The 57,671-nt window shown below is 31.8% G+C and carries 46 protein-coding genes, 5 tRNA genes and 4 other annotated features (2 of these 55 running past the window's edge); of the genes, 12 read left to right on the plus strand and 39 right to left on the minus strand.

The genetic code is table 11. From position 1 onward, the window contains the following. A protein-coding gene (locus BR66_RS0119660) for a polysaccharide pyruvyl transferase family protein (RefSeq protein WP_026884444.1) crosses the window boundary here: on the minus strand, nucleotides 1-892 show its 5' portion. The gene continues 416 nt to the left of window position 1, outside the view; 892 of the gene's 1,308 nt are visible here — the first part of the coding sequence; it begins with the start codon at nucleotides 890-892; the stop codon falls past the left edge of the window. 380 nt (nucleotides 893-1,272) lie between these two features. Between BR66_RS0119660 and BR66_RS0119665 the strand changes: the two genes are divergently transcribed. After that, complete coding sequence (locus BR66_RS0119665; protein ID WP_026884445.1) at nucleotides 1,273-2,739, plus strand: aminotransferase class I/II-fold pyridoxal phosphate-dependent enzyme; 1,467 nt, start codon at nucleotides 1,273-1,275, stop codon at nucleotides 2,737-2,739. Nucleotides 2,740-2,843: 104 nt separating this feature from the next. On the opposite strand, the gene BR66_RS24330 is transcribed toward BR66_RS0119665, so the two are convergent. The 13 genes from BR66_RS24330 to ytxC all read right to left on the minus strand — a co-directional run bounded on the left by BR66_RS24330 (nucleotide 2,844) and on the right by ytxC (nucleotide 23,252). Beyond that, nucleotides 2,844-7,145, minus strand: coding sequence for a S8 family serine peptidase (locus BR66_RS24330; RefSeq protein WP_051624317.1), 4,302 nt, complete (start codon nucleotides 7,143-7,145; stop codon nucleotides 2,844-2,846). A 189-nt stretch (nucleotides 7,146-7,334) separates the two neighbouring features. Beyond that, nucleotides 7,335-9,698: an endonuclease MutS2 gene (locus tag BR66_RS0119675; RefSeq protein WP_026884446.1), complete on the minus strand. Its 2,364-nt coding sequence runs from the start codon at nucleotides 9,696-9,698 to the stop codon at nucleotides 7,335-7,337. Nucleotides 9,699-9,700: 2 nt separating this feature from the next. Further along, a complete protein-coding gene (locus BR66_RS0119680; protein ID WP_026884447.1) occupies nucleotides 9,701-12,037 on the minus strand; it encodes a U32 family peptidase in 2,337 nt (778 codons plus the stop codon). 137 nt (nucleotides 12,038-12,174) lie between these two features. After that, the gene (locus tag BR66_RS0119685; RefSeq protein ID WP_035796679.1) at nucleotides 12,175-12,423 is read right to left on the minus strand and encodes a putative Se/S carrier protein; all 249 of its coding nucleotides are present in this window, start codon (nucleotides 12,421-12,423) and stop codon (nucleotides 12,175-12,177) included. Between the two features lie 19 nt (nucleotides 12,424-12,442). After that, a complete protein-coding gene (locus BR66_RS0119690; protein WP_026884449.1) occupies nucleotides 12,443-13,579 on the minus strand; it encodes an aminotransferase class V-fold PLP-dependent enzyme in 1,137 nt (378 codons plus the stop codon). Nucleotides 13,580-13,680: 101 nt separating this feature from the next. Beyond that, nucleotides 13,681-14,244: a cell division protein ZapA gene (locus BR66_RS0119695; RefSeq protein ID WP_026884450.1), complete on the minus strand. Its 564-nt coding sequence runs from the start codon at nucleotides 14,242-14,244 to the stop codon at nucleotides 13,681-13,683. 273 nt (nucleotides 14,245-14,517) lie between these two features. Next, entirely contained in the window at nucleotides 14,518-16,896 is a 2,379-nt protein-coding gene (gene pheT, locus BR66_RS0119700; protein ID WP_026884451.1) for a phenylalanine--tRNA ligase subunit beta, read from the minus strand. 86 nt (nucleotides 16,897-16,982) lie between these two features. Next, complete coding sequence (gene pheS / locus BR66_RS0119705; protein WP_026884452.1) at nucleotides 16,983-18,002, minus strand: phenylalanine--tRNA ligase subunit alpha; 1,020 nt, start codon at nucleotides 18,000-18,002, stop codon at nucleotides 16,983-16,985. Nucleotides 18,003-18,079: 77 nt separating this feature from the next. Beyond that, nucleotides 18,080-18,282, minus strand: a binding site (T-box leader). Nucleotides 18,283-18,322: 40 nt separating this feature from the next. Continuing rightward, nucleotides 18,323-19,093: a TrmH family RNA methyltransferase gene (locus tag BR66_RS0119710; RefSeq protein WP_026884453.1), complete on the minus strand. Its 771-nt coding sequence runs from the start codon at nucleotides 19,091-19,093 to the stop codon at nucleotides 18,323-18,325. Between the two features lie 113 nt (nucleotides 19,094-19,206). Further along, a complete protein-coding gene (gene rplT, locus BR66_RS0119715; protein WP_026884454.1) occupies nucleotides 19,207-19,566 on the minus strand; it encodes a 50S ribosomal protein L20 in 360 nt (119 codons plus the stop codon). A 28-nt stretch (nucleotides 19,567-19,594) separates the two neighbouring features. Continuing rightward, nucleotides 19,595-19,792: a 50S ribosomal protein L35 gene (gene rpmI, locus BR66_RS0119720; protein WP_026884455.1), complete on the minus strand. Its 198-nt coding sequence runs from the start codon at nucleotides 19,790-19,792 to the stop codon at nucleotides 19,595-19,597. 177 nt (nucleotides 19,793-19,969) lie between these two features. Further along, nucleotides 19,970-20,081 (minus strand) — a sequence feature (ribosomal protein L20 leader region). Between the two features lie 37 nt (nucleotides 20,082-20,118). Beyond that, nucleotides 20,119-22,032: a threonine--tRNA ligase gene (gene thrS, locus BR66_RS0119725; RefSeq protein WP_026884456.1), complete on the minus strand. Its 1,914-nt coding sequence runs from the start codon at nucleotides 22,030-22,032 to the stop codon at nucleotides 20,119-20,121. 40 nt (nucleotides 22,033-22,072) lie between these two features. Then, nucleotides 22,073-22,296, minus strand: a binding site (T-box leader). Nucleotides 22,297-22,349: 53 nt separating this feature from the next. Then, nucleotides 22,350-23,252 (minus strand): putative sporulation protein YtxC, encoded by a 903-nt coding sequence (gene ytxC, locus BR66_RS0119730; RefSeq protein WP_026884457.1) that lies wholly within the window; start codon nucleotides 23,250-23,252, stop codon nucleotides 22,350-22,352. 140 nt (nucleotides 23,253-23,392) lie between these two features. Between ytxC and BR66_RS0119735 the strand changes: the two genes are divergently transcribed. Continuing rightward, nucleotides 23,393-24,091, plus strand: a complete 699-nt coding sequence (locus BR66_RS0119735; RefSeq protein WP_026884458.1) for a DUF6873 family GME fold protein — start codon at nucleotides 23,393-23,395, stop codon at nucleotides 24,089-24,091. A 194-nt stretch (nucleotides 24,092-24,285) separates the two neighbouring features. Further along, on the plus strand, nucleotides 24,286-25,044 hold the full coding sequence (locus tag BR66_RS0119740; RefSeq protein WP_026884459.1) for a polysaccharide deacetylase family protein: 759 nt from the start codon (nucleotides 24,286-24,288) through the stop codon (nucleotides 25,042-25,044). 207 nt (nucleotides 25,045-25,251) lie between these two features. Here the strand turns inward: BR66_RS0119740 and BR66_RS0119745 are convergent. From BR66_RS0119745 to BR66_RS0119780, 8 genes are all read right to left on the minus strand, one after another. Further along, nucleotides 25,252-25,325, minus strand: a tRNA-Cys gene (locus tag BR66_RS0119745). A gap of 5 nt (nucleotides 25,326-25,330) precedes the next feature. Further along, nucleotides 25,331-25,405: transfer RNA gene (locus BR66_RS0119750), tRNA-Gly, on the minus strand. A 7-nt stretch (nucleotides 25,406-25,412) separates the two neighbouring features. Further along, nucleotides 25,413-25,488 (minus strand) — tRNA-Phe (locus BR66_RS0119755). A 62-nt stretch (nucleotides 25,489-25,550) separates the two neighbouring features. Further along, nucleotides 25,551-25,627, minus strand: a tRNA-Asp gene (locus BR66_RS0119760). Between the two features lie 11 nt (nucleotides 25,628-25,638). Continuing rightward, nucleotides 25,639-25,714 (minus strand) — tRNA-Val (locus tag BR66_RS0119765). A 57-nt stretch (nucleotides 25,715-25,771) separates the two neighbouring features. After that, the gene (hslO, locus tag BR66_RS0119770) at nucleotides 25,772-26,650 is read right to left on the minus strand and encodes an Hsp33 family molecular chaperone HslO (protein ID WP_026884460.1); all 879 of its coding nucleotides are present in this window, start codon (nucleotides 26,648-26,650) and stop codon (nucleotides 25,772-25,774) included. Next, complete coding sequence (locus BR66_RS0119775; RefSeq protein WP_026884461.1) at nucleotides 26,635-27,393, minus strand: class I SAM-dependent DNA methyltransferase; 759 nt, start codon at nucleotides 27,391-27,393, stop codon at nucleotides 26,635-26,637. Before BR66_RS0119775 ends, hslO begins: the two co-directional genes overlap by 16 nt. Before the next feature lie 122 nt (nucleotides 27,394-27,515). Then, complete coding sequence (locus BR66_RS0119780) at nucleotides 27,516-27,770, minus strand: alpha/beta-type small acid-soluble spore protein (protein ID WP_026884462.1); 255 nt, start codon at nucleotides 27,768-27,770, stop codon at nucleotides 27,516-27,518. Between the two features lie 289 nt (nucleotides 27,771-28,059). On the opposite strand from BR66_RS0119780, the gene dapA reads away from it, so the two are divergent. Together dapA and dapB are read left to right on the plus strand one after the other, a co-directional pair. After that, nucleotides 28,060-28,950: a 4-hydroxy-tetrahydrodipicolinate synthase gene (gene dapA / locus BR66_RS0119785; RefSeq protein WP_026884463.1), complete on the plus strand. Its 891-nt coding sequence runs from the start codon at nucleotides 28,060-28,062 to the stop codon at nucleotides 28,948-28,950. 4 nt (nucleotides 28,951-28,954) lie between these two features. Then, a complete protein-coding gene (gene dapB / locus BR66_RS0119790) occupies nucleotides 28,955-29,707 on the plus strand; it encodes a 4-hydroxy-tetrahydrodipicolinate reductase (protein WP_026884464.1) in 753 nt (250 codons plus the stop codon). A gap of 59 nt (nucleotides 29,708-29,766) precedes the next feature. Here the strand turns inward: dapB and BR66_RS0119795 are convergent, their stop codons facing one another. The 6 genes from BR66_RS0119795 to BR66_RS0119820 all read right to left on the minus strand — a co-directional run bounded on the left by BR66_RS0119795 (nucleotide 29,767) and on the right by BR66_RS0119820 (nucleotide 36,921). Continuing rightward, on the minus strand, nucleotides 29,767-31,458 hold the full coding sequence (locus BR66_RS0119795) for a peptide ABC transporter substrate-binding protein (RefSeq protein ID WP_026884465.1): 1,692 nt from the start codon (nucleotides 31,456-31,458) through the stop codon (nucleotides 29,767-29,769). A 75-nt stretch (nucleotides 31,459-31,533) separates the two neighbouring features. Then, complete coding sequence (locus tag BR66_RS0119800) at nucleotides 31,534-32,511, minus strand: ABC transporter ATP-binding protein (protein WP_026884466.1); 978 nt, start codon at nucleotides 32,509-32,511, stop codon at nucleotides 31,534-31,536. Beyond that, on the minus strand, nucleotides 32,511-33,521 hold the full coding sequence (locus tag BR66_RS0119805; protein ID WP_026884467.1) for an ABC transporter ATP-binding protein: 1,011 nt from the start codon (nucleotides 33,519-33,521) through the stop codon (nucleotides 32,511-32,513). The genes BR66_RS0119800 and BR66_RS0119805 overlap by 1 nt, the downstream gene beginning before the upstream one ends. Nucleotides 33,522-33,531: 10 nt before the next feature. Next, nucleotides 33,532-34,446 (minus strand): ABC transporter permease, encoded by a 915-nt coding sequence (locus tag BR66_RS0119810; RefSeq protein WP_026884468.1) that lies wholly within the window; start codon nucleotides 34,444-34,446, stop codon nucleotides 33,532-33,534. A gap of 11 nt (nucleotides 34,447-34,457) precedes the next feature. After that, a complete protein-coding gene (locus BR66_RS0119815) occupies nucleotides 34,458-35,378 on the minus strand; it encodes an ABC transporter permease (RefSeq protein ID WP_026884469.1) in 921 nt (306 codons plus the stop codon). Between the two features lie 385 nt (nucleotides 35,379-35,763). Then, the gene (locus BR66_RS0119820) at nucleotides 35,764-36,921 is read right to left on the minus strand and encodes a pyridoxal phosphate-dependent aminotransferase (RefSeq protein ID WP_026884470.1); all 1,158 of its coding nucleotides are present in this window, start codon (nucleotides 36,919-36,921) and stop codon (nucleotides 35,764-35,766) included. 340 nt (nucleotides 36,922-37,261) lie between these two features. Here BR66_RS0119820 and dapD point away from each other — a divergent pair, with 340 nt between their 5' ends. Then, complete coding sequence (gene dapD / locus BR66_RS0119825; protein ID WP_026884471.1) at nucleotides 37,262-37,972, plus strand: 2,3,4,5-tetrahydropyridine-2,6-dicarboxylate N-acetyltransferase; 711 nt, start codon at nucleotides 37,262-37,264, stop codon at nucleotides 37,970-37,972. A gap of 80 nt (nucleotides 37,973-38,052) precedes the next feature. Here dapD and BR66_RS0119830 read toward each other — a convergent pair whose 3' ends face one another. Beyond that, nucleotides 38,053-38,757: a single-stranded DNA-binding protein gene (locus tag BR66_RS0119830; protein ID WP_026884472.1), complete on the minus strand. Its 705-nt coding sequence runs from the start codon at nucleotides 38,755-38,757 to the stop codon at nucleotides 38,053-38,055. Nucleotides 38,758-38,952: 195 nt separating this feature from the next. Next, a complete protein-coding gene (gene pdaB, locus BR66_RS0119835) occupies nucleotides 38,953-39,720 on the minus strand; it encodes a polysaccharide deacetylase family sporulation protein PdaB (RefSeq protein WP_026884473.1) in 768 nt (255 codons plus the stop codon). A 150-nt stretch (nucleotides 39,721-39,870) separates the two neighbouring features. Between pdaB and BR66_RS0119840 the strand changes: the two genes are divergently transcribed. Beyond that, the gene (locus BR66_RS0119840; RefSeq protein ID WP_026884474.1) at nucleotides 39,871-40,398 is read left to right on the plus strand and encodes a DUF4364 family protein; all 528 of its coding nucleotides are present in this window, start codon (nucleotides 39,871-39,873) and stop codon (nucleotides 40,396-40,398) included. Here BR66_RS0119840 and BR66_RS0119845 read toward each other — a convergent pair. Further along, nucleotides 40,395-41,282 carry a YncE family protein gene (locus BR66_RS0119845; RefSeq protein ID WP_026884475.1) on the minus strand — a complete coding sequence of 296 codons (888 nt, stop codon included), beginning with the start codon at nucleotides 41,280-41,282 and terminating at the stop codon, nucleotides 40,395-40,397. The two genes, BR66_RS0119840 and BR66_RS0119845, sit on opposite strands and share 4 nt — an antisense overlap. A 191-nt stretch (nucleotides 41,283-41,473) precedes the next feature. Here BR66_RS0119845 and BR66_RS0119850 point away from each other — a divergent pair, with 191 nt between their 5' ends. Continuing rightward, nucleotides 41,474-41,740 carry a TIGR03905 family TSCPD domain-containing protein gene (locus BR66_RS0119850; protein ID WP_026884476.1) on the plus strand — a complete coding sequence of 89 codons (267 nt, stop codon included), beginning with the start codon at nucleotides 41,474-41,476 and terminating at the stop codon, nucleotides 41,738-41,740. Nucleotides 41,741-41,903: 163 nt separating this feature from the next. On the opposite strand, the gene BR66_RS0119855 is transcribed toward BR66_RS0119850, so the two are convergent. Beyond that, on the minus strand, nucleotides 41,904-43,082 hold the full coding sequence (locus tag BR66_RS0119855) for an aspartate aminotransferase family protein (protein WP_026884477.1): 1,179 nt from the start codon (nucleotides 43,080-43,082) through the stop codon (nucleotides 41,904-41,906). Between the two features lie 210 nt (nucleotides 43,083-43,292). Between BR66_RS0119855 and argC the strand changes: the two genes are divergently transcribed. After that, the gene (gene argC / locus BR66_RS0119860; protein ID WP_026884478.1) at nucleotides 43,293-44,330 is read left to right on the plus strand and encodes an N-acetyl-gamma-glutamyl-phosphate reductase; all 1,038 of its coding nucleotides are present in this window, start codon (nucleotides 43,293-43,295) and stop codon (nucleotides 44,328-44,330) included. Between the two features lie 69 nt (nucleotides 44,331-44,399). Continuing rightward, nucleotides 44,400-45,623 carry a bifunctional ornithine acetyltransferase/N-acetylglutamate synthase gene (gene argJ, locus BR66_RS0119865; RefSeq protein ID WP_026884479.1) on the plus strand — a complete coding sequence of 408 codons (1,224 nt, stop codon included), beginning with the start codon at nucleotides 44,400-44,402 and terminating at the stop codon, nucleotides 45,621-45,623. Nucleotides 45,624-45,767: 144 nt separating this feature from the next. On the opposite strand, the gene BR66_RS24335 is transcribed toward argJ, so the two are convergent. The 5 genes from BR66_RS24335 to BR66_RS0119885 all read right to left on the minus strand — a co-directional run bounded on the left by BR66_RS24335 (nucleotide 45,768) and on the right by BR66_RS0119885 (nucleotide 51,228). After that, nucleotides 45,768-46,601, minus strand: a complete 834-nt coding sequence (locus BR66_RS24335; protein WP_051624318.1) for a hypothetical protein — start codon at nucleotides 46,599-46,601, stop codon at nucleotides 45,768-45,770. Then, on the minus strand, nucleotides 46,598-47,914 hold the full coding sequence (locus BR66_RS0119875) for a bifunctional folylpolyglutamate synthase/dihydrofolate synthase (RefSeq protein WP_026884480.1): 1,317 nt from the start codon (nucleotides 47,912-47,914) through the stop codon (nucleotides 46,598-46,600). The genes BR66_RS24335 and BR66_RS0119875 overlap by 4 nt, the downstream gene beginning before the upstream one ends. Before the next feature lie 68 nt (nucleotides 47,915-47,982). After that, nucleotides 47,983-48,258, minus strand: a complete 276-nt coding sequence (locus BR66_RS26285) for a GNAT family N-acetyltransferase (RefSeq protein WP_084156563.1) — start codon at nucleotides 48,256-48,258, stop codon at nucleotides 47,983-47,985. Further along, complete coding sequence (locus BR66_RS26290) at nucleotides 48,246-48,488, minus strand: hypothetical protein (protein WP_051624319.1); 243 nt, start codon at nucleotides 48,486-48,488, stop codon at nucleotides 48,246-48,248. Before BR66_RS26290 ends, BR66_RS26285 begins: the two co-directional genes overlap by 13 nt. 94 nt (nucleotides 48,489-48,582) lie before the next feature. Beyond that, the gene (locus BR66_RS0119885) at nucleotides 48,583-51,228 is read right to left on the minus strand and encodes a valine--tRNA ligase (RefSeq protein WP_026884481.1); all 2,646 of its coding nucleotides are present in this window, start codon (nucleotides 51,226-51,228) and stop codon (nucleotides 48,583-48,585) included. A 53-nt stretch (nucleotides 51,229-51,281) separates the two neighbouring features. Then, nucleotides 51,282-51,507 (minus strand) — a binding site (T-box leader). Nucleotides 51,508-51,654: 147 nt separating this feature from the next. Between BR66_RS0119885 and BR66_RS24345 the strand changes: the two genes are divergently transcribed. Further along, the gene (locus BR66_RS24345; protein ID WP_051624320.1) at nucleotides 51,655-52,206 is read left to right on the plus strand and encodes an RIO2 family protein; all 552 of its coding nucleotides are present in this window, start codon (nucleotides 51,655-51,657) and stop codon (nucleotides 52,204-52,206) included. 39 nt (nucleotides 52,207-52,245) lie between these two features. Here the strand turns inward: BR66_RS24345 and BR66_RS0119895 are convergent, their stop codons facing one another. Continuing rightward, nucleotides 52,246-56,550, minus strand: coding sequence for a 2-hydroxyacyl-CoA dehydratase (locus BR66_RS0119895; protein WP_026884482.1), 4,305 nt, complete (start codon nucleotides 56,548-56,550; stop codon nucleotides 52,246-52,248). Between the two features lie 346 nt (nucleotides 56,551-56,896). On the opposite strand from BR66_RS0119895, the gene BR66_RS0119900 reads away from it, so the two are divergent. After that, nucleotides 56,897-57,256 carry a tetratricopeptide repeat protein gene (locus BR66_RS0119900; protein WP_026884483.1) on the plus strand — a complete coding sequence of 120 codons (360 nt, stop codon included), beginning with the start codon at nucleotides 56,897-56,899 and terminating at the stop codon, nucleotides 57,254-57,256. 129 nt (nucleotides 57,257-57,385) lie between these two features. Here the strand turns inward: BR66_RS0119900 and BR66_RS0119905 are convergent, their stop codons facing one another. After that, nucleotides 57,386-57,671, minus strand: the final stretch of a protein-coding gene (locus BR66_RS0119905; protein WP_026884484.1) for a transglutaminase-like domain-containing protein. The gene runs 884 nt beyond the window's last position; only the last 286 of its 1,170 coding nucleotides appear in the window; its start codon lies off the right edge, out of view — the gene reads right to left on this strand; the stop codon is at nucleotides 57,386-57,388.

Here is a 57,671-nt window from a genome sequence, read left to right on the forward strand (position 1 = left end):
TTTCTTCAATATTTTTAACATGGGTGCTTAATGTATTTTTATCTTTAATAATTAGATTTGAATAATCTAGCTTATTACCTAACATTTCTTCAGACAATCTAATGACATCTTCTAAAGAATTAAACAAATATCTTTCCAAACCTCTATCCTCAAGAAAACATCGTGATTTGTCTTGATCCATTAATATAAATGGTACATTATGAATATAAGAAAATATTGATCCATGTAAAGAACAAGTAATTATATACTTCAATTTCCCAATAATAGTGAATATTTCCATAGGTGTCATTATAGGTAATAAGCTTGCATTTCTAATTCTTTTACTTAAACTATACATATATTCATAATCATTATTATAATGAGTTATAGGAATAAAATATACATTATATGACAAAGATGATATCCAATTTATAAATAAGTTTTCTTCTTCCTCAGAAAAAAACTTAGGAATAAGATGAATTCCTATAGATGCACCTTCTATTTTAACAGGACATTCATTCAAATCCTCTAAAAGCATTGTAGTACAGGGAACTACAAATGATTCTTTTTTTATATATGCTGCCTTTTTCTTATCCCCACTACTTCTAAATGATAAATATTTGTAGTCGTTTAAATATTCTAGGTCTGTTGGGCTATCGACAATACCCATAGAGTTTAAAATATTATGCCCTCTAACTTTAAATTTATCATAGTAAAAATCATGATCTTTGCGTATTAGATGACCCCCACCTATTATAATACTATCATATAATTCCGGATTAAAATTACCAGGTACAAGTTCATCAAAGTCTACATTTAAATCCTTCATTATTTTTCTCAAACTAAGTCCAATTGCTACATCTCCAGTGTTTCCACTAATATTATCATAAAGTATACCTATATTTTTTTTCAACTTTTTTCACTCCTATAATTGTTTTATAAATCCATTTAAGTTTCTATATTAATATATCTTTCACAATTTATTAAACCATGTTTCATATTCATTCTTAGTTTAACATTAAAATGTTATAATTTTATGACATTTTAATTAATGTTCTAATCTATTTTAAGTTGCTGACAACTTTTTAATATATATGTACCGATATCGTTCTTAAATGGAAAAATTTCAAAGTTATAATATATTCTCATCAAAAATTTATGTATCATACATTTAACATAGAAGTTCTACAATTTTATTGCATTTGCTTATTTAATAAACTATAATAAATATTGTTTTTAGCCACATTATAATTAGACTAAAAATATATTAATGAAAGAAGGTGTTATGTAAAGGTGTATAAACTTAATCAAGATGAAACTCCTCTTTTTAATGCTCTTATGGAGTATGTAAATCGAAACACAATTCCATTCCATGTTCCTGGTCATAAAAAGGGCCAAGGTGCAGATGAAGAATTCAAAAAATTCATGGGTGAAAACCCTTTTAAAATTGATGTAACAGTTTTCAAGTTAGTGGACAGTCTTCATCATCCTACAGGACCAATAAAAAAAGCTCAAGAACTTGCATCTGATGCCTATGGTGCAAAGGCTTCATTTTTTTCAATACATGGAACCTCAGGTGCCATAGAAGCTATGATTTTATCAGTTGTCAGCGATAACGACAAAATATTAATACCAAGAAATGTTCATAAATCTGTTACGGGTGGTATTATTTTAAGCGGTGCCGTACCTGTATACATGCAACCTGAACTTGATAAAAAAATAGGAATAGCTCATGGCGTAACTCCTGAAACTGTTGAGAACACACTAAAGGAAAACCCCGATGCCAAAGCAGTACTTATAATTAATCCTACTTATTACGGTACAGCAACTGATATTAAAAAAATCGCAGAAATTGTGCACAGATATAATATTCCTTTAATAGTTGATGAAGCTCATGGTCCACATCTTGGTTTTAATGATAGATTACCAATGTCCTCCATTGATGCTGGTGCAGACATGTGTGCCCAAAGCACTCATAAGATTATAGGTGCACTAACTCAATGTTCACTACTTCATGTATGTTCAGACAGAATAGACATGAACAAGGTGCAACAAACCTTGAATATTTTACAAACAACCTCACCTTCTTATATTTTAATGGCATCTCTTGATTGTGCCAGAAGACAAATAGCCCTTCATGGCAAAGAGCTTTTAGATTACACTATTGATCTTTGCAATTATGCTAGAGATGAGATAAATAAGATACCTGGTTTCTATTGTTTTGGAGCGGAAGTACTAAATAACAAAGGCGTAATTTCTTATGATCCAACGAAAGTAACAATTACATGTAGAGATCTTGGAATTACAGGTTATGATTTAGATATGATGCTTGCAGATGAATACCATATTCAAATGGAACTTTCTGATTTATATAATGTTCTAATTGTTGGAACATTCGGGGATAAAAAAGAAGACATTGAATATCTTCTTAGTGTTTTAAAGAAAATAAGTGCTAAGTATTATGGAACAGGGGATAAAAAGTCTGACTTTATTGATATACCACCTATTCCAGAACAAATACTTATTCCAAGAAAAGCTTTTTATGGCAATAAATATTCAGTTCCAATTGAGGATAGTGTGGGAATGATTAGTGGAGAATTCTTAATGGCATATCCACCTGGAATTCCAGTACTTTGCCCTGGCGAAAAAATAACTATAGAAATCGTGAAATATATTCAAAAGTTAAAGTCCATCGGACTTTATGTTCAAGGTACAGAAGATCCAAGAGTTGAAAATATAAAAGTTGTGCAAAACAATTAGATTGTAAAAAACTTTTGGGATGTAAGTATATTTATTTAAACAAATATACCTACATCCCAGTTTTATAAATTTTTCCTCTTCATCCTAAAAATCTTTCTTACCTTTTAATTCTTTATTACCGGAGCTTTTTTTCCAACCACCACAGTTATTTTTTTTACAAGTGAAATTCCAAATTCATCCTTAACTTCAATAGTAATAACGTCATTGTTTTTCACCTTCACCCTGTAACTAAAATATTGCAGTCCTCCAGCGCCAAGCTCCGAATCTAAATTAGAGCTTAATATTTCATTTCCATTTATATAGAGGAAATATCCATAGGTGTTATCAGCAACTGAACCAGCCAAATCCACATAACTTTTGTCTGTATATATTTTCCCATCTGGTCCCATTTGAGGTTTTGTCAGTGTAAGCTTTGGTGCATAGGAATCATATACTACATCGTAAGCATAATTACTCACTACAGTTCCATCGGTATCCTCTGCATATACTAAAAATTTATTTGTTCCTTGGCTTAATTTGAATGCTTTTGCGAATGTTAAATCTTTATTAACAGTAACATCTTCCCCATTAATTTGAAAAATCTTAGGTTTATGATTAACAGTTCCATTAATTATCAGAGTATTATTTTTAGCATCCTCTGCTGATAGTACATCATAACCATGTAAATTATTAAAACTTATATTTAGTGGTTCATTTTGTATATTTGCAATTATGTGAAATCTTTTACTATTACTATTGTTTACGCTGTCCACTGCTTCTATTGTCAGTGTTGTATTACCTGAAACTGGTAATGTATATTTAAAATCCCCTGTATTCTCGTTAAATTCCTCACTGCTAAGGGGTGTTCCATTTATAATAACCTTATTATTGTCAGAAATACTTTCAAATTCAGCTTTACCATACAAAACAATATTTTTTTCATTAGTTGAAATACTGTTATTTGAGTCAAAACTTGGGCTTGTTATATTTATAGTAGGATTTTTTGTCTGAAGTATAACTTTATAACTACTATTTTCATCTAATAAATTGCCTTTTTTATCATAAGCCTCAATATCTATAACATTCTTTCCTTCTCGTAATTTAACAGCTACGGTAAATGATTTTTTATTTATCTTTGCTTTTATTCCATTTATCTTTAAATTTTCAACTTTACTGCTAACTATTCCCTGGATACTGAATTTACCATTGTTATCTAATGATGTTTTGCCAATAACTTCACCATCATGTACATTTTGGAGTATTACTGGTGTATCTACTGCAATACTTTCACTACCTACATTCCCAGCATAATCTGCTGTTCCTACTTCTACGTCATTTGTATTACCCTTTTCTAAATTAATGCTACAGCTATATGTCTCGGATTTACTATCATATTGTATTGGTGAGACGCTACTATCAACCTGATTACCATTTACCATTACTACATTTGAATCCGTATTTATTCCAACCCCTTTGTCTTTTTCTTTCCAGGTTAATTTATATGGTGAATTTATATCAGTAGTTGTCTTAGATGTTATCTTTATCTTTGGAGCCATGGTATCAATTTTTATAGGCATATATGTTACTTGTTTAGTAGCATCAGGCAAATCAACTGTTGTTATAAATTTATAATAGTAGTCTCCATCCTCAGCTGTTTCCATAGACCCAGTTTTAGCATTGTAAAGTTTACCATCCCATTGTCCATTACTGTACTTATTGGCACCCCCATCTCCATTTTGATTATCTATTAAGTCTTTTACTAGTTTGTTATCCGAAGATAACTGCCTTAATACTTTTTCACTTCCATTATCTTTATTAACTATTTGTACTTCCATTGTCCTTGCATCTCTTAGAAAACTTAGCTCAGGCACTACTACATCTTCATTTCCATCTCCATCTGGTGAAAACGCTATTTTATTAGAATCTATTGTTCCATTTGTTATTACTCCTAAGTAATTTTCACTGCCAAATACATTGCTGATGAGTCCTTCTTCGCCCAAAACAGTATTTTCATTCCAAAGCGGTTGGTCAAGTATGCTTGGTTTTGAATAATCACCATAAAATCCGAGATAAGGTACATTTAACGAAGGTACCTTGCTATTATCACTATTAAATTTCACATACCCCTCAACAAATTGTCCCTCTTTGAAACTCTGCGGAAGTTCAATTTGAACTGTGACTTTTGCCTGGCCATTTGCTGGAACTACAATGGTATTTGAACTAAATTTCATCTGAGAAGTATCAATGTTATAGTCGGAAAAATGTCCTGCAGAATCAGTTATTTTTTCGGATAAAATTCCTCCATTTGCAAGAGTGTACTTAGCATCAGTGTTCCCGTAGTTCTTTAGATTTAGGTTAAAAGTAGTACTACTCCCTATTTCTTTTAAAGCAACATCAGCCTCACCGTTATCATCGGTTGCAATTACATTATTATTTATTGCATCTTCAACTTGAATAAGACCTGCTCCTTGTCTTCTTGGAGAATACGGCACCGACTGATTATTTTTATCCATCAATATTTCTGAAGTGTTAATAGCTGTGTTTTTTATCAGTTTTATCAAATCCCTGCCCGTAGCACTTACTCCTTTGGCCTTTTCACCCTGTAAAATTAGAGCTTCAGAACCAGCGACATTTGGTGATGCCATGGAAGTTCCACTCATAGTTGTATATTTATTATTATTTTGCGTTGAATAAATATTCCCACCTGGCGCAGAAATTTCTGGTTTAAAACCTAAACTTGGAGTTGGCCCCCAGGAAGTAAAAGGTGACATATCATTTGACAAGCTATTATCAATGGAAATTTGACTTCCATCAATGTTTATGCTTAAATTACTAGCTATTAGATTTTTAAGTTTTACTCCATCCGCATTTCCTATCCCAATGGATGGTATAGTAATAGATGCATCCACCCCCATGGATAAGGGATCATTACTACCACCGCTAGCAATATCTTTATCGTATATAATTGCTCCTGCTGCATTAGCATTCTCTGCTGCAAGTATCTTTTGCGAAAAAGTCAACCCACCTCCTCTTTCTATTAATGCTATTTTCCCTGTAACATCTTTTCCTATAAAATCCGAAGTTGCTCCCAAATTACAATCAACTACAGCGTGGGTTGATTTAAGACTTTCTTCTGGAACACCACTACCGTTTGCATATGCTAAGGTTCCACTTCCATTATTAGACACATAGTCTAACTTTTTTACTATCCTTTTAGTATTTTCATAAGAAGCAACTGTAAGGGCATCATCTGCAACACCAGGGGTTCCTACTGTTCCTGTATCGACCTGATTTAATAGGTTTGTCTGTGGTGCATTCCACCCTGAATTTGTAGATGATATAGCTGAATTGCCCGCTGAAACTACAACTAATGTACCTTTATCTGTTGCATTTTTTATTGCCTTTTGGTCAGGATCATTTGGATCTTCAAAGCCTGAAACTGATCCTAAACTCATATTAATTATATCTGCATGGTGTAATACAGAATCCTCAATGGCGGCAATCAAATCATCATCATATGCTGACTCCTGGTTTCCAGGATTATTAGAAAATACCTTCATTGCTAAAAGCTGTGCCTCTGGTGCAATTCCTTGCACTGCTTTAAATGAAGCCGAATCCTGATCACTTCCATTTGCGGCTACGATTCCTGCCACATGCATTCCATGTTGCTCTGTTTTATTGTCATCTATTACACTTTGATTTTCATCAGCAAAATTATAGCCATATGGAACTTTATCCGTAAAGAATTTTCCCTTTCCTCCTAGTTTTGAAACATTTAAAGCATTAAGCTTATCCTTAGAGGGATTACTTATTTTCATATCTTTATGGGTGTAATCTATACCTGTATCTATTATGGATACAACCATGCCTTCGCCCTTATATCCCGTGTTTTTCCATTCATTGTAAACTTGAGTTAAATTTTTAGCAAAATACATATCTGGATGATATACTTTTGCCTCTGTAACACTTTGAACTCCTGCCATTTGTCTAATTGTATTAATGTCAGTTCTCTTTACATCTGCACTAAATCCATTTACAAGATATCCAAAATTTTTTTTGATTTTTGCTCCAGACAATGCTTGTACACTTTGAACCACACTTTGTTGTGAGTCTTTTACTTGGGTTATACTTTTAGCAGAATTTTCAGCTGCCGGCTTGTCTGCAAGTTGAACAATAATTCTTACGCTGCCACTAGTACTATTGTTATCCAGAGGTGCATTTTCGTTTAATGTATCATATCCTTTCACATTGTTTTTTATGGATTTCACCTTGATTTCCTTAGCTATAGCACTAACCATCAATGCCTTTAAGTCTTTGCCATTTACATCTTCTGCCTTTACATTACCACTAAATTCCGTAACATTAAGGGATAAAAAAAATACTAATACTAAACTAATTGATAATAGACTACTACCTCTCTTTTTCATAATGTTCCCCCTTTAAATAATTAAATCCTATTGTTTTTCTTAATATTCTACTACCATTTTATAGTAAAAACAACTTATATTTTGATTATTTGTTAATATGCTTAGATATTCGCAAAAAAAAGATGACTTCTATAAAATATAGAAATCATCCTGCGGTACCACAAATTATTTTAAGTTTAAGTTCAACTCCTATTTTAATTCAACTACTGTTACTCCACTTCCGCCTTCTCCATAATCACCAAGTCTGTAGGCCTTAGCATGATTATGTCTTTTAAGCATATCCGTAATTACATTTCTAAGCACACCAGTTCCCTTGCCATGTATAATTGTAACGGCTTCAAGCCCACCAAGATAAGCATCATCCAGATATTTATCAACTGAATATATTGCTTCTTCTGAATCCATTCCCCTTAAATCTATAGATGAGTCAACTTGCTTTAAATTTAGCTTTAATTCTCTCTTCCTCATTTTCCGTGCCTTTGGATCTTCTTTAACAGGTTTATTTTTTCTTAAATCACCAATTTTTACACTTATCTTCATTATGCCCGCTTGAATTTGGACTTCATCTCTATTGTCAGGTTTTGATAAAACTATTCCATTCATATTTAATGATGGAATATAGACTTCTTCTCCTTCTGATACATTAGTAAGTCCATGCCCACTGTGTTCCTTGTTAAACGTATTTTCTTCAGCTTTCTCTATCTTTTCCTTTAACCTTTTTCTTTCTTTTTCAAGTTCCGCTCTAGCATCTGATGAATAACCCATTTTTTCTAGTTCTCTAATGTTTTTAAGTATTTCATCTGCGTCTTCCTTTGCCTCTGAAAGTATTTTTCTTGCCTCTTTTTTTCCTTCACTAATCGCTCTTTCTCTTGATAAATTTAAAGTGCTTAACTTTTGTTCGTACTTTTCTTTATATTTTTCTGCTTCAAGTCTAAGCATTTCTGATTTTCTTGCATCTTCTGCTGCCTTAATAGTTTTACCTTGAAGATTTTGAATTAAATCCTCAAATTCCAAGCTATCTGAAGCTATTCCGCTTCTTGCCTTATCAATTACATAATCAGGAAGACCTAACCTTTTAGATATTTCAAAAGCATTTGACTTTCCCGGAATTCCAATTAGGAGCCTGTAAGTTGGTCTTAGCGTCTCCACATTAAACTCTACAGATGCATTTTCAACGCCTTCTGTTTTTAATGCATAGGCTTTAAGTTCGCTATAATGTGTGGTAGCAACTACTTTTGTACTTCTTTCTCTTAAGGTTTCAAGTATAGCCACTGCAAGTGCAGCTCCTTCTGTTGGATCAGTTCCTGCACCGAGCTCATCGAATAATACCAAACAATTTGAATCTGCTTTTTCAATAATTTTAACTATGTTATTCATATGTGAAGAAAAAGTTGACAAACTCTGCTCAATACTCTGTTCATCCCCAATATCTGCGAATATCTCATTAAAAAAGCTTACTGTTGAATTTTCCCTTGCAGGTATAAGGACTCCGCTCATAGCCATAATTTCTAGAATTCCTACAGTTTTAAGGGTTACAGTCTTACCGCCTGTATTTGGTCCCGTTACAACTAAAGATGTAAAATCTCTCCCCAAATATATATCCATAGATACTACCTTTAATGGATCAATTAATGGATGTCTACCCTGAACTATATCTATTATTCCATTATCATTAACTGCCGGACATATTCCTGAAATGTCATTGGCATATTTTGCCTTTGAAAATATAAAATCCATCTCATAAACTATATTTGTATTACCCTTTACAGCGTCTATATTTTCGTAGATTTTTTCCGAAAGTTCCTGTAATATCCTCTCTATTTCAGCCTTTTCCTTAAGTATTAATTCCTTTATCTCATTATTTAAATTTACAAGCCCCATGGGTTCAATAAAAAGTGTAGCTCCCGATGAACTTTGATCGTGCACAAGCCCTGGAACTTGTGCTTTATACTCTGACTTAACTGGAAGTACATATCTATCTCCTCTAATTGTATAGAGATTTTCCTGCAAGTAGCTGGAATATCCCCTTACCATTGAGCTAACCCTATCCTTAACGGAAGCTGTTTTTTCTTTCAATATCCTTCTTATATTAAAAAGTGTAGTACTCGCTCTGTCCGCTATTTCTTCTTCACTTACAATTGCCATAAAAATTTCATCTTCAAGTTTTTTTAGTGGAACTATACCAACACATATATCCTCCAAAACTCTGTAACCTTTTTCATCTTCTCTATGAGAAATATAATTATTAAAAGATCTTGCGCACCTTTGAATATTTGCTATCCTAAGGAGTTGAAGCGGCATAAGGATTCCTCCTTTTTCAGCCCTAGCAACTCCATCACGTACATCATAGGCTCCTTCAAAAGGAGGGGAACCTTTTTTCATTAAAAGTTCTAGTGCCTCTTTAGTCTCCTCTAAGTGCTCTTTTACCTCATAAAGACTATTGTATGGTTTAAGTTTGTCAATAATATCTTTAGATGCACTTGTAGCAGTATATTTTTTTATTAAATCCCTAATTTTATAAAATTCTAATATTCTCAGTGACTTTTCGTTCAAAATTATTCAACTCCTCGTTTATAATGACCACGGGTAAATTTTTTATCTGTAACCGCTTCTCCAGTTTTATATGAGGTTAATATTTTTTTAACTTCTTCCATATTCTCATCCACAAAATCTATTCTTAATGCTATATTTCCAATTCCATTTATATCCTTAATGCTCTCAATAAGATTTAGAGGAAGTGAATTATATATATGGCTTCTGCAATACTTATCTGTTCTTACTAAAAATTCTTCTCCCATTCTATCCTTAAGTTTATACTCTCCCTTTATGCATTCATCTTTGCATGCAGTTTTTGCAGTTTTCCCTCCAAAAATGCTTCCTACTGGACAGTATTCGCTTACCATAGCTTCAAGTTTTCCATAGATCACCATTCCACAAGGTAGTGGTGCATTTTTAACTACTTCTCCAATTTCTTTTCTATTTAGTTCCACACTTAGATATGTACCATTTAGAGATTTGCTGAAGAAATCTAAAGAATACTTATTAAATACATTTAGTTTATAATCACCAATTACCTTTGTTTTTCCTTCAAACATACTTATAATTCCTGCATTGGCGGTAACAATTCCTTCTATTTTTGAAAGATTTTTTTCTATGAAATTACATATGAAATCAAACTCCCCCTTTATTATATTAGGGATCATAAGATAAATTCTCATGCCATTTACATCTTCAATTTTAATATCACATTTTTTATTAAAGAAATTAATCATAATAGCCTGAACATTTAGTCCTTTACATGCCTCAAGTTGCTCCATATTATATACAGACACAAGAAGTTTTTCCATACTAAATCCTAACTTTTCTACCCTGTTGAAATCCAAACTTTTTTCTTTTACCCTTTTGCTTGTTTCATATATTGAATTTAGTATTTTATTTATAAGTTCTCGTCTTGTATTGTTTATTGCTGAAACAGGTGAAAATCCGTCTTGAAAATCACAAAAATCGATATTTTCTATATTAAAAGGTGTATTTCCTGTTTTAAGTAGATTTTCTTTTACTTTTTTAATCTCAACTGGTCTATTTATAGCCTTTTGAACAATTTCACCCTTTACATTAAATATTTTTCCATGGTAGTCACAACTTAATTCAAATGGTTCACCAACCTTGAACTTACAAGATAATCTTATATTAATCTTTCTTTCATATATATTTGCGTAACTTTCAGCTAAATTTTCTAAGAGCTCTGCATCTGAAGTTTTATACAATTTATCCTTCGCCGCATAAAATGTTGGCATAAGTTTTACAGTATCACCTGCCTTTGCATAGCCTACTTCACCGGAATCCTTTATGATTTTTGAAACCGTAAATCCTCCTTCGCCAACTCTAACTCCATCTTTAATTTTTATATCTTCCCTAAGCCTAATGAAAAAGTCTTTATTTGCCTCTCCAAGTGCGAGCCCCGTGTTTTTAGGGTAGGAATACGCCATCATGTCCTTACCAACATTCCCATACATATAAGCCCTGGAAAAACCTTCTCTATTAAAAAGTTGCATTAATTTTTTCGTTTCGTCTTTATAATCAAATTCCTTATTTTCATATGCATTATCAATTGCTTTTCTGTAAATACTTACAACACCAGCCACGTATTCAGGTCTTTTCATTCTACCTTCTATTTTCAGTGAAGCCGTATTGCTTTTAATAATTTCAGATATATCCTCTAAAGTAGATATATCTTTAGGACTTAATACATAACCTTTAAAATCCCTTTTTCCCTGTTCATCTAATAGGTTGTATGGCATTCTACAGGTTTGAGCACATCTACCTCTATTTCCACTCCTAGCTCCTATCAAACTACTCATAATACACTGACCAGAATAACAAATACATAAGGCTCCATGTACAAATATTTCTGTTTCTATATTTAAATCCTTTGAAATATATTCAACCTCTTTTAATCCCAGTTCTCTAGCTAGTACAATCCTTGTAAATCCTAAGCTTTTAAAATACTTTGCACCCTGTCCATTATGTATAGACATCTGAGTTGATGCATGAAGTTCAAAATCAGGAAAGTTTTGTTTTATTAAATACACAAGCCCCAGATCTTGAATTATAAGTGCGTCCACACCTATCTCGTATAAAAACTTTACATATGATAATGCATCTTTCATTTCACTGTCTTTTATTAGAGTATTTATTGTTATATAGATCTTAACACCATAACCATGGCAATAATTAACCGCATATATCATATTTTCATCATCAAAATTAGAAGCGTTTGCCCTTGCTGAAAATCTACTACCACCTAAATATACTGCATCTGCTCCATTTTGTACCGCTGCATGTAGACTATCAATACTACCACATGGAGCTAGTAATTCTATCCTTTTCATCCTCATCTCTCCTAATCAATCTATAAGGCACCTGAAAGAAAATAGTCTAGCATGCTGTCTAGCTATTTTTTTGAAGATGACCAATACTTATTATACAACAATTTACTCTGGAATTAAAATAGGGATCATACGACCCCTTATATTTTAATATATTTGTTATCATTTTCTATAGAATATATTCCCTTTGTTTTAGCATTTATTTTTGCTACTTCTCCCATAACAATATCATTGTGCCCTTTATTATATATAATGGACTTTGTACATCCTGATAAAATTTCTGCCGGGGTAGATACAAGTTCTACACTTATACTATTTTTCTCTAGTTCATTATATATATATGCTGCTTGACTGCTAGATACAAAAACCATTATATATTTTTCCCCCATAATACCAACTCCTATTGTTCTAGTTGTTCCCTAAATACTTTATCGCATCTATTAATTTTTCAATATCATCAAATGTATTAAAATATCCTAAACTTATTCTTACAGTTCCAAACTTTTCTGTTCCAATTACTTTATGAATAAGTGGAGCACAGTGAAATCCTGTTCTTACAGCAATTCCATTTTTATTAAGAATATATCCAACTTTTGCACTATCCATATTTCCAATATTAATTGATACTACTGATGATCTATTTTTACTGTCCATTAGTCCATATATTTTAACAGTTGTAAGTTTTTTTAGCTCCTGAAGAAGATATTCCGTTAGATTTTCTTCCTGTTTTTTTATATTTGAAATTCCTGTTTTTCTTATAAACTTTATGCCTTCACACAATCCTGCTATACCAGGTGTATTTAGAGTTCCACTTTCAAATTTGTCAGGCAAAAAATTAGGCTGTACCATTTCACTGGAATTGCTTCCAGTTCCCCCTGAAATAAACTCCTTCAAATCAATTCCATCTTGTATATAAAGTGCACCAGTTCCCTGTGGTCCCAAAAGTCCTTTATGTCCAGGGAATGCAAGTAGTCCTATATTAGATTTTTTTACATCTATATCAAAAACTCCAGCAGTTTGTGAAGCATCAACCATAAAAACAATACCCTTTTCTTTAGCTATACTACCTATTTCATCTAAGTTTTGAACCGTGCCTAACACATTTGATCCATGATTTATTACTATCAATTTTGTATTTTGTTTTATTTTACTCTTTAATTCTTCTAATTTAATAAATCCATACTCGTCTACATTTATTAGACTTACCTCAGCACCTTGATTTTCAAGATAGTTTAATGGCCTTAATACAGAATTGTGCTCTATAACAGTGCTTATTACATGATCTCCTTTATTTATTATACCCTTTATGGCTATATTTATGGCCTCTGTAGCATTAACCGTAAAAACTATATTAAAAGGATTATCTATATTAAAAAGTGAGCCTATCTCACCTCTTGCCTCCGCAATTTTTTTAGATGCTTTTAATGACATATCATGCGAACTACGTCCTGGATTTGCAGCATAATTTTTCATACAATTTAATACTTCATAGTATACATTACTTGGTTTTGGAAATGAAGTAGCCGCATTATCTAAATAAATCATCCGCCATCACCTCTAAGACTTATTTTGTTCTTATTTAGTATATGCAGGTGTTTAGAAAAGTGGGACTATAGCCATAAAAGGATATGCCAAAGCATATCCTTTTATCTATTTTCTTTCATTTCCTGAATATATTCTTTTTTCGTCTTGGCAAGTAATATTTGATTTTCTAAGTATTTGTTTTCTAGATCCATTAGCTTGTATTTGGCAGACTGTAAATTAAATCTTAACTGCTTGTTATCATCCTTAAGTTTTTTTATTCCCTTAGCATCCTTTGTCATGGAGTCAATACACTGACTTAATTGTTCAATTTGTTTATCCTTTTCTACATTTTCCTCATCTGAACTTTTTTTATCTATTTCTATTTTAAGTTCTTGTTTTTCTTCATTCAACTTAGCTATTTCTCTAGTTAAATTATCTGCTTTATTTTTTAGTTCTTCTATTTCATCCGAAAGTCTTTCGTTATATTCTCCACTTTTATAAAACTCATCCGCGGAATTCATAGCAGTCAAAATAGCTGCCTCAGATGTACTGAGTTTTGGATTATTTTCCATAATATTCTTAATTTTTTTATCCACATAATTTGCAATGGTATGCAAATATTCTTCTTTTTCATTACCAACTAATTGATATTCTTTATTATTCACCCTAACCGTAACCGAACTCATGAAAACACCCTCTTAGTTTTATCTTAATTAATTTTAACATATTATCGTTTACTATACAATTATAGATATTTGTTTCCATAATTTATATTACAAGTCTTAATAGCAACAATCCTAAAAAAGTGACAAGCTTCACGAGTTAAAAGTTAATGAAGATTTTTCGCTTTGCCGAAAAATCAACAAAATAAAGATGCAGGTGGATTCCTTAATACAAATCCACCTGCATACCTAAAAATCATCATCAATCATGAAAAATTTCAAATTGCCACCTATCAATTAACGAAGTTTAGCTCCTAAAGTGTACTCAAGAGTGCTTAATATCTTATTATGAACCTTTTCAACATCTTTATCTGTAAGAGTCTTATTTTCATTTCTATAAGTTATGGAATAGGCTATGCTCTTTTTGCCTTCTGGTATTTGTTCTCCTTTATATACATCAAATAGCTTGAAGCTTTCCAGTATATTACCTCCATGCCTTCTTATAACATCCTCAATTTGCTGAACTAAAATACTGTCATCTAAAATAATAGCCATATCACGAGTTACTGCTGGAAATTTAGGTAAGGCCTTATATTTTCTTTCTATAACTGCATTTTCTATTAGAGCATCTAGGTCAATTTCTGCTACATAACATTCTGGATCAATTCCATATCCCAAAGTTACACTAGGATGAATTTCTCCAAGAGTTGCAACTGTTTTTTTATTTAATTTAGCAGTTGCAGTTTTACCTGGATGATAACTAACATTTTCAGTTTCTCTTTCATAGGATATATTATTAATCCCAAGTGTTTCAAATACATTTTCAACTATACCTTTAAGACAAAAATAATCTGCCTCTCCATATATCCCTATGGTTACTACATTTTTTTCTTTTGGTATTTCCCCAGGTGCTTTGCTTGGCACGTAATTTTTACCAATTTCAAACAATCTCACTATTTCATTACTTCTTGAATAGTTTCTAGAAAAAGCCTCCATCATAGAAGGAATGCTAGTGGTTCTCATTATACTATAATCTTCACCTAAAGGATTTCTTATTACTACTGCATTTCTTAGCTTACTATCCTTTGGTAAAAGTATTTTATCAAAAACCTTTGGACTTACAAAAGAATAGCATATAGCTTCGCTTAATCCTGAAGCTATCAAAATATCAACAACCATATTTTTAATAACTTGATTTTTATACCGTCCAGTTCTTATACTAGAAACTTTAAGATCAGTAGATGGAACCTTATTATAGCCATAAATTCTCACTATTTCTTCCGCTACGTCTTCTCTTATGTTTATATCACCTCTGAATGTTGGAACCTTAACTATTAACTTATCCCCTGAGATTTCAGTGCTAAGTTCCAATCTATCAAGATATCCCTTCATTTCTTCCTTTGTAAGTTTTAATCCAAGAAAAGCATTTATCCAATTTGAATCTACTTCAACAAAATGTTCTTCTACTGATTTCTCATATATATCAATAGTTCCATCCATTATGTCTCCTGCACCAAGCTCCTGAATTAAATTACAAGCTCTATTAATTGCTATTTCTGCAAGATGCGGATCTAGATCTTTTTCAAACCTACCGGAAGCTTCAGTTCTTAAATTCAATTTTTTAGATGATACTCTCACATTTGTGCCTTGAAAATTTGCACTCTCAAAAATTATTTCAGTTGTATCCTCTTTAATTTCTGAATTTAGTCCTCCCATAATTCCTGCAATTCCTAAAGTGTTATTCCCATCTTTTATTGTAAGAATACTGCTCCCGAGTTTTCGCTCTTTTTCATCTAAAGTAACAAAACTTTCGCCTTCCTTTGCTCTTTCAACTATAATTGTATTTGTTGTTATTGTTCTTCTGTCATAAGCATGCAAAGGTTGCCCAAGTTCAATCATTACAAAATTAGTTATATCTACAATATTATTAATTGGTCTTACCCCTGACTGTAATAATCTCTCTGCCATCCAAGCAGGTGAATCTTGAATTTTAATATTTTTAACGCCCCTTGCTATATACCGTCTACAAAGTGTATCTCTAACTTCAACTTTTATTTCATTGTTTATATTGTCCTTGCATTTAACTTCATAATTTAATGCAGGCATTTTATAATTTATATTTAGAGTAGCTGCTGTTTCTCTTGCCATTCCAACAATACTAAGGCAATCAGGTCTATTGGATGTTATTTCAAAATCAATTACTGCATTGTCCAAATTTAAAATTTCTTTTATATTTCTGCCTACTACAGTATTCTCAGGTAATATCATAAGTCCATGAACAGTTCCCTCATCTGCAAGTCCTAGTTCTTCTTCAGAACACATCATTCCATTTGAAGGAATTCCTCTTAGCTTACCTCGTTTTATTTTTACCCCTCCAGCTAAGCTTGAGTTATGAAGAGCAACTGGTACTATATCATTTTCTTTCATATTTTTTGCACCTGTAACAATTTGGATTGGCTCATCTTCCCCTACTTCCACTTGACATATAACTAATTTCTCAGCGTCTGGATGCGGCTCAATTTTCAGTATTTTACCTGCTACAACATTTTGAATTTCATCTCCACTAGTGATTACTTCTTCAACCTTTGAACCTGATAGAGTAAGAAGATCTCCCAATGTCTTGGCATCCATATCTATATCAACATAATCTTTTAAAAAACTTACTGGAACTTTCATTTAATTTTCCTCCTAGAATTTCTTTGTATTCATCAAATAATCATTGATAATCAAATTTATTTTCCTGTATTATATAATTCCTTATATTAAAACTGCTTCAAAAATTTCATATCACTTTCATATAGCTGTCTTATATCATCAATGCCAAGTGTCTGCATAACTATTCTATCAAGTCCAACTCCGAAGGCAAATCCGCTATATACCTCTGGGTCAATGCCACAGTTTCTTAAAACATTTGGATGAACCATGCCACAGCCATACATTTCTATAAATCCTTCGCCTTTACATACTGTGCATCCATCTCCACCACAAGCAAAGCATGAAATATCAAGTTCTGCTGATGGTTCCGTAAATGGAAAATGGTGTGGTCTGAATTTAGTTTTAACATTTTCACCAAACATTTTTTTGATATACATTTCTAAAGTTCCCTTCATGTCTGCAAAGGTTATTCCCTTATCTACCACTAAACCTTCAACCTGATAAAATATAGGTGAATGTGTTGCATCCGCCGCATCTGACCTATATACCTTACCTGGTGAGATCATTTTAATTGGCAGTTTTTGGTTAAGCATTGTTCTTATTTGCACTGGTGAAGTTTGAGTTCTAAGTACTATATTGTCATCAATATAAAATGTATCCTGTTCACCTCTAGCAGGGTGATTTTTAGGTATATTGAGCATTTCAAAATTGTACTTATCATACTCTACCTCAGGTCCATCTTCTACAGTAAATCCCATGGCTAAAAAAATATCCTCAGTTTTTCTCAATGTTATATCTAATGGATTTCTATGTCCAATAATTTGTTTTTTCCCTGGCATAGAAATATCAATTACTTCATTTTTTAGTTTTTGCTCCGTCTCTATTTGCTTTATTTTATCTAAACCTTCACTAATTATTCCTTCTATTTTTTCTCTTACCTCATTGGCAATTTTGCCTATTTCCGGTCTTTCTTCTTTTGATAGACCTCCCATCCCCCTTAATATTTTAGTTAGTTCACCTTTTTTACCAAGGAATTTTATCTTTAAGCTTTCAAGTTCTTCCTTACTTACAGCCTCTTTAAGCTCTATCACTGCAGCCTTTTTTATTTCTTCTAACTTTTCTCTCATATAATTTTCTCCTTTTCTTATTAAGTTTTTTTATTTCTCCAATGCTTCTTCAAAAAATAAAAAAAGACACTTATCCTCTAAGGGACGGAATCTCCGCGGTACCACCCTAATTGACAATTGTCCTCTTGAAAATATAACGGTTTTAACCGCTGAAAGCTACTATAATTCACTATCAGAACTCTAGAGTGAACTTCAACACATTTTACCTAAAAGACTTTCAGTCCATGGTCTTTTTTCCCTTAAGGCTATTTATGTCTACTCTCTCCATCAACATTTATATATTATACTATCTTTCATTATAATCACTATTATAAAAATTTTCAACTATTTTTCTGTCTTACTACTTCAAATATCATAATTCCCGCAGCTATACCTACATTTAAAGACTCAGCACTACCAGGCATTGGAATTTTTACTTTTTCATCAGAAATATTATAAATTTCATCACTTATACCATTTCCTTCATTACCTACAGCTATAATTACTTTTTCATTTAAATTAACTTGATAAAAATTTTTATCTGTATCAAGACTACTACATATAAGTTTAAAACCTTTATCTTTTAGCTCATTTACAAATTTTAAATTCTCATCTACAATTATTGGAATTTTAAAGATAGATCCCATAGTTGATCTTAAGGTTTTTTCATTATAAATATCAACAGTTCCCTTAGTTAAAATCACGCCATTTACACCAGCTGCATTAGCAGTTCTTATTATGGTACCCACATTACCAGGATCTTGAACCTTATCTAATAGAACATAAAACCCACCAGTAGCATCAATATGTACTTGTTGATTTTTAACAATAGCAATAATACCCTGTGGCATTTTAGTATCACATAAATCCTTAAATACGGCTTCAGAAACAATTAGCCTATAATCTTCTTCTATTTTAAGATCCGCAAATTTTTCTTTCACATTTTCGTTTATTATTACATATTCAATCTGGAAGTCAGATTCTATGGCTTCTCTTACAAACCTGTGACCTTCTACAATAAATTTTTTCTGTTGATCTCTATATTTTCTTTCATGTAACTTTTTAATTTCCTTAATAGTCTTGTTTGTTCTACTTCTTATAACTTCTAACAAATTCACCAATCCTCATTCTGGCACTTAAAATAAAATGCGCTAATATACTGACTTGGTATTTTCTTTCAGATACCCTATAATAAAAAAACAGCCATAAGGCTGATCTTTATGTATTAAGCATTTACTTGTTTTTTAGCAACTTCTACTAATTCTGTAAAAGCCTTTGGATCATAGATAGCTATTTCTGAAAGCATCTTTCTATTCATATCTATTCCAGCTAATTTCATTCCATTCATGAATTTTGAATAAGTGAAATCATTTAATCTAGTAGCTGCGTTTATTCTAGCTATCCACATTTTTCTGAAATCTCTCTTTTTTAACTTTCTTCCAATATAAGCACTTCTTAAGGCTCTTATAACACTTTCGTTAGCAGTTTTATATAACTTACTTCTGCCACCGTAATAGCCTTTTGCAAGTTTTAATATCTTTTTATGGTTTTTATGAGCATTTACAGCTCTCTTAACTCTTGCCATTTAAATTAACCCTCCTTGAAATAAAATTTTAAAGGTATGGTAATAATGTCTTCATTGTCTTTTCTTGTGTAGAAGACACATAACCTGTTTTCCTTAAGTTTCTTTTTGTTTTAGCACTCTTTTTTGTTAACATATGGCTTTTAAAAGCCTTTGATCTTTTTAACTTTCCAGTTCCTGTTAATTTAAATCTCTTAGCAGCAGCTCTTTTTGTTTTCATTTTAGGCATGTTAGAATTCCTCCCCTCAACTATGCTCTTTTAGGAGCTAAAACTATCGTCACATTTATTTCTAGCGTACTTAGCTTTTCCGCTATATTATAATTTTCAATAGTTTCACTTGATCTAATTTCTTTAATTATAATTGTTCCTAATTGCTTCAGTTATTACCCTAAATTCAAAATTAATTGCATAAGAAAAGGGCAGCAATAATTGCCGCCCCTAATAATAACCAAAGTTAAAATTTAACCCAACTAGCAAAAGCTGAAAGGTGAGAAACGGCATGTTTCTTCTTGCAATAACTATATTACTATTTATTTTGTATATTGTCAATAGAATTACAATATATTTATCTTTTCCTTTATTTCAGCTTGTATTCTAGTTACAAAATCTTCTACATTTAAGCTTCCAAGATCCCCTTCTTTTCTACTTCTTGCAGATATCTTTTCTTCCCTGACTTCATTGTCTCCAATTATAATCATATAAGGAATCTTTTGAAGTTGTGCTTCACGAATTTTATATCCTATTTTTTCATTTCTAATATCAACTTCAACTCTTAGTCCCTCTTCTTTTAGCATCCCAACGATTCTATTTGTATATTCAACTTGGCTCTCTGAAATATTCATAACCCTAACTTGAACTGGAGCAATCCATGTTGGAAAAGCACCTGCATAATGTTCAATAAGGATTCCAAGAAATCTCTCTATGCTTCCAAATACCACTCTATGAACCATTACTGGTCTGTGTTTTTCTCCATCTGCCCCTACATAATTAAGGTCAAATCTTTCAGGCAATTGGAAATCTAGTTGGATTGTTCCACACTGCCATGTTCTTCCTATACAATCTTTAAGATGAAAGTCTATTTTAGGACCGTAGAAAGCTCCATCTCCTTCGTTTACCTTGTATGGTAGTCCCGCAGCATCTAATGCACTTATAAGTCCATTTGTTGCTGTTTCCCAATCTTCATCACTGCCCATAGAATCTTCTGGTCTAGTAGAAAGTTCAACATAATATTCGAAGCCAAAAACCTTATAGAAGGAATCAATAAGTTTTATTACTCCATGGATTTCTTCAGTAATTTGATCCATAGCTAGGAATATATGTGCATCATCTTGAGTAAAGCTTCTAACTCTCATAAGACCTTGAAGTGCTCCAGATTTTTCATGTCTATGAACTATTCCAAGCTCTGCAAGTCTTATTGGTAATTCCTTATATGAATGCATTGCATTTTTATAGACAAGTATAGCTCCTGGACAATTCATTGGTTTAATAGCATAATCTGCATCATCGATTTTTGTAAAATACATATTTTCTTTGTAATGATCCCAATGCCCTGATTGATGCCAAAGATGCTCACTTAGTATCATTGGAGTTTTTATTTCATCATAATCAGCTTTTGCATGAACCTCTCTCCAATAATTCTCAAGAATATTTCTTATTACCATTCCCTTAGGATGAAAGAATGGAAAGCCTGGTCCTTCTTCATGCATACTAAACAAATCAAGCTCTTTTCCTATCTTTCTGTGATCTCTCTTTTTAGCCTCTTCAAGCATGTTTAAATATTCGTCAAGTTCAGCTTTTTTAGTATATGCTGTGCCATATATTCTTTGAAGCATTTTATTTTTTTCATTACCTCTCCAGTATGCCCCTGCAACTGAAAGAAGTTTAATAGCCTTAACCTTACCTGTAGACTCAACATGTGGTCCAGCGCAAAGATCTGTAAATTCACCTTGTTTATAAAAAGATATAATTTCGTCTTCTGGTAAATCCTTTATAAGTTCTACCTTATAATCCTCATTTTTATCTGCCATAAATTCTATTGCTTCTGCTCTTGGAAGTTCAAACCTTTCAAGTTTTAAGTTTTCTTTTACAATTTTAACCATTTCTTTTTCTATTTTTCCAAGCATATCTTCTGTTAAAGAAAATTCAGCATCAAAATCATAGTAAAAGCCGTTGTCTATTGCAGGTCCTATTGCCAGTTTTACATCTGGGTAAAGTCTCTTTACTGCCTGAGCCAATATGTGAGACGCAGTGTGTCTTAATATCCATCGCCCATCTTCATCTTCAAAAGTCAATATTTCCAGGGTAATATCCTCATTTATCTCCTGCATTAATTCTGCTTTTTTCCCATTAACTCTAGCACCTAAGCTTTTTTTATATAATCCTATACTTATAGTTCTAGCAACTTCTCCAACTTTTGTACCTTTTTCTACTTCTAAAACACTACCATCTTTTAATGTAACTTTTATCATAATACTTCCTCCTCCTTAAAAATAAAAAAACCCCTCCCAAAACTGGGACGAGTTACTTCGCGATTCCACCCAAATCAATACCATACATATACATGTATAATATCCAATTAGTATAATAACGCCTATTAGCGGAATAGACTTACTTAAATTTCAGTCTTCAACTCAAAGGTGGTTTTCAGTAAATCTTATTCAGAAAATCTCTCAGCCTAGAATTTTCTTCTCTTAGAACAGTGTTTACTTACTCTTCCCTTTCAATGTTTTTAAATATTATATTTTTAATTGTATGCCACACTCCTTAATATGTCAATATACTAAATTTAATTTTTGATTAAATTTTTCATTAATTCCTTACAACTTTTACAACTATCACAAAAATCTACTCTTCCCTCAAATACTTTTTTTATTGTTTCTACAAGCTCCTTGTTAGTAAAATAATCTAAGCAATGAATAATCACTTTTTTAGGAGCTAAAGTAATAAGACCACTCATAATCAAATCATCTTTTGTTGAACCAGAATTAAATCCTGTTGCATTAATACCCTCTGACATTTTATCTGTTATATCATTTCCATGTCTATCACTTATTCTGTACTCCCCGCTTTTACTTGCAAATATATTAACCTCATCTATTTTACACTCTTGAATATCCACAAAATACTTTAATAATTTAATAAACTCATCATATTCTTTTTCTACCATATATTTTTCAATTATTTTATCTACAATACTCTCAAAATCCTCTTCCATCTCTTTAATTCTAAATCTGATATAGCCCTGTATATTTATTTCATCATTTTCCGAAATAAAATCAGTTATCTTTTTTATAATAGAATTTTTTCTATTTATACAATATACTTCACTTTCATCCTTAATCTTTCCTTCACCGAGAAATCCCTTGATACAGAGATTTTTCACTTCAGAAATTTCTTCTTCCTTTAGGAAAAAATAGGTTTCATTTATAAACCCATCTATTTTTTTACTAAAAAATTCTCTACACAAAAATTTATATATAAGCATACTTAAATACAAATTAAAATTAATCTCTGCTCTCCTAGTGAAATCTCCCTGCCCACAAAATATTTTTATGAAGTGAGTCGTATTTTCTATAACTTCAGAAATCCCAAGTTTTATTCCTTTTACTTCTAAATTATATTTAATTTCATCGAGTCCTGTTATTATTTCTTCATTATTGCCACTATAAACAATGCTTTTTAGAAGCATATTTCTCACTCCTTTCATAAAATTAGTATGTGTCTAATACTTCTGTATATTCATTATATTTTAAGTAAATATCGACAAAATCAAAATTAGTATATATTATAGTTATAATATATACTAATAGTTAATAAGAGGTGCTTTAGATGAGAAAAGTATTATTAGATTATAGAGTATCAGAATCAGAAAAAGAAATTTTATATAAATATGGCTATGAATCATTAATTATTCCTAAGAGTAAAAGCCTATATTCCGCTGTATGTGGTCATCCTGATATGCTCCTACACATTTTGGATAAAAATAATATAATAGTTCATAAAGATATGGATATATCCTTTATAATAACGCTTGAAAATATAGGTTATAACGTTATTAAAAGCCAAAATTCCCTTCAATCAAAATATCCTTACGATATATTATTAAATGGATTTAGTATGAATTCATTTTTTTTCCACAATTTGAAATATACAGATCCAAAACTGTTATCTCTGCTTAAGTCTAAAAAGCTTTTTCATATTAACCAAGGTTACAGTAAGTGTTCAACAGCCATAATAAGTGCTAACGCAGCCATGACCAGTGATGTTATGATACACCAGGTTTTATCATCTTGTGGAATTGATGTACTACTTCTACCACCTAAGCACATTGAACTTCCAGGTTTAGATTATGGCTTCATTGGCGGATCATGTGGCATATTAGATGAAGGCACAATAGCTTTTTTCGGCAATTTAGATAAATACAAGCACGGAAAAGAAGTTATGTCATTTTTGATTAAACATGATGTGAAACCATTATATCTTAGAGATAAATCTTTGATAGATAGAGGTACTCTCTTTTGTTTATAGATAATAAGGCATCATCATTTCGGCTAGAATTTAATTATACAAAATACACTTATTCATTATTAACATTTTTTGTTTTCTCATAATATAAATTTATGCTTATACCTAAAAGTTACTGGATAAAATAATTATGCTAAGTAAATAATAATTAAGAATTCGTAACAGATTATAATTATATAATATTAGGAGAAGTTAAAATGAAAGAAAAGAAAAGACTATTAATATGTATTTTTAGTACTATTATGCTTATATCCGCATTAAATATAACTGCTGATGCAACAATATCTAAACCGCTCAAAGGTCTAAATACCTATATTGAAGACGCTAATCATGGTAATAAAGTAATATATTTAACCTTTGATGACGGTCCAAGCGACCCAATAACAGGCAAAGTTCTGGATATTTTGAAGGAAAACAATGTAAAAGCCACATTTTTTGTCATTGGCAACCAAATACCCGGTCTAGAAGATGTATTACAGAGGACTCACAAAGAAGGTCATAGTATTGGTTTACATACATATACGCACAAATTCAAACGAATTTACTCAAGCAGTGATAACTTAGTTAAGGAAATGAATTTGTGCCAAGCCGAAATAAATAACGTAGTAGGTGTATCGCCCAATATAATTAGATTTCCTGGGGGTAGTAAGAAGCACTTGAATTATAATCTCTTAAATAGACTCCACAGCAGTAACTTTAAAATATATGATTGGAATATGGAGACTCTAGATGGTATAAACCCTAAGCTATCTCCTTATAAGATATATAAGGACGCCACCAATAATAGTGAAAATTTATCTACAATTGTTTTACTACTGCATTGTGACTATATGCATAAAAACACATGCCTTGCATTGCCTAAAATAATCAAATATTATAAAGACCACGGTTATAAATTTCAGCCTATTACAAATGATACCCCTGAACTTTATTTCCCAATAAAAAAAAGCAACTAGAGATTCACTCTTAAGTTGCTTTAACATATATTTAAAGGGGGTAATCTTTAAATGCTATATTTATATAGTACCTCTTATTTATGTACGTCTCTTGTCAATATTAAATACTAAGTGTAAATAATTAATAAATATCAAATAAAAGTAGCCTGCACTTTTTATAGTGTAGACTACTTTTAAATTTCTTATTACCTTGCCACTGCTTCTTTATGGAGGCGCCACTCAGATTTGAACTGGGGATAAAGGTTTTGCAGACCTCTGCCTTACCACTTGGCTATGGCGCCATTTTTGGAGCGGAAGACGAGATTCGAACTCGCGACGTTCACCTTGGCAAGGTGACGCTCTACCACTGAGCCACTCCCGCAATGTTTTGGTGGCCAGTCCCGGAATCGAACCAGGGACACGAGGATTTTCAGTCCTCTGCTCTACCGACTGAGCTAACTGGCCACATATGTTCTTTTAACAGATTATTACTTCTAAACTTTGACCAGTGAACCTAATTTGAAAATTGGCGACCTGGAAGGGGATCGAACCCTCGACCTCCGGCGTGACAGGCCGGCACTCTAACCAGCTGAGCTACCAGGTCAATTATAATATTGGTGGGCACTACAGGGCTCGAACCTGTGACCCTCTGCTTGTAAGGCAGATGCTCTCCCAGCTGAGCTAAGCGCCCAATACTACTTTGAACATTTATATTTTATAATATAACTCAAATCTTGTCAATATTTTTTTATTTTTCCTCTAATAATTTACCAATATCCTCATGATTAAATTCGTATGTGTCATTACAAAAATTACACTTTAATTCTTCTGTTTTTCCATCATTATATATTTCTAATAAATCCTTTTTACCTATACTTAAAAGAGCTTTTTCCACCTTTTCTCTTGAGCAATCACATTTATACTCTGGCTTCATCTCTCCTAGTATTTTTAGATCCATGTCTTCAAATATAAAATCTAATATTTCTTCTATACTCATACCATCACTTATAAGCTTTGTTATAGATGGTATTTCCTCAAGCCTATATGTTACTAAATCTGCAGTAAGTTCATTGTGCCCTGGTAACATCTGAATTATAAATCCACCTGCTGCCTTTATGGTTAAATCTTTTTCCACAAGAACACCTGTGCCAACCGCAGATGGTAATTGCTCTGATGTTGTAAAATAATAAGCCAAATCATCTCCAATTTCACCTGTATAAATGGGAACTTGACCAATATACGGCTCTTTAAGTCCCATGTCCTTTATTACAGTAAGGCTACCATCTTTACCAATTATGCCAGACACATCCAGTTTACCACGACTGTTTTCTGGCAAATCCGCATTAGGATTTCCTATATAACCTTTCACGCTGGCGTCACTATGAGCTGTAACCACAATCCCTTTAGCAATACCACCTCCATTTATCTTTAGTGTAAGAGAATCGCTTTTATTTTTAAGCATTGCTCCCATAATAGTTCCTACTGTAAGCATCCTACCAAGAGCAGCTGAGGCTGTAGCTGCACATTTATGTCTTTGCACCCCCTCGTTTACAAGCTCTGTGGTAATGGCTGCTATTATTCTAACTTCATTATTTTTAGCTGTTGCTATAACTAGTTTGTCCTGCATGTTGTTGCCCCCTTAACTATATATACTATTCTTTCAGTATCTTCTTCTATTTTAACATTACGATAATTATTCAATTTCTTCAATATTAAAAATCCACATTTAATAAGTAATCCTTCTATTTGGCTTTCAGTATAAGCTCTCTCACTATGTTCCTCATCAAATCTATCATATCTACCATGATCCTTAACAAAAAAAGTTAGAAACATGTCCACAATTTCATTTTCAAAATTATTTTCCCAAATATACACAACCTCACCATCATCATAGGTAAATATATTGTTTCCTAATACATGGCTTAATTTGTAATATGAATTTATATCAAAAATAAAAATACCATCTTCTTTTAGATGATTCTTAACACCAATTAAATATTTTTCAATCTCCTGCTCATTTAGTATATAATTTGTTGAATCTAAACAGCAAGTTATAAGATCAAATTTTCTATTTAGTTGCAGATTGCAAATATTTTGGCTTACTAGCTTTCCTTTAATACTTAAGCCTCTAAGTTTCTTATCTGCTTCCATGAGCATATCCTCAGATAAGTCTACTCCCCAAGTATGTTTAAATGAAGTAGCTATTTCTTTTGTCATATTCCCAGTTCCACAGGCTAAATCTAAATATTCCTCAAAATTTATGTTATTCTCTTTACAAATATCCAAAATCACGTTTCCCCAGGTCTTGTAATCTACATCACCTTGAATAAGTTCGTCGTAAATATGAGCAAAATCTTTATAGCATTCCATATTATCATCTCTCCTGCATCAGTAAGATCTTCGACCTATCCTTATATTTATGTTACTATATAAAATTCACACATAAAATACTATATATCTTTATGCTATAAGTCAACATATATTTAATATTATTATTGATTTTTTTCCTGTATTTCAATGTTTTTAGGGATATCAAGCTCCTTTTTTCTCCTTGTCATTATGCCTCCAATCCTACCAGTTTCTTCTGCTGTAAGTGCTCCCCATCCAAGTTTATCAATCTTTTCACTAAGTCCCAATTCGTCCGCTATTTCATATTTTATTTTTTCTCTTACCTTTTCTAGTGGTGTTAATTCTCGATTAGATTTAAGTTTCGCTTTAATCACTTTTTTTAGTGGTGTCTTTCCCATTTTTATACCTCCGCTAAATACCAATTATATATTCATATATTTTTATTGTTTACGTAAATATATATGAATATACAATTTTATTAGTAAATTCACTAATTTATAATTTATATATATTAATGTATTCACTTTAGAAAATAAAAAACTATTCACTTTTACATTCTAAAGTTATATAATAAAATGTGGGTTATTTTAATGTTTTAATGAAAGCGTTTTTATTAATTATAGAAACCTATAATTTTGCCTTCGGGAGGCACCGTTTAATTTACCAATTATATATAAGGAGGATTCTATGAGCATTTTTAAAGGAAGTGGAGTTGCCATTATAACCCCCTTCACCAATGACGGAATTAATTTTGAAAAACTTAATCAATTGATTGAATGGCAAATAAAAGAATCTACTGATGCAATTGTGGTATGTGGAACTACTGGAGAAGCATCAACAATGACCCTTGAAGAAAAAAAAGAGGTCATAAAATTTACAATTGATAAGGTTAACAGACGAATCCCCGTAATTGCTGGTACAGGTAGTAACAATACAAGTGAAAGTATAGCCATGAGCAAGTGGGCTGAGAGCGTTGGAGTGGACGCTGTTCTAGTTATAACACCATATTATAATAAAACCACTCAGAAGGGCTTATTTTATCATTTTAAAGCAATAAATGATGCTATAAACGTACCTATTGTACTTTATAACGTACCAAGTAGAACTGGAATGAGCATAAATCCTGAAACTCTACTTGAACTTAGCCCATTAAAAAATATAGTAGCTATAAAAGAAGCAAGTGGAGATTTAAGTCAAATATTAAAAATGAAATGGCTTTGTAAAGATAGGTTTGATATATATTCAGGTAATGATGATCAAATTGTGCCCATTTTATCCATAGGTGGTTTAGGTGTTATCTCAGTTCTAGCTAATATAATCCCTAATGATGTCCACAATATGGTGATATCATACCTTACTGGTGATGTTAAGAAGGCTCTAGATATCCAGCTACGTACATTTGCTTTAGCCAGTGCTTTATTCATAGAAACCAACCCTATACCTGTTAAAACTGCTATGAATTTAATATTCCATAATGTAGGACCGCTAAGACTACCACTATGTGCTATGGAAGAAAAAAACATTAAACTTTTAAAGTTAGCCATTGCTGACTATGGATTTACATTAAAGGAGGATTAATCTTATGGTTAAAATATTATTAGTTGGCTGTGCTGGAAAGATGGGTAAAATGATTACTGAATGTTGCCAAAAGTTCAGCGATGCTAAAATTGTAGCTGGAATTGATAGGCTTGCCAGTACATCTTTTAGTTTTCCGGTATTTGAAAATATAGAGGATTGTAATGTTTCTGTAGATGTAGTTTTAGATTTTTCAAGGCCAGAGACTTTAGAAGATATCCTTAGTTTTGCAAGACTAAAACAAATTGCAGTTGTACTATGTACTACCGGATATACCAATGAACAAATCCATAGGATAGAATCATTCAGTAAAGAGAATGCCATATTCCGTTCAGCCAATATGTCTATTGGAATTAACATAGTCAACAATATTTTAAAAAATATAAGTTCTATGTTGTATGAAGACTTTGATATAGAAATAGTAGAAAAACATCATAATCAAAAAGTTGACTCTCCCAGTGGAACTGCGCTTCTTCTTGGTGATACCATTAGAAATGCTATAAGTGAAAAAACAAACTATGTGCATGGAAGAAATGGAAATCATAAGAGAGAACATTCTGAAATCGGTGTTCATTCCATTCGGGGTGGCACTATTGTAGGGGAACACGAAGTGATATTTGCTGGACTTGGTGAAGTAATAGAAATAAAACATACAGCCCTTTCAAGAGAAGTATTTGCAGTAGGTGCACTTAAAGCTTGCCTATTTATGGCAAAGCAAAAAAATAATCTATATACTATGAATGACGTACTTAACTTATAATTTTCATTTAAAAAGAGACCTTCTATTTATAAATAGAAGGTCTCTTTTAACTTCAAAAATTATTTTTGAACATATGCATTTGTGAAGTATATAGTATCCATTGGTGTTCTGTATACGCCTTTAACATAATCTTTCATAGAAGAAATTACATTATATTCATATAAAGGTATGATAGGCATATCTTTCATTAAAATATCCTGTGCATCGTGCATTTCTTTAAATCTCTTTGTAGCATTAGTTTCGCTTTTAGCTTCTGCTATAAGTTTATCATAATCTTTGTTACTGTAAGCAGATGCATTATTTCCTCCACCAGTTACAAACAAATCTAAGAATGTCATTGGATCAACATAATCTGCACTCCAACCATTTCTAGCAATTCCAGTATATGTGTGCTTAGCTGTTTCATCTAATTGAACTTTTCTTTCAACACTTCTAAGTGTGATACTGATGTTTAAGTTTTTCTTAAGCATTGCCTGAACTGCTTCTGCAATACTTTGATGTGCTTCGCCAGTGTTGTATATTAATTCAATAGTTGGGAAATCTTTACCATCTGGATAACCAGCATCAGCTAATAATTTTTTAGCTTTTGTTACATCTGCTGTTGCCTTGAAATAGCTTTTATCTTTGAAATCTTTTCCATCAGGTCCAACTATGCCCGAAGGTACAAATGAAGTTGAAGGAGTTTGACCTGCTTTTGTTACATTCTTAACTAAAGATGCTCTATCAATTGCTAATGAAATTGCTTGCCTTACATTAACATTATTAATAGCTTTTGCTACACCAGGTGCAAGTTTAGCATTTGGATCTAAGTTAAAGTTATAATAGTAAGTTCCAATATTAACATAAGATTTAGCTTTATTTTGTTTTAATAATGAAGGGATTTGTTCTGTTGGTGGTGCATCAATCATATCTACCTGTCCTGATTGATATGCAGACATATAACTTGTTTCGTTATCTAAAGTTGTATAAGTTAATTTATCAAGTTTAACAGTGGATTTATTCCAATAATTAGGATTTTTCACGAATTCCAATTTATCCTTTTGTTTCCAATCAACCATCTTAAATGCTCCATCAGAAACATAAGTTGGTCCATTAATTGTCCAATCTGTTGGATGTGCTTCTACAATATCTTTTCTTACTGGCATATAAGTTTGAAATGCCATTAGTGGTAAAAAGTAAGGAGTTGAATTTTCAAGTGTTACATCAAGAGTATAATCATCAATTGCTTTTACTCCAACTTGATCAGCTGTTGCTGTTGCAACCCCTGGAGTTTTTTGATCAGCAGGTGATGCACTTTCATTATATCCTTGACCATTCTTTAAATAATAAAGCTGATATGCATATTCTGATGCAGTTGCTGGAGCTAAAGCTCTCTTCCATGCATATTCAAAATCCTTTGCAGTTACTGCTTTACCATCTGACCATTTAGCATCTTTTCTTAAATGGAACACATAATTCTTACCATCTTTTGATACATCCCAACTTTTGGCAACTCCTGGATGTGCCTTATTATTTACGTCAACAGTGGTAAGACCTTCGAAAGCATTGGCAATTACCGTTGCTCCCTCTACTGAAGTATTTAGTGCTGGGTCAATAGTTTTAGGATTTGCACCCAAATTATACCTAATAAGCTGCGCTGACTTTGTTGTAGTCTTACTTGTACTACTGCTTCCACAACCACTTAGTACTGAACCTATTACTAGTGTTGCAATAGCAATAGACATAAACTTTGTTTTTTTGTTTTTTAACATTAAGAAACCCCCTTAAAATTATATATCTATATATTTAATGAGCTTTATTATTAATAAAGTTCATTAATTATCAAATTAATACAAGAAACATGCCACTTTATGTTCGCCGCCCATATCTTTAAGTTCTGGCTGTGCTTCTGCGCACATAGGCATAGCATATTTACATCTTCCTCTAAACCTACAACCTTCTGGTGGATCTATCGGTGATGGTATTTCACCTTCAAGCATAATTCTCTTGTTCTGTAAAGCCATATCTGGATCTGGCACAGGTATAGCGGAAAGTAGCGCTTTAGTATATGGGTGTAATGGATTTTTATAAAGTTCATTACTCTCAGCTATCTCAACTAATTTTCCTAAATACATAACCCCGATCTTGTTAGATATATGTTTTACCATAGATAAATCATGTGCTATAAACAAATAGGTAAGACCTAAATCGTCCTGTAAATCCTCAAGCATATTTACAACTTGAGCTTGTATCGATACGTCAAGAGCTGAGATTGGTTCATCACAAACAATAAATTCAGGTTGGACTGCAAGTGCCCTAGCAATACCAATTCTTTGTCTTTGTCCACCTGAAAATTCATGTGGATATCTTCTTACATCTTCAGGATTTAATCCAACCTTATTCAACAAATACCTTACTCTCTCAAGCCGTTCAATCTTATTCATTAATTTATGAATTTCTATTGGTTCAGCTATAATATCGCCAATTGACATTCTTGAATTTAATGATGCATATGGATCTTGGAATATCATTTGCATCTTCCTTCTATATGGAAGCATCTCATTGTTTTTTAGGTTTGCTATGTCTTTTCCGTTATATATAATTTCACCAGCTGTAGGTTCATAAAGCTTTAATAAGGTTCTCCCCATTGTAGTTTTACCACATCCAGATTCTCCAACAATACCTAGTGTTTCACCTTTTTTTATGATAAAGGAAACATCATCCACTGCTTTTACATAACTTTTTTTCTTTGCAAACATTCCTTTGTTAACATCAAAAAACTTAGAGAGATTTTTTACCTCAATTAGTGTATCCTTTTCTTCCATTAATTATCCCTCCCATCGTCATTACGGTTAACTTTTGGAGCATCAGGGTGATTAAGCCAACAAGCGGAATAATGGTCTTCACTAATATTATAATTTTCAGGCATATTATCAAAGCATATTTTCATAGCCCAATCACATCTTTCTGCAAATGGACAACCCACTGGAGGTTTTAATAAATCTGGTGGTGTTCCCTGAATTGGTATAAGTCTTTCTTTTGTATCCAATTTTGGATTTGGTATGCTTCTTAAAAGTCCCCACGTATATGGATGGTTTGCATTATAAAAAATTTCTCTTGCCTTACCACTTTCAACAACAATTCCACCATACATAACATTTATGCGAGTACATAGGTTTGCAACCACACCTAAATCATGAGTTATAATGATAATTGACATGTTTAATTTTTCTTTAAGGTCTTTCATAAGCTCTAGTATTTGTGCCTGAATTGTAACATCTAAAGCTGTTGTTGGTTCATCAGCAATTAATAGTTTAGGCTGACAAATAAGCGCCATAGCTATCATAACTCTTTGCCTCATTCCACCAGAAAACTCATGTGGATACTGTTTCATTCTTTTTTCCGGACTAGATATACCAACTAATTCTAGCATATCAATAACCTTTTTTCTTACTTCACTTCTACTCATTTTACCATGTTTAATTAATGGTTCACTAATTTGGTCTCCAATGGTTAATACTGGGTTTAATGAAGTCATAGGATCCTGAAATATCATTCCTATGTCATTTCCTCTTATACCTTCCATCTCCTTTTCAGAAAGCTTTACTAAGTCTTTGCCTTCGAAAAGAATTTCGCCTTCTTTAATTTCACCATTACTATCAAGTAATCTCATAAGTGTCATCATTGTAATACTTTTTCCACTTCCTGATTCGCCAACAATTCCCACTGCTTCACCTTTGTATAAATCTATGCTAACGCCTCGTACAGCTTGCACTTCTCCAGCATGAGTCTGAAACGATGTGTGTATATTATTAATTTGGAGTAACTTTTCCATATTAATCCTCCTATCTTCTAGTTTTTGGATCCAGTGCGTACGTAAGTCCATCACCTAATAAATTAAATGCAAGCATTGTTAAAGAAATTGCTAAAGCTGGAAACACTAATTGATATGGATATAATTGATATCCTCCTAGTGCATCAGATGCTAAGCTTCCCCATGATGCAAGTGGTGGTGCAATTCCAAGACCGATAAAACTTAAAAATGCTTCCTGAAATATTGCATCTGGAACAGAAAGTGTAAGTGTAACGATTATTGGTCCTAGGCAATTTGGAATAAGGTGTTTTAAAATTATTCTCAGTGGAGAAGCACCTATTGTCTTTGCCGCAAGAACAAATTCCTGTTCTTTCAATGATATAATTTGGCCCCTAACAATTCTAGCCATTGTAACCCAAAATGAAATTGTTAGTGCTATTATTATGCTATTTAAACCGCCTCTTAATACGACCATTATTAAGATAACATATATTGTCATAGGAATAGCGTAAATTGCCTCAACAATCCTCATCATAATATTGTCAACAGTTCCTCCAAAATACCCAGATATACCTCCATAAAGTATACCAATGAAAACACTTAACGCACTGGCAACAAAGCCTATAGTAAGTGAGATTCTTGCTCCTTCTAATACTCTTACAAATAAGTCTCTCCCAAATTTATCCGTTCCAAACCAATGTTGTGCACTTGGCCCGATATCAGCAAAATCCAAATTTTGAGCTGTATAACTGTATTTGGATAACATCGGTCCAAATATTGCTGCTAGTATGATTATAATTAAAAATACTAGACCGCCCATTGCAAGCTTATTTTTTCTAAGCATTCTCCATACGTCCTGACCATAAGTTAAACTTGGTCTAACCACTCTGTTATAGTTTTTTTCTTCTTTAGGTATAAATTCAAACATATCTTTAGAATATTGCATCTGTCTTCCTCCTAATCTTCTAGTTTAATTCTTGGATCAACAACCATATATAGTAAGTCAACTATAAAATTCGCAGCTATTAGAAATACACAGAAAAATACAGTTACACCTAATGTGGTTGTATAATCTCTATTAGATATGCTTTGCACAAATTCTCTTCCTATTCCAGGAATTCCAAATACAGTCTCGATTACAAAACTACCTGTAAGTACTCCTGCTGTTATTGGCCCAAGATATGTTATTAAAGGAATTAATGAATTTCTAAGAGCATGTTTTAAAATGATTTTTCCCTTTGATAGCCCTTTAGCTCTAGCAACTTTAATATAATCTAATTTAATAACATCAACTAAACTAGAACGTACAAGTCTTGAAATAAAAGACATATAATATAGTCCAAGAGCGATTGCTGGCATTATATAATTAGAAGGCAAGTCCAAGCCAACTGCTGGAAGCCATCCTAGTTGTACTGCAAAAACATATATTAGAATAGGAGCTAGTATCATACTCGGAACAGCAACACCAATAGTAGCTATTATCATGCATAAATTGTCCCAAAGTTTTCCTTGCTGAAGTGCTGCAACTATACCAAGAATTACGCCAATTATAATTGCAAATAAAATAGCACATAAACCAACCTTTAATGAATTTGGAAAAGACCCTGCTATAACTTGATTAACTGTAAGCCCCTCTGTAGTCATAGATGGTCCCAAATCGCCATGTATTAAATCTGTTAAATATGCCACATATTGACCTGACAATGGCTTATCCAATCCGTATTTTATATTTAAATTTAGCTCAACAGCTGGCGGCAACTTTCTGTCTGAAGTAAAAGGTCCCCCTGGAATAGTGTGCATTAAAATGAATGTTACTGTTATTACAAACCAAATTGTAATAATGCTCGACAATATTCTCTTTAAAATATATTTAAGCATTTTTTCCCCTCCGTCATTTTGATATTTTATTTTATAAGATTATATTTATGAAATTAAACTTTAACAATCTGTTTAATATTCTAGGCAATTGCAGCAAAGCACCATGTCATTCATGTAATCAGTAATAATGTTTTTAATATTATCATAGCATTTTTACATTGTCAATAACATTAGCATTGAAAAACCACTAATTTTTATGAGTATTAATTTTAATCCCTAGTTAAATTACGAAACTGTCAATTCAATATTTAATTTTATTTGTCTTTTTATGTCGAATTATAGATAATGCATACTATTCTAAATATAGGTACTTTAGCATCGATGTCACAGCATTCAACTATGATTAGTGTATATTTATTCATCGTATATTCTGATTTTAGCCCATTTAATGCACAATTTTTAATTCCGTTTCTATTCTATCAAATGCCTCTTCTAATGTTTTAAGACCGCAAGCATATGATATCCTAATATATCCTTCTCCACAATTTCCAAATGCACTTCCTGGAACAACGGCAACTTTTGCATTATAAAGTAATCTATCACAAAATTCTTCACTGTTACTTGCAAATTTTTCAATGGATGGAAAAACATAAAATGCACCTTTAGGTAATGTAACATCAAATCCAATTTGCTTAAGCCTTTTATATACGTAATCCCTTCTTCGTGAAAATTCATTTTTCATATAGTTCACTTCATTTAAGCAACTTCTTAATCCTTCTAAAGCGCCATACTGAATTATAGATGGTGCACAGGATACATTATATTGATGAACTTTTACAATAGAACTTATGTATTTTTTAGGAGCACATACATAGCCTATCCGGAGTCCTGTCATGGAAAACATCTTAGAAAACCCACTTACCAGTATTATTTTATCTTTTATATCATTGCATTGAGCAATAGAATAATACTCATCTTCAAAACAAAGTGAACTGTACATCTCATCTGTAACTATTATTATGTCCTCATTCTTTAAAATTTTATATAACCTGTCTCTATGACTTTTACTAAGAACTGCTCCTGTTGGGTTACATGGATAAGAAAGTACGATAATCTTCGGTTTTTCACATTCTATTGTATGGATAAGACTTTCAAAATCTATTGAAAAATCATCCATATGTAAATTATAATTTATTATTTTTCCTCCTACTAACTTAACACATGCTTCATATGCAGGATATGCAGGATTTGGAATCAATACTTTATCATTGGGACTTATGAATGTAGTGAACACGTCCATAAGTCCCTCACTGCCACCAACAGTTATACATGTTTCATCTGCACTGTAATTTATACTTTGAGTTTTTAAAAATTTGCTTATTTCATCTCTTAATTCTATAATACCTTCATTTGATGTATAACCTGTTTTATTTGTATTTATTGCATTTATAATTGCCTCTTTTGCTTTTGCTGGTACAGGAAAATCAGGTTGTCCTAATGTAAGTGAAATAGCTCCTTCAACTTTTGCTACTTTATTATAAAATTTCCTTATACCTGACAACTCCGTACTAACTACTTTTACAGATATTTTATCTTGTTCCATGAACTTCACCTCAACAAACTATTTTTACAAGATGCTTTCTGACGCCTATTATTAATTATAACCTAAATATATAATATTTCATTAAATTTATCAAATACAAATAATAATCCTATGGTTTTATATTTAATTTTTAATTTGCCTGTGAATATTATGCACATTCTGTGGTATAATTCTCATAGGAATTTCTCCATTTCATTATTTATTTTTTTAAATATTTTTAGTATGAATGAAGTTAAATTCCCGAAATTCTTTTAATACAAAAAATTTTATCCATAACTTTTAGAATGAATTTTAAACAATGACAACTTAAATAATAGTTTCAAGAGGAGGAATTTTATAAATGAATTATGATTTAACTGATCCATATGAAATTGCAAGATATATTAAAGAAGCAAAAAAATCCACACCTGTTAAAGTATATGTAGATGGTGATTTGAGTAATTGCTCAATGGAAAATGTAGATATATACGGAACTAACAATTTTTATGTACTCTTTGGTGAAAGCTCAATCGTATCAGAATTTATTGTAAGCAATAAAGAAAAAATCAAGAAGTTTAGACTTGAACAAGACAGACGTAATTCTGCTATCCCACTTATGGATATAACAGCAATAGATGCTAGAATCGAACCTGGTGCAATTATTAGGGACAAGGTAACCATAGCTAAAAATGCTGTGATTATGATGGGTGCAGTGATAAACATAGGTGCTGAAATAGGCGAAGGTTCAATGATTGATATGAACGCTGTTGTTGGTGCACGAGGCAAGATTGGAAAGAGAGTTCACTTAGGTGCTGGTGCTGTTGTTGCTGGAGTGCTTGAACCACCAAGTAAATCTCCTTGTGAAATTGGAGATGATGTTCTTATCGGTGCTAATTCTGTTATTTTAGAAGGAGTTAAGATAGGAAATGGTGCTGTTGTTGCTGCTGGTTCTGTTGTTGTGTCAGATGTTCCTAGCAATGTAGTCGTAGCCGGTACCCCTGCTACAATCATAAAAAATGTTGACGAAAAGACAAAAGATAAAACAAAGCTTATGGATGACCTTAGAAAATAGTCAAACTCTAGTTGAATCCCCTTAAAGTTGCATTGTTTTAAACAAATGCTAAAACCTTTAAGGGGATTTTTATTTCTATGTTACATAGCACTTTTAGTAACTGGACTCATCTTATAATCCTCTTCACTAAAATTTTCATCCACGTGCAAAACATCATTTTCAGCATCTTTATTTACTTTTTCCATTTTTGAAATAGAAACTTCATAAGCGATTTTCTTTAACACCTCCTCCTCAGAAACTTTTTTCTGATACTCTCTACTTTGAAGTCTTCCCCATATTCTTATATTATCCCCAACTTTAAGTGTTTCTGAGAATCTTGAATTTCTTCCCCAAGCAATAGTTGGTATATAGTCAGATTTGTTATATGCTCTATTTACAGCCAAAAGCATATCAGCTATTTCCCTACCAAAAGGAGTAGTTCTATAAATTGGTTTTTTGCATATAAATCCATCTAAATATATTTGATTGGGATTTTTACTTTTTTCAATTCGTGGTTCAATATTTCTTGCGAATACTGTAAGTATAAGCCTATTGGCTCCATCCACAAATTTGTTATATGATCTTAATTGCCCTTCAACAATCAATTCCTTTCCTTCAGTTAAATCCATGCCATTTATTAATCTTTCTGATACCGTAACAAAAAGCTTATCCCTTGTATCGCTCAGCCTCTGAACATCCAAATTAAATGTATAAAACCCCTCTCCATACATTTCATGACTAAACTTAAGCTTCGAAGATATTCTTCCCTCTAAATAAAGCTTGTTATTCAACATTAAACTGTCCATCATAATCCCCTCTCCTTTAGTTTTATAAGTATATTAATAAATATTGTTTGTACTAGCTTTTTATAACTATAACTTGTGGTTAAACGGGACTAATTATATTTCAAATATAATTATCAAAACATTATATTAATAATTCCGCTTTAATATTACCACGTATTTCCATTATAATATATTTTTTACTCAAATTTCAATAGATTATTTTTTTATTTGTCTTCCACTTTCATCTATAATATAGTTATCTTTGTAAATCAAATCTGAAACTTTCAAAAACCTGTACCCCTCACTTTTTAACTTGTTAATAACCATATCAAGTGTCTGCGGTGTATATTTACCAGAGTTATGAAATAGAATAATCGAACCTTTTTTTATATTTTTAATTACTCTATTGTATTCAATGTCATATCCTTCATTTTTCCAATCTATACTATCTGCATCCCATTGTATGCATTTATGATTAGTATCCTCTACTAGCTTGACACTATTACTATTGTAGGTCCCCTCTGGGAATCTGAAAAGGCTTGTCTTAATTCCTGTTACTCCCATTATTTTAGCATCTGCTGAATCTATTTCTCTTATTATTTGTTCTTTGGATAGTTTTGTAAAATCACCATGATTATCGGAATGATTTCCGATTTCGTGACCCATACCTGCTATTAATTTTGCATCCTCAGGATATTGTTCAACCCATTTACCTATAAGAAAAAATGTAGCTTTAACGTCATACTTTTTTAAAACATCTAAAATTTTTTTAGTGTTGTCCACTCCCCAACTTGTATCAAATGTTATCGCAATGTTCTTGTTCTGTGTCTCCACAGAGTAAATAGGAATTATTTTCTTTTGAAATAAAAATGTACTCTTAACATTTTTTCCTATAATTAAAATAGTAATTATAGCTAATATCAATATAGCAATTCCAATTAAAGTTTTTTTAATTAAGCTCCTTTTTATTATAATTATGTGCATCACTTCCACCTCCAAAAATATATTCTAATATTTAATCTATATTCTTGAGATGAAATTTTATTACTTTATAGATTTTTAAAGTGTAGATTTTATTTCAATGTTTTTTTGTGTTATAATATATTATAATTATTAGAACGAGGGGGAAAGAAGATGTTTGACGATACACTAGAACTGGCTGAAAACAAACTTCTTTTATTATATATATTAGAGCAGATTAAACTACCTATTTCAAAAAATCAATTTACAGAAATCGTACTTGAAAACAATTTAATTAATTATTTTACTCTTCAACAATATATATCAGAGCTAATTTCAGCTGATTTTACTGAGTATAACGAGGTTGATGGAAAGCATCGACTAACGGTTACATCTAAAGGTCATAGGGTACTTAGCATGTTTACAAACAGATTATCCCAAAATAAATTGGACATTGTAGATTCGTACATTAAAGAAAATATGAACACTATAAGGCAGCAAATAGACATAACCGCAGATTATACAATAGCAAATAACAATAGCTTTACCGTTAACTTAAAAGCTATCGAAAATGACCTAGCACTTATCGACTTAAAACTTAATGTTGTATCTAACAAGCAGGCCAGAGATATTTGTGCCCGATGGAAAAACAACTCTTCCGAACTGTATACAAAAATAATAAAAATGTTAATAGATGACTAAGAGAGTAACATTCCACTTGGCTCTCTTCCTATTGATATTTTTTTTCTGCTATTTTTATTTAAATTTATGCGAAAAATAAGATTATTATAATTATCTCCCACATACAAATTTTCCTTGTATTTTAAAATTCCTCTTGGCATTCCACCTATTTCTATTCTTTTTAATTCTCTACATTTATTTAAATCAACGATACTTATGGTTCCATCTCCAAAATTAGATACAAAACATAAATTTTCTTCTATATGCATATCCACTGGTGTGTTACCAACAGGTATTCTATATAAAATCCTAAAATCTTTTGATGATACTATACTTATGCTTCCACATTGATCTGAACCTATATTGCTTTCACATATATAAATGTCATTGCCATCAATGCTGAATATAGCCTTTGTTGGATAACTCCCAACTCTCACATTTCTTACTCCGTTATTCTTACCATAATCTGCTATTGTAATGCTATCACTATTCATATTTGCTGTTACCATTATTTGTTTTTGTTTTGATAAATCAATACTATGTGGCATATCTTCACACGGGATTTGTTCCTCCATTTCATTTTTCTCCATATTAAATTGTATTATTTTATTTGAATCTCCACATATGACATAAGCTAAATCTCCACATACTTTAACATCATTGCAATTCATACCTACAAAAAAATCACTTACAATCTTCCCTGTTTCAGGGGTGACAAGTGAAAGCGAATTACTATAATTGTTTGCAATCAACAATTTGTTTTTATATAAGCATACACCATGGGGGCCAATTCTATTTGATTTTAATAGATTTAATTTTATTCTGTGAATTTCTTCAAATATATCTATATCAATTATAGATATACTGTCTGAATAAGTATTACATACAAACAAATAATTGCTCAAACTACCTCCCCTCCCTCCATATTATAATATGTATAATCTTAAAATTTTGTCATCACCTTATTGACATTATTATAATTTTTTTAAAAAACTCAGCTTGTCATTTTCTTTAAAATGACTTATATTGTTTATATGATAAATCTATAATGTAAGCTTAATTAATATATGCCTTACAATGAAAGGTGGTGCTCCATATGTATACATACAAAACTAAAGGTGTTTGCTCAAGAGAAATAAATTTTGATGTTGTAGATAACAAAATAACAAAACTTTCTTTTGTAGGCGGCTGTGAAGGAAACCTTATGGGAATTTCTAAATTAGTAGAAGGACTAGAAGTTGAAGACGCGATTAATCGCTTAAAGGGGATAGATTGTAGTGGCAAAGGTACTTCTTGCCCAGATCAACTTTCAAAAGCCTTAGAAGGTATAAATCAGTTAAAAGTTAAGAGTGACAAGCTTTAAGAAGCAGTGACAAGTTAGAAACCTTTCATAATTGGTAAATAACTTTTAGTGAAGGGGCGTATATATTTGATTTACTCAAATATATACGCCCCTTTTACTAGCTGTATTTTATTTACAATTCTTTGACTTTCTCGTGTCCGTGAAAAATGTTCCTTACCTTGTATTATAATGAAATTTCTTCGAAAACCATTGTCATAATATCAAGTGCTGCATCGATATCTTCTTTTGAAACATTTAAAGGAGGTAAAAGCCTAACCACTCCATCACCCGCTGTTATAAGTAAGAGTTTTTTTTCAAAGCATTTATTTACAAAAAATTTTATGTCAATGCTGAGTTTTATTCCAATTAAAAGTCCCATGCCTCTTATTTCTTCTATGCAATTGTATTTAAGCTTTAAATTATTAATTCTAGCTTTTATGTATTCAGCTTTTTCATCCACGGAATCAATTATTTTCTCATCTATAAGTTCGTGTAAAACACAACATCCAATTGCTGCTCCAAGGGGATTACCACCAAAAGTGTTACCATGATCTCCAGGTACAAAGGCCTCTGCTGCCTTTTGTGTTGCAAGCACTGCACCTATAGGAAATCCTGCACCAAGAGCCTTAGCCATACATACTACATCAGGAACTATACCATACTTTTGGTATGCAAATAGCTTCCCACTTCTTCCTATCCCACATTGTACTTCATCAAATATCAAAAGTGCATCATATTTATTACAAAGACTTCTAACTACTTTTAAGAACTCTTTGTCAGCACATATAATCCCACCTTCCCCTTGAATTGGTTCAAGAATAACTGCACAAGTATTTTCATTTATCTTACTCGTAATATCATTTATATCATTAAATTTCGAACTTTTTACGTTCCCAATTAATGGTCTAAAATCTTCTTGATACTTAGGCTGTCCAGTTACTGATAATGCACCCATAGTACGTCCATGAAAAGAATTGTCCATATAAATTATTTCATTCTTGCCGCCCTTATTCTTTTGAGACAGCTTACCATATTTCCTTCCAAGTTTTAGAGCCGTTTCAATTGACTCAGTTCCACTATTGCAGAAAAACACTTTTTGATGATCAGAATTCTGGCACAACTTTTCAGCTAAATCCATAGCATTTTGGTTCCAATAATAATTTGATACATGTAAAAGTTTCTCAGCTTGATTCTTTATAGTTGCAACTATTTTAGGATTACAATGCCCCAAACAGTTTACAGCCACACCTGATACAAAATCTATATATTCTACTCCATCCTTATCAAAAACTTTTGTTTCTTTCCCCTTATCAAAGACCACATCAAACCTACCATAAGTATTCATTATATTACTTCTAGACATTTATCATCAAACTCCTTTTTCTATTTTCTCTACTTAAATCATACCATTAACTTTCAAACATCTAATATCTATATGCATAATTATACACATAGTCAAATAAATATTCAATAATTTTATTAAATTTCTCTGTTTTTCTTGAATATTTATTATATATTATGTATAATCATAATAAAGTCAAACACAAAGTGAAACTTAATTGGAGTGATAGTTATGATAAAAGCAGGAATTATTGGAGCAACAGGATATTCTGGTGCGGAACTTACTAGATTACTTTACAGCCATCCTGATGTTACAATTGATTTTTTATGTACTAATAGTTATGTAGGAGAAGATTTCAGTAATATATATCCAAATTTCAAACAATTTATCAATAAAAAGTGTGTTAGTATCCATGAAGCTTTTGAAAGGTTACCTTATATAGATGTACTTTTTACTGCTTTGCCATCTGGAAAGGCTTTAGAGTTTGGTAAACGAGCAATGGATAACAATGTTAAGCTTATAGATATTGGTTCAGATTTTAGACTTAAAGAAAAAGATTTATATAAACAATGGTACAACCTTGATCACAAATACCCAGATTTACTTTGTGAAGCTGTATATGGTTTACCAGAATTAAATAGAGAAGCCATTAAAACTGCAAAGCTTGTTGCCAGCGCTGGATGCTACCCAACAGCAAGTTCTTTAGCTCTTATTCCACTTGTTAGTAATAATATGATCAATTTAGCATCCATTATAATAGATGCTAAATCAGGGGTTTCTGGTGCTGGTAGAAAAGCATCCACAAGTAATCTATATGTAGAGTGCAATGAATCCATAAAAGCTTATGGGGTGACAACCCACAGGCATACTCCCGAAATTGAACAAACTCTTTCTACTATTGCTAAAGAAGATATTAAATTGACGTTTACACCTCATTTGGTGCCAATGAATAGGGGTATTCTTGCTGTTTGTTATGGTAAGTTAAATAAAGCCTATACTACTGAAGATTTAATTAAACTCTATAAATCATTTTATGCCAAAGATTATTTTATTAGGGTAAATGATGAGTTACCTGAAACCAGATGGGTTAAAGATTCCAACTTTTGTGATATAAGTTTAAGAGTTGATCAAAGAACGAATACAGTTATTGCCATTTCCGCCATTGATAACCTAATCAAAGGTGCTGCTGGGCAAGCAATCCAAAACATGAACTTGATGTTTGGTTTAGAAGAAACTACTTCGCTTAAAATCAATCCTATTTTTGCGTAATGATTCTTCAGAAACAACAAATCACTGTTATTTTTAATCACACTATATAATATGAAAGAAGGTTTCACTATGGATTTTATAAAAATATTGGAAAATAAAACTATAACTGACGTGCCATTCTTTAAAGCCGCTGGTATTCACTGCGGACTTAAAAGAGAAAAAAAAGATTTATGTGTTATATACAGCGAAAAAAAAGCTGTGGCTGCTGCTGTTTTTACTAACAATAAGGTTAAGGCGGCTCCTGTGCTTTTAAATATGAAAACCATAGCAAATAAAAACATCCAAGCTATTGTTGCCAACAGCGGAAATGCCAATGCTTGCACTGGTGCTGCTGGCTATAAAGATGCCGAAGTCATGGCTGAGTTAACTGCAAAAGAGCTTAACCTTACCCCAGGGGAAGTTCTCGTAGCTTCAACCGGAATAATTGGAGAACCACTTAAATTTGACAAAATCACAAAAGGAATAAAAATGGCATGTGAAAATCTTTCCTTTCATGGAGGTAATGACGCTGGAAATGCTATAATGACCACTGATACGTTCCAAAAGAAGATTGCTATAGAATTTAACCTTGGAAATAAAAAAGCTATGATTAGTGCCATAGCGAAGGGTTCTGGAATGATACACCCTAATATGGGCACAATGCTTTCCTTTGTAGTTACAGATACTAATATATCTAAAGTCATGCTTGATAAAGCACTTAAGGAAAGTGTACTTGATTCCTATAATATGGTTTCAGTAGATGGTGACACCAGTACTAACGACATGGTAATAGTACTAGCAAATGGAGCCTGCGAAAATAAATTAATAGATTCTGAAGATGATGATTATGAAATATTTAAAACTGCGCTTCACTTTGTGAATGTTGAGTTATCAAAGATGATAGCAAAAGATGGTGAGGGTGCAACAAAACTTCTTGAAGTAATAGTTAATAATGCAAAAACACTAAATGATGCTAAAGTGTGTTCAAAATCTGTTATAACCTCAAGCCTTGTAAAAGCAGCTTTTTTTGGTGCTGATGCAAATTGGGGAAGAATTTTATGTGCTCTTGGTTATAGTGGTGCAGATTTAAATGTAAATGCCATAAATATATTATTTAGTAACCAAGCAGGCCACATTCAAATTTGTAAAAACGGTGGAAATATACCTTTTGATGAATCCTTAGCAAAAAAAATATTAAATGAAGATAAAATAACTATTACTATAGATCTTAATGATGGTAACTTCACCGCCACCGCTTGGGGCTGTGATTTAACTTATGACTACGTTAAAATTAATGGGTCGTATAGAAGCTGATAGATGCATTTGCCAAGTTTTAGGTTCCAGATAACAAGGATTTTCTGTTTTCTCAGAAGAATCAATTAAAAAAGGACATGGATATATTTGTGCAAATCAAATATATCCATGTTCTTTCTTATTAATGTACTATTTAATTTAATTTTATGTTTTATTTTTATTCATTTTCTGCCCTAGCGAAAAATCTTCCTTAGCGCTTAACTCTTTTTGCCAGGCTTCTTGTATTTGTTTATCTATAGCATATAAACAAGTAACGATCTTAATTAGTTCATGGTTTCCTGCGTCCATATCTTCTGCAATGTTAGTATCATTGCAATCTTGAACTAAATCAAAAACTGTCCACTCTGACCATGCTTTGTTAATATCAACTTTGTAGTTTTTATTTTGAGGAAATATGAATCTTAATTTTTCCGCTTCTTCCTCCCCATCTAAAATTTTCTTAAGGTAGAAAGACAATAACACGCTGGCTTTATCATAAACAATGGTTTTCTTATCTCTATGGTTTTTTATCCAAACTATAAGTATAATTGCCCTTATAAATTTGTCTTTCTCTATGAATTTTTCTAAAACTTCTGTATTAAGATTCTCACTACTGATTCTAAATAGTAGCAAAATTTTCAGCTTAAGCTCCAAGTTTACCCATATTTTCTCAATATCTTCTTCATTAAAATCATTTAGGAATTTTAATTTTTCTTCACTCTTTAAATAATGAAAAGTGTCTGATTGTATAATAAATTCCAAATTTTCATTCCTAAGCAATTTAACTTTAAAAGCTTGCTCCATATTATTTTTAAAATTTATACCAATTTCAAAAGATACTGCTGCTTCTGGTTTAAGTACTTTAACTTTACACCTTAAATGACTTCTATTAAAATATAAATCCGGTTTGTTTTTTCTAATTATATAGCCATAATCATTTAATTTATGGGTGCTTGGATTATATCCACCAAACCACTTAACTATTCCAACCTCTCTCATTGATCTAATCCTTGATCATAATGAGTAATTATTTTTCTCATATCACCTATCATATACAAGGATCCTGAAATAAGTAGCAAATCATCCTTGCGACAATATTGTTTTGCCTTTAGAAATGCCTCTTTATAGTCATCCATACTTTCACAATTTTTATTATATTTTTTCACAACAAGTTCTAAATCTCTAGATAATTCAGCCCTCTGACTATGTGGGGTTACAGTTATAATCTTTTTAGCTTTTTTTGAAATAACTTCAACCATTTTTTCTACTTCTTTATCCCCCAGTATTCCAAGTATAAGCACAATTTTATTATAATTAAAATAAGTTCCAATACTTTCACTTAACTTTTTTATTCCATCACTATTATGGGCCCCATCAATAACAACTAATGGATGATTTTCTAAAACTTCAAGTCTACCTTTCCATTCAACATTTTTCAAGGCTGATATAATATTTTTTTTATCCACATTCACCCCTAATTGAATTAACTCCTCAACACAATGTATTGCAGTACTGCAGTTTAAAAGCTGATGTTTTCCTAAAAGTGATAAGGTTATATCATAAGAGTCATTTTTAGTCCTAACCTCAATATGTTGATACAACTTAGATGAAATATTTTCAACCTCAATAAAACGCGCAGAATTATCATTAACTTTTATTATATATGCATTATTCGCTCTTGCTACTGATTCTATAACTTCTTCACTTTCCTCTTCCTGTGGATACAAAATAACCGTCTTATTTTTCTTTATAATTCCTGCTTTTTCAGAAGCAATTTCCTTTAAAGAATTGCCTAAAATATTCATATGATCGTAACTAATTGAAGTAATTACACATAGAATAGGATCTATAACGTTAGTAGAATCAAGTCTTCCACCAAGTCCAACTTCTAGTACAACAAAATCAATACTTTTCTCATAAAAATACAGAAAAGCAGCACAAGTTATTATTTCAAATTCAGTTGGGTGCTGATAACCAAGTTCTTCCACCTTATGTACAACCTTAGCAAGTTTTGTTACAACCCGTGATAGTTCTTCTTTAGGTATATTCACACCATTTATTTGTATCCTCTCTTCAAACTCTTCTAAAAAAGGTGATGTATACATACCAACCTTATATCCTGCTTCTCTGAGAATTTTTGTAATCATAATAGCTGTAGAACCTTTTCCATTTGTTCCTGCAACATGAATACATTTTATTTTTTTTTCAGGATTACCCAAGAGCTCAAGTATCTTTTCTGTTCTTGATAACCCATAATTACTTCCAAACTTAGCTGCATTATTTATATAATCCATTGTTTCTCTGTAGTCCATTTCTTTACATCCTTTGTTTTTCGACATATTGAAAAAAATCACCTGGTTATTGCATCAGTATATCTTTTTCATAGGTCTGAATTATCTACCCAATATCTGCATTTATGATCATTTATATCCAGAAGTCTGCCCTTATTATTTTCTATGACACTTCTAGATGGCGTATTATAATCTTCACAGGTAATTAGAACTTTATCTATATGTTTCTGTTTAGCTTTTTTTAAGAGTTCATTTAACATAATATTACCATATCCATTTCCTCTTTTAGATGGCCTTATAGAATAACCTATGTGACCTCCTTCTTTTTTTAGATTATCATTTAAGTAATCTCTTATTTTCCCAATACCACGGGCTCATCATCAATATATAACCAGTATAAAGTCTGTGGTACGTATTTAGAATCTAAATTAATCCCCTTTGACATATTAATATTTCCTTTTAAATAATCTCTAAAATTTTCAGTATTTATATAGTATCCTCTGTTTTGAAATCCATTTTCTCCTGGTCCGATTTCCTTAATCATATCATATATATCCTTGCCATCTGCAATGGATAATTCTTTTAACTCAACCATAATCTCACCTCTAACTAATATGGCATCTTAGAAAAAATATCAAGTCAAATATACTATCATAATGACTTGATATTTTTAATGATGACTACTATTTTTAGTTTAAACTATCTATTCTAGAAAGTACAGCCTGAAGCATCTCTTTATATTTTTCGCCTTTTGCCTTTTCTTCTTCTATTACATTATCTGGCGCTTTTGAAACAAATCCTTGATTAGCAAGTTTTTTAGCTACTCTCTGTATTTCGTTTTTAAGCTTTTCCTCTTCTTTATGAAGTCTTTCCATTTCTTTTTCTAAATCAATAAGATCAAGTAGTGGCATAAACATCTCCCCGCCTTTTGTTACTACTGATACAGCATTTTTAGGTACTTCTGACTTTGATGAAATAAACACAACTTCACTGGCAGAGCCAAGTTTTTCTAGGTATGAAATTCCTGCCTCATAAGCACTTTTGGCTGAATCTGCTAAAAGCACAATAAGTTTTGCCTTTCTTGAAGGCGGAACATTCATCTCTACTCTTACATTCCTTAGAGCTTTAATTGCTTCCATAATATAATTCATATCTTCCTCAGCTTTTGGGTCATGAAGCTCTTCAGTGTACTCTGGCCACTTTGAAATTGAAATTGATTCATATTTTTTCTCTAAATGCTGATAAATTTCCTCTGTAATGTATGGCATTACAGGGTGTAATAGTTGAAGTCCAATAGTTAATACTCTATTAAGTACATTGTAAACTATACCCTTAGCCTTTTCATCTTCCCCATACATAGTTGGTTTAATAAGTTCAATGTACCAATCACAGAATTCAGTCCACATAAAGTCATAAACCTTTTGTGAAGCTATTCCAAGTTCAAACTTATCGATGTTTTCTGTTACTTCTCCTACCACTGTATTGGCCCTAGAAAGTATCCATCTATCAGCTAAACTATATTCCTTAGAGTTTTCATATTTTTTCATCATATCATCATCTATATTCATCAAAACGAACCTGGATGCGTTCCAAATTTTATTTGCAAAATTCCTGGCATTTTCAACCTTTTCAGTTTTATACCTAAAATCATTTCCCGGTGCATTTCCTGTTATAAGTGAAAATCTTAGTGCATCTGCTCCATACTCATCAATAACATCCAGTGGATCTACTCCATTACCTAGGGATTTAGACATTTTTCTACCTTCAGCATCCCTTATAAGTCCATGCATTAAAACATGCTGAAATGGTACTTCTCCCATATTGTGAATACCTGAAAAAATCATTCTAGCAACCCAAAAAAATATTATGTCATAACCTGTAACCAAAACATTTGTTGGATAAAAATAATCCAGGTCTTCAGTTTTATCAGGCCATCCAAGTGTGGAGAAAGGCCAAAGTGCTGAACTAAACCAAGTATCAAGTACATCTTCATCTTGATTTAAATTACTACTACCACATTTTGAACATTTTGTAGGAGCAACTGCATTAACTATTATTTCCCCGCAATCTTTACAATACCAAACTGGAATTCTATGTCCCCACCAAAGTTGTCTTGATATACACCAATCATGAATATTATCCATCCAGTTGTAATAAGTCTTATCAAATCTTTCAGGTACAAATTTTATTTCCCCAGTCTTTACAGCATCTATTGCTGGTTTTGCTAAGGAATCCATCTTAACATACCACTGATTTGAAATCATTGGCTCAATAGTACATTTACATCTGTCATGTGTACCGACGTTATGTGTATGGTTTTTTATCCCAACAAGGAAACCCTGCTCTTTTAAGTCCTTAACTATTTCATCTCTTGCCTTATATCTATCAAGTCCTGAGTATTTTCCGTACCCTTTAACTATAGTTCCGTCATTATTTAAAATTGTTATTTCAGCTAATGAGTGCCTTTTGCCTACTTCATAATCATTAGGATCATGTGCTGGAGTTATTTTTACTGCTCCTGTACCAAATTCCATATCAACATAATCATCTGCAACTATTGATATCTCTCTGTTAACTAAAGGAAGTATCAATGTTTTCCCAACTAAATGCGCATATCTATCATCTTTAGGATTTACAGCAACAGCAGTATCGCCAAGTAAGGTCTCTGGTCTAGTAGTTGCTATTTCCAAATATTCATCGCTATTTTTTACAGGATATTTAATATTCCAAAAATGACCTTCCTGTTCTACATATTCAATTTCAGCGTCAGAAAGAGCTGTTTGACATTTAGGACACCAGTTTGTTATTCTGTTTCCCCTATAGATAAGTCCTTCACTATACAATTTTACAAATACTTCTCTAACAGCTTTACTAAGCTTTTCATCCATAGTAAAACTCTCTCTAGTAAAATCAGCAGAAACGCCCATTTTTTTAAGTTGACCTCTTATTCTTTCTCTATAGGTATCTGTCCATTCCCACACCTTTTCAAGGAAAGCATCTCTGCCCATTTCTTTTTTCTTTAATCCTTGCTTTAAAAGCTCATTTTCAACCTTTACTTCAGTGGCGATACTCGCATGGTCCTGGCCTGGTAGCCATAAAGTTGAGTACCCCTGCATTCTTTTTGTCCTTATTAGAAAATCTTGCATAGCATTGTCAAGGGCATGCCCTAAATGTAGCTGTCCAGTTATATTTGGAGGAGGCATAATAATTGTATAAGGTTTTTTAGTATGGTCTACTTTAGGAGTGAAAAATTTTTTATCTTCCCACCATTTGTACAGTCTATCTTCAAACTCTTTTGGATCATATGTTTTTGCTATATTTTTTGAATCTTCCATTTTGTAATTCCTCCTGAACTAATTTTTTACAAACAAAAAAGCGCAGCATCCTAACAAAGGACGACTGCGCGCGTTACCACCTTTTTTCCTGCAAGAATTAAATTGCAGGCTCTCAATTAATATCGGCTAAGATTACCGTCTTTGCTTTAAGTTTTTTATTCCTTGGCAAAAATGCTCCGAAGCAACCTTCAAGAATGATGGTATAGAAGATCTTTCAGCTAAAATGTCTTCCTCTCTTAATACTTCTTTTTCTCTACTCCTCTTCATCAAAACATAAATATATTATTGTTTTTATTATATATTAAATAATATATATGTCAAGTCATGTTGTAACTGTAACAATTTTTTTTATTTTTAATATACTGTAATTAAATGAACCTATGCTACGTATCTGAATGTTACTATTGAAAGGTTATGAGATAAAAAATGAGTGTACAAACGAACAAAAAAAAGTTTTATATTATAAAGCTTGATGAATGTAAATATATTGGTAAAAATGATGATTCATCCACATATCTTATGAAAGATAATACAGTTGTTAAAATTTATCAAGATCCATATAAATGCAAACGTGACTATACACTGCTTACAACTACAGATCTTATCCATGTCGTACCTAAAACTTATAACTTTTGTGGACACTATATTATAAGAGAATATGTTAAAGGAAGTAGCTTAAAAAAATATGTAATGAAAAATGGTCTCAATAATTTTATTGCTCTAAAGCTAATTAAATTTTTAGAAAAAATATACAATTACAATATTAGAAATCTTAATGTAAATTCAGGTTATATTTTTATTACAAGCACCAATGATTTTATTCTAATTGATGCTGAATATAGTGATTGCAGTGAAAATAATTTTGAAAAATTATTTATGGATTTTAATGATCTGACTATACTCAATAAATTTCAAACTGCTACAAAAAAATATAATAATAATTTGTATAACAAATGGTTTGCGAATAAAAAAGCCTAGTATAAAAGCTAAATTCTGCCTTTATACTAGGTTTTTAATTTATGCCTTTATTGGAGGAGCATCTTCCATTCTTTGTCTTTTTTCTTCTACTTCTTCAGTCATTTTCACAAAAGCTTCTTTTTTGTCCATATTCTTAAATGCAGTGGATAACATAAGCTTTATTCTATTTAATTGATTAACCTCACTTGCTCCTGGATCATAGTCAATTGCAGCAATGTTAGCATACGCATACCTTCTTTTTAATTCCTTAATCATACCCTTACCTGTTATGTGATTAGGTAGACATGCAAAAGGTTGCATACAAATAACATTTTCTGTGCCGTTTTCTATAAGTTCAACCATTTCGGCAGTTAAAAACCATCCCTCACCTGTTTGGTTACCAATAGATACAATGTCATTAACTCCATCTGCTAATTTACCTATTGTAGCTGGTGCATCAAATCTTTCGCTAGCATTTAATGATTTTTTCATTTCTTTTCTATAATATTCGATTATACTTATGAATATGTTGCTCAAATATTTACTCTTTCTAGTTCCAGAAAGATATCTTTGCTTATAACCTGAATCGTAAGCACAATAAAGTAGAAAGTCTGTAAGATCCGGCATTACAGCCTCTGCCCCTTCTTCTTCAATAACATTAACAATGTTGTTATTTGCCGTTGGATGGAATTTAACAAGAATTTCTCCTACAAGACCTACCTTAGGCTTATTAATATTATTAATTGGTAAATTGTCAAATTCCTGAACTATCCCTCTTACATCTCTCCTGAACACGCTGTGTTTTCCAAGCCTTGTGGACTCTTTACATATCTTGACCCACTTATCATATAGTTCATTAGCAGAACCTGGTACCTTTTCATAAGGTCTAACTCTATATAAAACTCTCATGAGAATATCCCCATAGATCAACGCTATAGCGCATTTATTAAGCATTGAAATTGAAAATTTAAATCCCGGATTTGTTTCAAGTCCTTGAGCACTTATTGAAATTACTGGAATTTCAGAAAATCCTGCGTCAATTAATGCTTTTCTTATAAATCCAATATAATTGGTAGCTCTACATCCTCCACCAGTTTGAGAAATCAATACTGAAGTTAATTTCAAATCATATTTTCCTGATTTTAATGCCTCAACTATTTGTCCAACTACAAGGATTGATGGATAACAAGCGTCATTATTTACATATTTTAGCCCTTGATCAACTGCACTCTTGTCCACTGATGGTAAAACCACAAGGTTATACCCAGAAGCGTTAATTGCTTCCTCTAAAAATTGGAAGTGGATTGGTGCCATTTGGGGACAAAGTATTGTATGGGTTTTTCTCATTTCCTCAGTAAATATTATTCGTTCCTCATTCTTCTCAATGTGTTCTTGTTTAGTTGTACTTTTACTTCTTTCTTCCATAGCAGCCTTAAGTGAGCGTATTCTTATTCTTACAGCTCCCAAATTATTGCCTTCATCTATTTTTATAACTGTATAAACTTTTTTACGTTTTTCAAGTATTTCCTCAACTTGATCAGTCGTTACAGCATCAAGTCCGCATCCAAAGGAATTTAATTGAATAAGCTCAAGATTGCTTTGGGTTGCAACAAAACTAGCTGCTGCGTATAACCTTGAATGATATACCCACTGGTCCACAACCCTAAGTGGTCTTTCAACATCACCTAGATGTGCCACTGAATCCTCAGTAAGTACAGCCATACCATGACTTGTTATAAGTTCAGGTATGCCATGGTTTATTTCTGGATCAACATGATAAGGTCTGCCACTTAAAACAATTCCCTTGATGTTTTTATCCTTTATATACCTTAAAACTTCTTCTCCCTTGTCCCTTATATCTTGCTTGTACATCATCTGCTCTTCATTTGCCATATCTACCGCTTGATTTATTTCATTTTTTGATATATTAAATTCTAAAAATTCCTCGTATAGCCTTGTTTTAAGTCTTTTTATATTATCAAAAGGCAAAAATGGATCCTTAAATAATATATCTCCACTTCTTAATTCATCAACATTATTTTTTAAAGCCTCAGCATAAGAAGTAACTATAGGACAATTATAATTATTATTTGCACCTTCTTGTTCTTTATTCTCATAAGGTAGACAAGGATAAAATATAAATTTAATGCCTTTTTTTATAAGACTTTCTATGTGACCATGAGAAAGTTTAGCCGGATAACAAACAGATTCCGAAGGTATTGTCTCCATTCCAAGTTCATATATATCCTTTGATGATCTAGGTGAAAGTTCCACTCTGAATTTAAGTTTTGTAAAAAATGTATGCCAGAACGGATAATTTTCATATAGATTTAGCACCCTAGGTATTCCAACTATTCCTCTTTTAGCCTCTTCTTTCTTTAAAGATTTATAGGCAAAAGTCCTCTTATACTTATAGTCATAAAGGTTTGGTAATTTATTCTTCTCAATGGAATGACCTGCGCCTCTTTCACATCTGTTTCCTGTTATATATTCTCTTTTATCAGAGAACTCATTAACAGTTAGCATACAGTTATTACCACAAAGTCCACACCTTCTCATAGTAACATTTGTACTAAATTCATCCAGTTGATCTACACCTAATAATGTTGTAGCATAACCTTCTTCATATCTTTCCCTAGAAATCAATGCGCAACCAAATGCACCCATTAATCCTGCAATATCCGGCCTCACTGCTTCTCTTTCAGAAATTAGTTCAAAACTTCTAAGTACTGCATCATTATAAAATGTACCACCTTGTACAATTATCTTTTCACCAAGTTCCTTAGGGTTTCTAACTTTAATTACTTTTAATAGAGCATTTTTAATTACCGCATAGGAAAGACCTGCGGAAATATCAGCAACATTTGCTCCTTCTTTTTGGGATTGTTTAACTCTTGAATTCATGAATACAGTGCATCTTGATCCAAGGTCAACAACGTTTTTAGACTGAAGTGCTGCAGACGCAAAATCTTTTATATCCATCTTCAGAGATTTGGCAAAAGTTTCAAGAAATGAACCACATCCAGATGAACATGCCTCGTTTAAAAGTATACTATTTATAGTTCCATCCTTTATCCTCAGGCACTTCATATCCTGTCCACCAATATCCAAAATAAAATCTACTCCTGGTAGAAAAAAATCAGAAGCTTTATAGTGTGCAATTGTTTCAACTTCACCTATATCAATCTTTAATGCAGCTTTAATCAACCCCTCACCATAACCTGTAACTGTTGAGTTCATTATTTTAGCATTTTTAGGTAGTTTAGCGTATATGTCTTGCAATATCTTAACAGTAAGTTGAAGTGGACTTCCCTCATTACTACCATAAAATGAGTACAAAAGTTCGCCGTCTTTAGAAATTAGAGTTGCCTTTGTAGTTGTTGAACCTACATCTATTCCTAAAAAGCAATTACCTTCATAAGATTCTAAATCTCTTCTTTTTATTTTATCTTTTGAATGCCTAGTTTTAAACTCCTGCAATTCTTCTTCATTTGCAAATAGAGGCCTTAATATATTAGCCTCACTAGTTGAAGCATTCTTTAACACTAAAATTCTAGATTTTAGCTCACTAAACTCCATGGGTTTTTCTTTTTCTGCATCTAATGCTGCTCCTTGTGCCACAAAGAGTTGCGAATCTTTTGGAAAAATTATTTCATCTTCCTTTAAACCTAAAGTTTCAATAAATCTATTTCTAAGTTCAGAAAGAAAATATAACGGTCCACCTAAGAACGCAACTTTACCTTTTATTGGTCTTCCACATGCAAGTCCACTAATTGTTTGATTTACAACGGCTTGAAAAATAGATGCAGCAATATCTTCCTTGGCTGCTCCTTCATTAATTAGCGGCTGTACATCAGTCTTAGCGAAAACACCACAACGTGATGCAATTGGATATATATTTTTATGATTTTTGGCTAATGCGTTTAATCCTGAAGCATCGGTTTTTAGAAGAGTGGCCATTTGATCTATAAACGCACCAGTCCCACCTGCACAAGTTCCATTCATCCGCTGATCAATATTCCCAACAAAATAAGTTATTTTAGCATCCTCACCACCAAGTTCAATAGCAACATCAGTTTCAGGGATCAACTTCTCAACAGTATTTGTACACGCAATTACTTCTTGTATAAAAGTTACATTTAGCCATTTTGCTACAGAAAGCCCTCCTGATCCAGTTACCATTACTGCAATTTGCCTATCCTTAAATTCACTATATGCCTCATCAATAAGATTAACTATAGTGTTTTTAATATCAGAAAAATGTCTTTCATATTTACTGAATATCATTTCATTTTTACTATTTAACATGACTATTTTGACTGTAGTTGATCCCACATCCAAACCTAATTTTAATATTTCTCTCATATTTACCTTCCCATTTCTTTTTTATATTTGTGTTTCAATAGGAATTCCTATCCGCTGAAATTATCTCCAGCCATTAAATCTAGAATTTATTATAACATAAATTCTATAATAATAGCTTGGTTTAAATTTTTACTTAACATTATAAATTTTATTATCGCTATTAGCAATAATAATTATTACAATATATATATTATTATATAATATATATTTAACTTTGTAAACTTTATATTTTCCTATGAATATTTTTCTATTTTATGGATATAAATCAGAATAGATGAAAAATAATTAAAAATAAAACTGTATACCCAGTTTTATAATCTATATTAGTATATAAAAGGAGGCTTTTATGAATTATTTTAACGAAGCTAATGATTATTACAATAAAATGGAATATAAAGTTGCTTTAAATCTTTACCTTAAGTCTGCACATCTAAAAGAGAATGAGACAGCCTCATTATATAATGCAGCAGTCTGTTTAATTAAATTAGGTGTTTATGACAAAGCAATTGAATTATTAAAAAAAGCAATTAGTTTAAAACAAGACAGTAGATATTTTTTTAATTTAGGTTATTGTAACGTCATGCTTAAAGATAAGAAAAAAGCTTTAATCTATTTTAACGTAGCATGGTCACTAGACAATTCTGATTCTGACTGTGAAAAAGCCATTTCTATGATTACAAAATCCTATAAAAAGAATGTAATTTAACTAACCCCCCCTAACTTTAATACGATTTGATAATAAATATATTTTACAAATTAAGAGCTGAACACTTAAAGTTGAAAAATAAAATTTTTCATACCTTATGTTCAACTCTTAACTTTACCACTTTCCGTACTACCATTCCCCTATAACTTTTGCATTTTTATGATCTAAATCAAACAATTTATTATTAAAATAATTCCCCCCCTTAGCAAAGGTAGTATCAACATTAATCCATTGATTTGAATCTGCTATATATACTTGATTCCATGCATGACTAACCCAACTAGCTCCATTAAATCCATCACCGGTAACAAGTCTAACCTTTATATTATTTGCTCTACACATAGCTACGTAAAGACTGGCATAGTCAAAACATATTCCGGTTTTGGTCTTAAATGTAGGTATTGCACCAGATTTA

The organism is Clostridium akagii DSM 12554 (genome assembly GCF_000686725.1).
Taxonomy (GTDB): Bacteria; Bacillota; Clostridia; order Clostridiales; family Clostridiaceae; genus Clostridium_I; species Clostridium_I akagii.

Bases quoted from the DNA above. Each gene is read 5' to 3' on its own strand.
- BR66_RS24330 (WP_051624317.1), bottom strand. From the start codon at position 7,145: ATGAAAAAGAGAGGTAGTAGTCTATTATCAATTAGTTTAGTATTAGTA.
- BR66_RS0119680 (WP_026884447.1), bottom strand. From the start codon at position 12,037: ATGAAAAGGATAGAATTACTAGCTCCATGTGGTAGTATTGATAGTCTA.
- BR66_RS0119685 (WP_035796679.1), bottom strand. From the start codon at position 12,423: ATGGGGGAAAAATATATAATGGTTTTTGTATCTAGCAGTCAAGCAGCA.
- BR66_RS0119690 (WP_026884449.1), bottom strand. From the start codon at position 13,579: ATGATTTATTTAGATAATGCGGCTACTTCATTTCCAAAACCAAGTAAT.
- BR66_RS0119695 (WP_026884450.1), bottom strand. From the start codon at position 14,244: ATGAGTTCGGTTACGGTTAGGGTGAATAATAAAGAATATCAATTAGTT.
- pheT (WP_026884451.1), bottom strand. From the start codon at position 16,896: ATGAAAGTTCCAGTAAGTTTTTTAAAAGATTATGTTGATATAGATATG.
- pheS (WP_026884452.1), bottom strand. From the start codon at position 18,002: ATGAGAGAAAAGTTAGAAGAAATAAAAAAGGCTGCAGTGATAGAGCTT.
- rplT (WP_026884454.1), bottom strand. From the start codon at position 19,566: ATGGCAAGAGTTAAGAGAGCTGTAAATGCTCATAAAAACCATAAAAAG.
- rpmI (WP_026884455.1), bottom strand. From the start codon at position 19,792: ATGCCTAAAATGAAAACAAAAAGAGCTGCTGCTAAGAGATTTAAATTA.
- thrS (WP_026884456.1), bottom strand. From the start codon at position 22,032: ATGATAAAAGTTACATTAAAAGATGGTAGTGTTTTAGAAGTAGAAAAA.
- ytxC (WP_026884457.1), bottom strand. From the start codon at position 23,252: ATGCTTCTAAAAAGCATTGTTTATAGTGGCAATAATGAAGAAATAATA.
- BR66_RS0119735 (WP_026884458.1), top strand. From the start codon at position 23,393: ATGAGAAAAGTATTATTAGATTATAGAGTATCAGAATCAGAAAAAGAA.
- BR66_RS0119740 (WP_026884459.1), top strand. From the start codon at position 24,286: ATGAAAGAAAAGAAAAGACTATTAATATGTATTTTTAGTACTATTATG.
- hslO (WP_026884460.1), bottom strand. From the start codon at position 26,650: ATGCAGGACAAACTAGTTATAGCAACAGCTAAAAATAATGAAGTTAGA.
- BR66_RS0119775 (WP_026884461.1), bottom strand. From the start codon at position 27,393: ATGGAATGCTATAAAGATTTTGCTCATATTTACGACGAACTTATTCAA.
- BR66_RS0119780 (WP_026884462.1), bottom strand. From the start codon at position 27,770: ATGGGAAAGACACCACTAAAAAAAGTGATTAAAGCGAAACTTAAATCT.
- dapA (WP_026884463.1), top strand. From the start codon at position 28,060: ATGAGCATTTTTAAAGGAAGTGGAGTTGCCATTATAACCCCCTTCACC.
- dapB (WP_026884464.1), top strand. From the start codon at position 28,955: ATGGTTAAAATATTATTAGTTGGCTGTGCTGGAAAGATGGGTAAAATG.
- BR66_RS0119795 (WP_026884465.1), bottom strand. From the start codon at position 31,458: ATGTTAAAAAACAAAAAAACAAAGTTTATGTCTATTGCTATTGCAACA.
- BR66_RS0119800 (WP_026884466.1), bottom strand. From the start codon at position 32,511: ATGGAAGAAAAGGATACACTAATTGAGGTAAAAAATCTCTCTAAGTTT.
- BR66_RS0119805 (WP_026884467.1), bottom strand. From the start codon at position 33,521: ATGGAAAAGTTACTCCAAATTAATAATATACACACATCGTTTCAGACT.
- BR66_RS0119810 (WP_026884468.1), bottom strand. From the start codon at position 34,446: ATGCAATATTCTAAAGATATGTTTGAATTTATACCTAAAGAAGAAAAA.
- BR66_RS0119815 (WP_026884469.1), bottom strand. From the start codon at position 35,378: ATGCTTAAATATATTTTAAAGAGAATATTGTCGAGCATTATTACAATT.
- BR66_RS0119820 (WP_026884470.1), bottom strand. From the start codon at position 36,921: ATGGAACAAGATAAAATATCTGTAAAAGTAGTTAGTACGGAGTTGTCA.
- dapD (WP_026884471.1), top strand. From the start codon at position 37,262: ATGAATTATGATTTAACTGATCCATATGAAATTGCAAGATATATTAAA.
- BR66_RS0119830 (WP_026884472.1), bottom strand. From the start codon at position 38,757: ATGGACAGTTTAATGTTGAATAACAAGCTTTATTTAGAGGGAAGAATA.
- pdaB (WP_026884473.1), bottom strand. From the start codon at position 39,720: ATGCACATAATTATAATAAAAAGGAGCTTAATTAAAAAAACTTTAATT.
- BR66_RS0119840 (WP_026884474.1), top strand. From the start codon at position 39,871: ATGTTTGACGATACACTAGAACTGGCTGAAAACAAACTTCTTTTATTA.
- BR66_RS0119850 (WP_026884476.1), top strand. From the start codon at position 41,474: ATGTATACATACAAAACTAAAGGTGTTTGCTCAAGAGAAATAAATTTT.
- BR66_RS0119855 (WP_026884477.1), bottom strand. From the start codon at position 43,082: ATGTCTAGAAGTAATATAATGAATACTTATGGTAGGTTTGATGTGGTC.
- argC (WP_026884478.1), top strand. From the start codon at position 43,293: ATGATAAAAGCAGGAATTATTGGAGCAACAGGATATTCTGGTGCGGAA.
- argJ (WP_026884479.1), top strand. From the start codon at position 44,400: ATGGATTTTATAAAAATATTGGAAAATAAAACTATAACTGACGTGCCA.
- BR66_RS24335 (WP_051624318.1), bottom strand. From the start codon at position 46,601: ATGAGAGAGGTTGGAATAGTTAAGTGGTTTGGTGGATATAATCCAAGC.
- BR66_RS0119875 (WP_026884480.1), bottom strand. From the start codon at position 47,914: ATGGACTACAGAGAAACAATGGATTATATAAATAATGCAGCTAAGTTT.
- BR66_RS26290 (WP_051624319.1), bottom strand. From the start codon at position 48,488: ATGGTTGAGTTAAAAGAATTATCCATTGCAGATGGCAAGGATATATAT.
- BR66_RS0119885 (WP_026884481.1), bottom strand. From the start codon at position 51,228: ATGGAAGATTCAAAAAATATAGCAAAAACATATGATCCAAAAGAGTTT.
- BR66_RS24345 (WP_051624320.1), top strand. From the start codon at position 51,655: ATGAGTGTACAAACGAACAAAAAAAAGTTTTATATTATAAAGCTTGAT.
- BR66_RS0119895 (WP_026884482.1), bottom strand. From the start codon at position 56,550: ATGAGAGAAATATTAAAATTAGGTTTGGATGTGGGATCAACTACAGTC.
- BR66_RS0119900 (WP_026884483.1), top strand. From the start codon at position 56,897: ATGAATTATTTTAACGAAGCTAATGATTATTACAATAAAATGGAATAT.